Raw genomic sequence first — 42,828 nt, 5'->3', positions numbered from 1 at the left:
AGCAGAGAGTAAATCAGCATAGAGCCGTGGCCGTTAGAAAGGACGAAACGGTCGCGGTCAGCCCACTCTGGGTTAGCTGGGTTGTGATTTAGGTGTGAACGCCAAAGAACTTCAGCGATATCAGCCATACCCATAGGTGCGCCTGGGTGGCCAGAGTTAGCTTGTTGTACACCATCCATGCTTAGAGCGCGGATTGCGTTAGCGAGATGTTGACGAGAAGACATGTCAGCTCCTGAGTGCATTAAGCGAATCATAAATGTAAGTGGGCGACAATTCTCTCAAAGCACTGTTAGCTCTGCAAACGTTTTCCAGCCAGTTTATTCACAAATATTCTATCTTTTGGTCTAACTTCATAGAGGAAGCACGCAATCTTCATATTAGCAACGCAAACGTTTAGTTTTGCTTCTAGGAAAAAAAGAGCTTGTAATTCGAACGGTCAAAACTAAAATAGACGTCTAGATGTAGAAACACCTACAGTTTGTACTAATAATTTTTTGTAGAAGACTTCCCTTCTGCTCAATTAATAATAGAAATGGAGCTCACATGGCTAAGCACCTGTTCACTTCTGAGTCAGTATCAGAAGGCCATCCAGATAAAATTGCAGACCAGATTTCTGATGCAGTCCTTGATGCGATTCTAGAACAAGATCCAAAAGCACGTGTTGCGTGTGAAACTTATGTAAAAACCGGCATGGTAATGGTTGGTGGTGAAATCACGACATCTGCATGGGTAGATATCGAAGAGCTCACTCGCCAAACTGTTCGTGAAATCGGCTACGTTCACTCAGACATGGGCTTTGATGCTAACTCTTGTGCAGTTCTAAATACGATCGGTAAACAGTCACCAGATATCAACCAAGGTGTTGATAAAGCAGATCCTAAAGAGCAAGGTGCGGGTGACCAAGGTATTATGTTCGGTTACGCAACTAACGAAACTGAAATCCTAATGCCAGCACCAATTACTTACTCTCACCGTCTTGTGCAAAAACAAGCTGAAGTACGTAAGAACGGCACTCTACCTTGGTTGCGCCCAGATGCGAAATCTCAGGTTACTTTCCAGTACGATGAAGGCAAAATCGTTGGTATCGATGCGGTTGTTCTTTCTACTCAGCACTGTGACACAATCTCAACTCCAGACCTACGTGAAGCAGTAATGGAAGAGATCATCAAGCCAGTACTACCTACAGAGTGGATCAACAAAGAGACCAAGTTCTTCATCAACCCAACAGGTCGTTTTGTTATCGGTGGTCCTATGGGTGACTGTGGTCTGACTGGTCGTAAGATCATCGTTGATACATACGGCGGCGCAGCGCGTCACGGTGGTGGTGCATTCTCTGGTAAAGATCCATCAAAAGTAGACCGTTCTGCGGCTTACGCAGCTCGTTATGTTGCGAAAAACATCGTAGCGGCAGGTCTTGCTGATCGTTGTGAAATCCAATTGTCTTACGCGATTGGTGTTGCAGATCCAACGTCTATCATGGTTGAAACTTTTGGTACTGAAAAAGTTTCTCAAGAAATCATCATTGAAGCAGTTCGTCAGCACTTCGACCTACGCCCATACGGTCTACAAGAAATGCTTAACCTACTTCAACCAATCTATAAGAAGACGGCGGCATACGGTCACTTCGGTCGTGAAGAGTTCCCTTGGGAAGCGACTGACAAAGCAGCAATTCTACGTGAGTTCGCTGGATTAAAGTAATTTAGTGACAATCACTTAGTTGATACATCGAGGCCTCTGGACAACCAGAGGCCTTTTTTATTACCAATAAAAATCGCTTCTCAACGTTGTATTTTTTTGTCATGGGGTCAATAGTTAAAAATATGTTAACACCTCAAGTTCAGTATTGTACTGATGGTTAACATAGACTGATGCGCCGCTTACATCACAGACGTCGGCAAGCCGGGCATCGAGTATCAAACGCTAAATTTGCCAACGAATTTAGTCAACGTAGAGAATCGATCAAGGAGGATGTATGCCTCGTACGGTGAATCCACAGGACTTCAACGATAAACGAAAGGAAGTCTCAGATGCGGAATATGCTCGCACAATCCCTTGTAATCAGGTGAGTATATCTGCCCCATTCCACTGGCTCGCACTCGGTCTACATGACTTCGTCCGAATGCCGCTTATTAGTGCCTTTTATGGCTTATGCTTTATGGCTGCCGCAATCGGTATTGTATTACTTGTGCAATGGCAAGGAACTCACCTTGTCGTCATGCCGAGCTTAGTCGTCTATATGTTAATTGGTCCATTCCTTGCGCTTGGATTGTATGATGCTAGCTGGGAAAGAGAGAGAGGCCATAGCGCCAGTTTGATGCACTCAATGAAAGCCATCGGACGTAACTCAAGTTCACAATGGGCCTTTGCAGTGTTACTCGCGGTTTGTATGATTTTCTGGATGCGTATCGCAGCACTGCTTCATGCTCTTTACCCGTCGGTTCAGGGTGCGCCTTTAAGTGAGTTTATGCCATTTCTCGTTATAGGCTCTTTAGTCGGTTTTGTTCTAGCGAGTATCGTCTTTAGTATTTCAGCGTTTTCCATTCCACTAATGATGGAACGCCGAGTCGATATGATGACTGCTGTGTTCACTAGCTTTAATGCCGTCAAATCGAACATTCCCGCGATGATCGTCTGGGCCGCACTGATCTGTGGCGGTATTTTGGTTGGTTTTGCCACTTACGGTATTGGAATGCTCTTTACCATGCCAATTCTTGGTTATGGTACTTGGCATGCCTACCATGAAACGATCAAAAAGAAACATCACCCTTAGGTCGCACTTCATGCTGTTCCGGTATATCATTCGCCCCTGCTTATGGGGCGATTTTTTTGGGAGTGTGGCTTGGACATAGAATTAGAATATCGAGCAAACAAGGTGATTGCGGAATGTATAGATACAGCACAACAAGCCTTTGAGCGCCGTTTCTCCATTCCCAGCCTTAACTTTAAACTCAGAGGAAAAGCTGCCGGTAAAGCATTTCTACAGCTCAATGAAATTCGCCTCAACCCAGTCCTTTTTAGAGAGAACAAACACGCCTTCTTTGCAGAAGTCATTCCCCATGAAGTTGCCCACTTAGTCACCTATCAAGTGTATGGGCGAGTCCGTCCTCATGGAAAAGAGTGGCAAGCGGTCATGGAGTCTGTGTTTAAAATACCCGCTCGGACAACACACCGTTTCGAAACTATCTCGGTTCAAGGAAAAACGTTCGAATATCGCTGTCAGTGCTCCTTGTACCCGTTAACGATTCGTCGCCACAATAAGGTTTTGAGACAACAAGCAAGCTATCGCTGTCAGCAGTGCCATCAAACGCTTGCCTACACGGGCAAACAACTTTTCTAAATTCGAAATTTATCAATTATTTAATGCAGAGTTGCGTGTTAGACTCCAGTTTCTAATGCTTTTCTAACACTTAACTATCATGCAAAAACATCTGCTCATCGCTCTTGCGGCAATGATTTTAAGCCCCCTATCTCAAGCTGCTCCGCCCGCTTCGTTCAGCCAAGCAAAGAAAGAAGCCGTTAAAATTTACTCCGATCACCCAACGAGTTTCTACTGCGGGTGTGACATTGATTGGAAGGGAAAGAAAGGCATCCCTGACTTAGAGTCGTGTGGCTACAAAGTTCGCAAACAGCAACAACGTGCCTCACGTATCGAATGGGAGCATGTTGTGCCTGCCTGGCAATTTGGTCACCAACTCCAATGTTGGCAAAACGGCGGAAGGAAAAATTGTTCCAAGAATGACAAACAGTTTCGTCAGATGGAAGCTGACCTCCACAACCTTACGCCAGCCATAGGAGAGGTGAACGGTGATCGTTCCAATTTCAATTTCAGCCAGTGGAATGGTATCGATGGAGTCACCTATGGCCAGTGTGAAATGCAGGTCAATTTCAAGGAACGTAAAGCAATGCCCCCAGATCGTGCCAAAGGCGCCATCGCAAGAACCTATCTCTATATGAGCCAAGAATATGGATTCAATTTGTCCAAGCAGCAACGTAATCTTATGAATGCTTGGAATAAGCAGTTTCCAGTAGACAAGTGGGAGTGTGAACGAGATAGACGCATCGACAAAATTCAAGGCAATCACAATCCGTTTGTTTACGAAGCCTGCCAAGCGCGTTAAATACCTTTAGAGTTTTCAGTAAAGCACTGGAAACTCTGCTTGCCCCTTGTTTTTTCAATGCAAAGCATCCATGTTAGAAGTTAACTCAAAATCTGTTGCCGGAAGTCGAAATACAATGCGAATCCCACGAATTTATCACCCAGAAACCATAACTCAGCTTGGACGTTTGTTACTAAGTGAAGAAGCAGCTGGTCATATCGGTCGAGTGCTGAGAATGAAGGAAGGTCAGCAAGTATTGCTGTTTGACGGGAGTGGCGCAGAGTTTCCGGCACTCATCAGTGATGTGAGCAAAAAATCCGTGGAAGTAGACGTCACTGAACGTATTGAGCGTAGCAGTGAATCACCATTAGATCTCCACTTAGGTCAAGTCATCTCTCGTGGTGATAAGATGGAGTTCACCATTCAAAAGTCTGTTGAGCTAGGTGTGAACACCATTACTCCCCTAATCTCTGAGCGCTGTGGCGTGAAACTCGATCAAAAACGCTTTGAGAAGAAACTCGCTCAATGGCAAAAAATAGCAATCAGTGCGTGTGAGCAATGTGGTCGAAATACAGTACCAGAGATTCGCCCTGTCATGCAGCTTGAGGAATGGTGTGGTGAAGAGTATGACGGCTTAAAACTCAACCTACATCCACGCGCCAAGTACTCGATTAATACTTTACCTACGCCTGTAGAAAAAGTGCGTCTACTGATTGGTCCTGAAGGTGGTTTATCCGCTGAAGAAATCGGCATGACGGAAAAGTACAATTTCGAAGAGACGCTGCTCGGCCCACGTGTTTTACGTACTGAGACAGCAGCCCTTACGGCAATTACAGCCTTGCAAGTTCGTTTCGGCGATCTTGGTTAAACGGAGAAAGACAATGATCAAATTAGGTATTGTGATGGACCCTATTTCGTCCATTAACATCAAAAAAGACTCTAGCTTTGCCATGATGCTTGAAGCGCAGCGCCGCGGCTATCAGATCCATTACATGGAAATGAACGATCTTCACCTTGAACAAGGTGTTGCGATCGCAGATACCAAGATCGTAGAACTTAAAGAAGATCCAACAGGTTGGTACGAGTTTAAATCTGAGCAAACCATCGAGTTATCCGAGCTCGATGTCGTTCTCATGCGTAAAGATCCTCCATTTGACACTGAGTACATCTACGCAACCTATATTTTAGAGCGTGCAGAAGAGCAAGGTACGCTGATCGTAAACAAGCCACAAAGCCTGCGTGATTGTAACGAAAAACTGTTCACTGCATGGTTCCCAGAACTTACTCCAACCACAATAGTGACTCGAAAAGCAGAAAGAATTAAAGCGTTCCGTGAACAGCATGGCGACGTGATCTTAAAACCTCTAGACGGCATGGGTGGCGCGTCTATCTTCCGCGTCAAAGAGAATGATCCAAACGTATCCGTCATCATTGAAACCTTGACCAACCACGGTCAAAACTACGCAATGGCACAAACATTCGTTCCTGATATCAGCAACGGTGACAAGCGCATCCTAGTCGTAGATGGCGAGCCAATGCCTTATTGTTTGGCACGTATTCCTGCGAAAGGTGAAACACGTGGCAACTTGGCAGCGGGCGGAACAGGTGAAGCGAGACCACTTAGTGAGACAGATAAAAAGATAGCTGAAGCTGTAGCGCCTACACTTAAAGAAAAAGGGCTGATATTTGTTGGCTTAGACGTCATCGGTGACAAGCTAACAGAGATAAACGTAACCAGCCCAACTTGTATTCGTGAAATCGAAGCGGCATTTGATGTGTCGATCACTGGCAAACTCATGGACGCCATTGAACGTCGACTAAACGCCTAAACTGTTAGGGCAACCTATAGGGTTGCCCATATTTAAGTGGGAGTGTTTATGAATTTAACCAACCATTTTTTAGTGGCAATGCCGGGCATGAAAGATCCCTACTTCCAGCGCAGCGTGATTTACGTTTGCGAACACAACGAAGATGGGGCGATGGGTTTAATGATTAATGCTCCTATCGACATCACCATCGGCAAAATGTTAGAGAAAGTCGATGTCGAGTCAATTCATCCGAAACTCTTAACCGACAGCTTAGACAAGCCTGTACTCAACGGTGGCCCAGTCTCGGAAGATCGTGGTTTTATACTCCACCAGCCTAAAGACGAATATGAATCCAGCATCAAGATGACGGATAAAATCTCCGTCACTACATCTCGTGATATTCTAGGTGTACTCGGGACAGAAGCTGAACCTCACCATTATCTGGTCGCATTGGGCTATTCTGGCTGGGAAGCTGGTCAGCTAGAGATAGAGCTGTCAGAGAACTCATGGTTAACGGTTGAGGCGGATCCCAATGTGATGTTCGATACTCCAATCAATGAACGCTGGCAAAAGGCTGTACAGATGCTTGGTATTGATGTCGCCCAACTTTCTAGTGATATTGGCCACGCGTAACAACAATAACGAAGAGAAACATGTCTAGAACAATTATGGCATTTGACTTTGGCACTAAAAGTATTGGCAGTGCGATAGGACAGGAAATTACGGGTACCGCTTCTCCGTTGAAAGCTTTTAAAGCTAATGATGGAATCCCAAATTGGGATGACATCGAAAAGCAAATCAAAGAGTGGCAACCGGATCTACTAGTGGTGGGTTTGCCTACCGACCTGCATGGCAAAGATCTTGAAACCATTACGCCAAGAGCGAAGAAGTTTGCTAACCGCCTACATGGCCGTTTTGGCTTAGCCGTCGAACTGCATGACGAACGCTTATCAGGGTAGCGAGAAGCGAGAAGCGAGAAGCGAGAAGCGAGAAGCGAGAAGCGAGAAGCGAGAAGCGAGAAGCGAGAAGCGAGAAGCGAGAAGCGAGAAGCGAGAAAATCTAGAAAGGGTTAACAGTGCATTTCAACCCTTTTCTTTTAAATTCAGACAATTAAGCTTAAATATTAGCCAGCGCTGCCTGCAACTTTCAACTCACTCATCACAAGCTCCTCTCGAAGGACGAAGTCCGCTCTAAATTCTCGTAGGGCGAAGCCCGATCTCGGAGCGAAGCGTTCTTATCCCCCCTAATCCATATCAATCTTAACATTACTCAACGCACTGCCACTTGAACCATTGCCACGCTGCGTGTTAAGCATGATTCTGAGATCATTGGCCGAATCTGCACTATGAAGTGCATCTTCCTCGCTAATTTGATTCTCGGTTACTAACTTATACAGTGCCTGATCAAAGGTTTGCATCCCCACCTCACTCGACTTAGCCATTGTTGCTTTTAACTCATGCAAGTCGCCACGTCGAATAAGATCAGAAACTCTTGGACTATTGAGCAACACTTCAAAGACACCATGACGACCCTGACCGTTTTTATCTCGAATCAGTTGCTGACCAATCACACCACGAAGATTCATCGACAAATCGAACAGGAATTGTTCTTTTTGCTCTTTGGGTACCAAATGTAAAATGCGTTCAAGAGCCTGATTTGCGTTATTGGCATGCAGAGTCGCCATACAGAGATGGCCTGTCTCAGCAAATGTCATTGCGTATTCCATTGTTTCACGCGAACGTATTTCTCCAATCAGAATCATATCAGGAGCCTGACGCAACGAATTCTTCAATGCAACTTCATAGCTTTCTGTATCTAAACCGACTTCACGTTGAGTCACAATGCAGCGCTGATGCTCGTGAACAAACTCAATCGGGTCTTCAACCGTTAATATATGCCCCGACTGATGAGTATTGCGATAACCAGTCATCGCCGCCATGGTGGTCGATTTACCCGACCCCGTCGCCCCAACGACTAGAACTAGTCCCCTCTTAGCGGTAGCCAGTTCTCTCAATACTTCAGGAAGTTTGAGTTCCTCAAAGGTGGGAATCCTTGTTTCAATCCGGCGAATAACGGCGCCGGGCAGCTCTCGCTGATAGAAAGCCGACACACGGAATCGTCCAAAGTGACGGACGATAGCAAAGTTAGCCTCTTTACTAGCATGAAACTCATGCTGGCGCTCTCTATCCATCATACTTTCAAGCAAGGAACTCACCACCGCATGTGAAAGTTTATCGCCTTGGGGACGCAGCTCACCATCCACACGATAAAGAACCGGAGCCCCAACCGTAATATAGAGATCTGACGACTTTTGATCGATCATCTGCTCTAAAAAAACATCAATATCCATACCGTTTCCACTCAATCAGAACATAGACGTTTCAAGTTCTATTTTCTTAGCAACTTCATCTGGCTCAACCAAGCCTTGTGCTATCAACTGTTTGGCATTCTGCTCCATGGTCTGCATCCCATGAGCAGCTCCGGTTTGAATCACAGACAACATCTGTGCGACTTTATCCTCACGAATAAGGTTGCGAATTGCAGGTGTCGCCATCATGATTTCATGGCAAGCTGTACGCCCACCACCAATACGTTTCAGCAGTTTTTGTGCAATAACCGCTCGCAATGATTCAGAGAGCATTGAGCGCACCATTTCTTTATCGCTACCAGGGAATACATCAATAATACGGTCAATGGTTTTTGCCGCCGAACTAGTGTGCAGAGTCCCAAACACCAAATGACCAGTTTCGGCCGCAGTTAGCGCTAAACTGATCGTCTCTTTATCTCGTAACTCCCCGACCAGAATAACATCTGGGTCTTCGCGTAAAGCACTGCGTAAAGCGTTACTAAAATTGTGTGTATCACGGTGGACTTCACGCTGATTGACTAAGCATTTGTTGTTGCTGTGAACAAATTCAATCGGGTCTTCAATCGTGAGGATATGCTTGTTGTGGTGACGGTTAATGTAGTCCACCATCGCTGCGAGCGTGGTCGATTTTCCAGAGCCCGTTGGCCCAGTCACCAATACCAACCCCTTTTCCATATTGGCAATTTTTTCAAAGATGGGCGGAGTGTTTAACTGTTCTAAGGTCGGAATCGTCATAGGGATGGTACGGAACACCGCTGCACAGCCTCGAGCCTGATTGAACGCATTGACACGAAATCGCCCAACGTCAGGTAACTCGAACGAAAAGTCGACTTCGAGTCGCTCTTCAAACTCGCTTCTTTGAGCGTCGTTCATCACATCAAATATCAATCGATGCACATCCGCATGATTAAAAGCTGGTACGCCAAGCTTTCTTACTTCACCATCTATCCTTACCATTGGAGATACTCCAGCAGAAAGATGTAGATCTGAAGCATTATGCTTTACACTAAAATCCAGTAATTCAGCGATATCCATTTAAAATCCTTAAGTAAAATCTGCTATGACTAGTATTCAACAAAATATTGAACAGATCACCTCACAGATTGAGGTCGCACAACAAAAGTGTGGACGCGGTCGGGACTCAGTGCAACTTCTCGCCGTCAGCAAGACTAAGCCTGTCGAAGCTATCCTTGAAGCCGCTCAAGCTGGGCAAGTCGCATTTGGAGAGAACTACGTCCAAGAGGGGGCAAATAAAGTCGCCCACTTCACCCAGTATCACCCTGAGCTGAACTTAGAATGGCACTTTATTGGCCCAATACAGTCCAATAAGTCGCGCCATGTTGCAGAAAGCTTTGACTGGGTACATACCGTCGATAGAACTAAGATAGCTCAACGTCTCAACAATCAGCGTCCAGAAGGCCTCGAGCCGATTCAGGTTCTGATTCAAGTAAATACCAGTGGCGAAGCATCAAAGTCCGGCATTGACGACGATGAAATCTTTGCTCTTGCTGAGTTGATTTCTCAGCTTCCGAACCTCACTTTAAGAGGATTGATGTCAATCCCTGCTAATGTTTCAGACTATGAGTCACAACTGGCGGCATTTACTCAATTAGCAACGCTCAAAGAGAAACTCGCGCATCATTTTCCTGATCAAAACATCGATACCTTGTCGATGGGAATGAGTGGTGATATGGAAGCCGCTATCGAAGCAGGTAGCACCATGGTTCGTATCGGTACCGCTATCTTTGGTACTCGCGATTACAGTAACAAAGCATAAATTGTTGAAAGGATACAAAGACTAATGGAACACAAGAAGATTGCCTTTATCGGCGCAGGCAATATGGTTAAAGCCATTGTGTCTGGCTTAATCGCAGATGGTTACCCAGCAGAACTTATCACAGCAACAGCCCCATCTGAGACACGTCGCTTACCATTAGAGCAAAGTTATGGTATCCAGACCACCAGCGACAATTTCTCAGCTGCACTACAAGCAGAGGTCATTGTACTGTCGGTTAAACCTCAGATGATGGAAGAGGTTTGCTGCCCACTGCAAAGCATCGACTTCTCAGGAAAGTTGGTGATTTCAATTGCGGCTGGTATCCAGTGTTCACGTCTAAACGAAATGCTCGGTTGTCCATTGAATATCGTTCGTGTCATGCCCAATACACCATCACAATTGGGACTAGGAATGAGTGGCCTGTTTGCTCCTGAACACGTAACAGCGCTAGACAAAGCTTTTGCTGCTGAGTTAATGCAAGCGGTAGGCAAAGTGTGTTGGGTTGAGCAAGAATCTGGCATCAATAACGTCATTGCAGCGGCTGGAAGTGCGCCTGCATACTTTTTCTTGTTTATGGAAGCCATGCAGGCAGAAGCCATCGCTCAAGGTTTTGATAAAGAGACAGCTCGTCTGCTCGTGCAGCAATCAGCGCTCGGTGCGGCAAGCATGGTCGTTGAAAACCCAGACACAGAACTGTCCATTCTACGTGAAAACGTGACATCCAAAGGGGGCACAACGGCTGAAGCCCTAAGAACATTCAATCAGCATCAACTTTCAGATATAGTAGCGAAAGCTATGCAGGCGGCCGTTGCTCGCGCTGAAGAGATGGAAAAACTGTTTTAATTACCAGAGCACAACGCTCTAGAAAATAAGGGTCACCTATGAATTCAATGAGTTTTCTGATTTCCACCCTGTTTGATCTCTACATCATGGTGGTGATCTTACGTATCTGGTTGCAAGCTGCCCGCGCAGACTTCTACAACCCGTTTTCACAATTCATTGTAAAAGCAACTCAGCCTGTTATTGCTCCACTACGTCGAATGATCCCATCTGCGGGCAGCCTAGACTTAGCAACAATTCTGTTCGCCTACCTACTGTGCGTATTGAAATTCGTCGCACTGGTTCTGATCGCTTCGAATGGCTCAGTATCCTTCAGTGCAGACTTCCTATTCCTAGGTCTATTGTCACTGATTAAAGCAGCGGGTGGCCTACTTTTCTGGGTGCTATTAATCCGCGCTATCCTAAGTTGGGTGAGTCAAGGTCGCAGTCCTATCGAATACGTGTTCCATCAGCTTACTGAACCTATGCTCGCACCTATCCGTCGCGTTATCCCAGCGATGGGTGGTTTTGACTTGAGTGTGTTAGTACTTTTTATTGCTCTACAATTCGCTAACTTTCTGATGGGCGACCTTATTGGCCCAATCTGGTATCAGCTATAATGTCACAAGCAGCTTGGTTTGACGGCGAGGATCTGATTCTTCGCCTTTACATCCAACCCAAGGCAAGCAGAGACAAGATCGTTGGGCAACATGGTGAAGAGATCAAGGTAGCAATAACCGCACCTCCGGTGGATGGGAAAGCCAATGCTCACCTGAGCAAGTACCTTGCAAAGCAGTTCAAGGTAGCCAAAGGACTCATCACCATAGAAAAAGGGGAACTTGGCCGACATAAACAAGTCAGGGTCAGTTCTCCAATACAAATACCCAATGAGGTACAAGCCATCATCTGATGGCTTTTTATTTATCACTCGTCAATGAAACGAATTTAAGAAGGAAGCCCAATGAAGAAATGGATCACACTCGCACTCATCAGCTTGTTTGCTGTACCAAGCTGGGCTGGTCAGTTCAAAACCATCAAAGATGTTGAGGTACACTACTCTGCCTTCAACTCTACTTTTTTAACGGCGCAGGTTGCCAGGAATTACAAGCTCAAACGTAACGCCTATTCAGCGATCCTTAACATCAGTGTGTTAGACAATTCGCAAGCAGGAAAACCCGCCATTACCGCTCAAATCACCGGTACCAGCAAAAACCTGTTAGGCCAGACTCGCCAGCTCAACTTTCGCGAAGTGCAGGAAGGCGACGCTATTTACTACTTAGCGGAGTTTCCTATTTCACAAGAGGAACAACTGACATTCGATTTGGATGTTAATGCTGGCATTAAGGGCACAGGAAGATTAAAGTTCACCCAGAAATTTTACGTAGAAGAGTAATGGCCAAACGGCATGACTCTCGTTCATCAAAGAGACAGAATCCAATGAGCAAGATTGTATTAGCGACAGGTAATCAAGGTAAGGTTCGCGAAATGGCAGACCTACTGTCTGATTTTGGTTTTGAAGTGCTAGCCCAAAGCGAATTCAACGTTTCTGAAGTTGCTGAAACTGGCACCACATTTATCGAGAATGCGATCATCAAAGCGCGCCACGCGGCAAAAGAAACCGGTCTTGCTGCCATTGCTGATGATTCAGGTTTAGAAGTAGACGCCCTCAAAGGTGCCCCAGGTATCTACTCCGCTCGCTATGCTGGCGAAGGTGCAAGTGACCAACAAAACCTTGAGAAGCTGCTCGACGCAATGAAAGAGGTGCCAGAAGAACAGCGCAGTGCTCGTTTCCATTGTGTGCTCGTGTTAATGCGCCATGAAAATGATCCAACTCCTGTCGTTTGTCACGGCAAGTGGGAGGGACGAATTCTCACTGAAGCTCACGGCGAAAATGGCTTCGGTTATGACCCAATCTTTTTCGTACCAGAAGACAACTGCGCTTCTGCTGAGTTAGAACCTGCACGTAAAAAACAGCTTTCACATCGCGGAAAAGCGCTCAAACAGTTGTTCGCGACTCTATCTGAACAACCGCTTTAATCACTACTCAGTCAACGATAGACAATGAGCAAACTTATCCCACCAGCACTAAGTCTTTATGTACACATCCCATGGTGTGTACAAAAGTGCCCGTACTGTGATTTTAACTCTCACGCTCTAAAGGCTGAGATCCCAGAAAATGAATACATCGCAGCACTGCTACAAGATTTAGACACAGATATTGAGCGTTACCAGATCAATGATAACCCGCGCCCGCTACACTCGATCTTTATCGGTGGCGGTACTCCTAGTCTGATATCGGCACAAGGTATTGCTGCACTTCTATCAGGAATTGAAGCTCGTATCCCTTTCAAACCCGACATAGAAATCACCATGGAAGCCAACCCTGGCACGATTGAGGCGGAGCGTTTTGCTGGCTATAGAAAAGCGGGAGTAACACGTATCTCCATCGGTGTGCAAAGCTTCGAGCAGCAAAAACTTGAGATGCTAGGTCGAATTCATGGGAAGGATGAAGCGGTCAATGCCGCTAAGCTGGCGCATCAAATCGGTCTTAGTAGCTTTAACCTCGATCTCATGCACGGATTACCGGATCAGTCTGTCAATCAAGCTCTGGCCGATCTCGATAAAGCGATCGAACTCGATCCTCCTCATTTATCTTGGTACCAGCTAACCATCGAACCTAACACCATGTTCTACTACAAGCAGCCTACCTTGCCCGATGACGATGACTTGTGGGATATTTTTGAGTTGGGACATCAAAAGTTAGCCAAAGCAGGCTACGTTCAGTACGAGATTTCCGGCTACAGTAAACCTGGTTATCAATGCCAGCATAACCTCAACTATTGGCGTTTTGGTGATTATCTTGGTATTGGTTGTGGCTCTCACGGAAAGATAAGCTTTAGCGGTGGTCGCATTATTAGAACCACAAAAGTCAAACATCCGCGAGGCTATCTAGCGGCGTATGACAATATGGTCAAACCTTACTTGAGTGACGAAACGGAAGTCAGCGAACAAGATCGCCCCTTCGAATTCTTTATGAATCGATTCCGCCTGATCGAAGCATGTCCGAAACAGGATTTTCTCGACACCACAGGACTTGGTTTCGAGACGATTGATGAGACGATTAACTGGGCGATTGGGCTAGGCTATCTCACAGAGACAAGCACTCACTGGCAGATAACGGAGAAAGGAAAGTTATTTTTGAATGACTTACTTGAAGCGTTTATGGCGGAAGAGTAAGCGAGAAGCGAGAAGCGAGAAGCGAGAAGCGAGAAGCGACAAAATTTTGAAGGGTTGGCACACAGCACCAACCCTTTCCTTTAAAAATCAGACAATTAAAATTAAATCTTAGCCAGCACTGCCTGCAACTTTCGACTCGCTCACCACAAGCTCCTCTTGAAGGGCGCAGCCCGAACTCGATTCTCGGAGCGAAGCGTTCTAGCATCTCGAAGGACGGAGTCCGTTCTAAAATATCGATCGCCCAATACGCTCTGCTAATAGTTCCAGCGCTTTGGTACCTGCTAACGAGTTACCAGACGGATCTAGCTCAGGCGACCAAACTGCAATGGTCATTTCTCCTGGCACAACTGCCATAATACCGCCTCCTACACCAGATTTACCCGGCATACCGACTCGGTAGGCAAACTCACCCGCACCATCATACAAACCACAGGTAGCCAACAAGGCATTCAACTGCTTAGTTTGAGTTGGCGTAATCACTGGTTTGCCAGTTTGAACTGATGAGCCCTTATTCGCTAGGTAGCTGAAGGTTTTGGCCAGATCGACACAGCTCATCTTGAGTGCACAGGCGTGGAAGTAGTTATTGAGCACCGGAATAACATCGTTCTCAAAATTACCAAAAGAACGCATGAGATATGCGATAGCCGCATTACGGTCACTGTGCATCATCTCAGAGGCGGCTACCACCTTGTCATAACAGATAAGTGTATCGCCTGATAACTGACGAACAAACTCAAGCAAACGCTGGCGAGGTGCAGAGAGGCGGCTATTCAGCAAATCCGCGACAACAATTGCGCCCGCATTGATAAAGGGGTTACGTGGAATACCCTGTTCCATTTCCAACTGAATCAGCGAGTTAAATGCCTGACCTGAAGGCTCTTTACCGACTCTTGCCCAAATTTCCTCTGGCTTATATAAGCACATTGCCAAGGTTAAACTCAGCGCTTTAGAGATGGATTGAATCGAGAACGCCTCATCAGCATCCCCCGCTTTAATCACTTCACCTTGATTGGTAAATACAGCAATACCTAGCTTAGACGCAGGCACTTTCGCCAATGCGGGAATATAATCAGCGACTTTACCTTGCCCAATAAGAGGGCGAACCTCAGCGAGGATTTCTATTAAGATTTCTTGTGTCGGCTTCATCAGTAACCTTTAAAATCAATTAGTTATTATTATTTTCTTATAAGGTCAAAAAAGCCAACACATCAATGTTGGCTTTTTAAATCTCTTCACGTCAGCGCGATTGGCCGTCTTAACCAGCCAATAACGTTGGACAATTATTTTACGCGTTTGTACTTAATATCCCAAACGCCATGGCCTAAGCGATGACCACGTGCTTCAAATTTTGTTAGCGGGCGCTCATCCGGACGTGGAATATAGTCACCATCTTGAGCGATGTTTTCAAAACCAGGCGCTTGGTTCATCACTTCAATCATATGCTCTGCGTAGTTTTCCCAGTCAGTTGCCATATGGAAAATACCTTCGCCTTCAATCAGCTTTTGACGAACCATTTCAGCGAAATCTAGCTGAACGATACGGCGCTTGTGGTGACGCTTTTTGTGCCACGGATCTGGGAAGAACAATTGAAGAGTGGCGAGGCTGCTATCTGGAATCATGTTAGCAAACACTTCTACCGCGTCATGACACATAACACGTAGGTTAGTGATACCCGCTTCACGCGCATCTGACAAACAAGCACCAACACCTGGGCTATGTACTTCGATACCGATAAAGTTTTTCTCAGGTGCATTTTTCGCCATTTCAACCAGCGATGCCCCCATACCAAAACCAATTTCAAGAACAACAGGGTTGTCGTTACCAAACACCTCTTTCCAATCAAGAAGTTCATTTTGGTAATCTATACCCATTGCTGGCCAACACTCATTCATCGCGTTTTCTTGACCCTTGGTCAGACGACCTTCGCGTCGAACAAAGCTGCGAATTTTGCGTATCAATTTACCGTCTTCGTTGTACTCGTTAGTGGTCACTTCACTCATGATTTTGCCTGTCTAAAAATTGGTCTCGACTCAAAGGGATTGTGATTATCCAAAGAATTGCCACTGGTGCAAGTTTTTTAGCTAATTCCACACAGTTTATCGGTTGTACTTTACCCATAAACTATGGTGCAATTTTGCAAGATTAGATAACAAAATAAACAGAGCAAGTCGTGACCCCTTTCGCCAGCGCCATCCTCGAATGGTATGAAAACTATGGACGTAAAAGCCTACCTTGGCAGAAAAACAAAAGCGCCTATAGCGTTTGGCTGTCTGAAATCATGTTGCAACAGACCCAAGTTGCCACTGTGATCCCCTATTACCAACGTTTTCTGCAACGCTTTCCAACCGTAGTAGATCTCGCGAATGCGGAACAAGATGAAGTCTTACACCTGTGGACAGGACTTGGTTACTACGCCAGAGCACGAAACCTCCATAAAGCAGCAAAAGTCGTTACCGAACAATATGGTGGAGAGTTCCCACTAAACATTGAAGAGATGAACGCATTACCTGGAATTGGACGCTCCACTGCTGCCGCCATACTCTCTTCCGTTTACAAGCAACCACACGCTATTTTGGATGGCAATGTTAAGCGAACTTTAGCTCGGAGCTTTGCGGTAGAAGGATGGCCGGGACAGAAAAATGTTGAGAATCAATTGTGGCAATATGCAGAACAACACACCCCCTCAGTTGATGTCGACAAATACAACCAAGCGATGATGGATATGGGGGCGATGGTCTGTACACGCAGTAAGCCTAAATGTACCCTCTGCCCTATCGAGTCTTTCTGCCTTGCCAACAAACAGGGTAATCCACTCGACTATCCAGGTAAGAAGCCTAAAAAAGAGAAACCGTTTAAGGAAACGTGGTTTGTCATGCTACACCACAACAATCATGTGTGGCTGGAACAACGCCCTCAATCTGGAATTTGGGGTGGGTTGTTCTGTTTTCCTGAAGCTGAAGATGACAATATCGTCCATCAGCTTGATATACGTAATGTTACTGAGGATACAATCAAAGACCAGACTCAGTTGATCGCATTCCGCCATACCTTTAGCCATTATCATCTCGATATCACACCAATTTTGGTAGACCTATCAAAGCAACCCAATGTGGTAATGGAAGGAAGCAAAGGTCTTTGGTATAACTTATCGCAACCTGAAGAGATCGGTTTAGCCGCGCCAGTTAAGCAATTACTGGAAAGCTTGCCTTTTGAACTTCAAAGTTAATCATATTTTAAGGAGTCGTTATGAGCCGCACTGTATTTTGTGCTCGACTACAAAAAGAAGCTGATGGTCTTGATTTTCAGCTTTATCCGGGTGAACTAGGAAAGCGTATTTTTGATAATATTTCTAAAGAAGCTTGGGCACAGTGGCAACACAAACAGACCATGCTGATCAATGAAAAAAAACTCAATATGATGGATCCTGAACACCGTAAGTTAATCGAAACTGAAATGGTTAACTTCCTGTTTGAAGGTAAAGAAGTCCATATTGAAGGCTACACTCCGCCTAGCGAGTAACCCTAGCCTGAATTGAGATACGGAAAAATGACATCATTGCCAGCAGTGATGTCATTTTTTTAGGAGATATATGAAGAAGTTAGCGTATTTTTTTCTCGCGATGTCATTAACAGGTTGCAGCCGAGAGTTTGTTGAAAACCTGTATGATGTGAACTATGAACCGACGAACCGTTTTGCCAAAAATCTCGCTCAGCTACCCGGTCAGTTTGAAAAAGACACAGCGGCACTTGATGCACTGATCAACAGCTTTTCGGGCAACATCGAAAAGCGTTGGGGACGCAACGAAATTAAATTTGCGGGCAAAAGTAACTACGTAAAATACATAGATAACTATCTTAGTCGTTCAGAAGTAAACTTCGATAAAGGCTTGATTACTATCGAAACCGTCTCTCCTACGGATCCTAAGGCACATCTAAAAAATGCCATCATCACGACTTTGCTGACACCAGATGATCCCTCAAACGTCGACCTTTTTTCCTCTAAAGAAATCACTTTGGAAGGCCAACCATTTCTTTATCAACAAGTTGTTGACCAAGATAACAAGCCTATTCAGTGGTCATGGCGTGCTAATCGATTCGCAGATTATCTGATCGCCAATAAGCTGAAAGTCAAAGACGTAGATTTTAAGAAAGCCTATTACGTCGAAATTCCGATGGTAGCGGAACAGTTTGAAATTCGTAGCTACAAATATGCAGACATCGTTCAACGAGCATCCCGCAAGTACGACATACCTGAAGACCTAATTTACGCCATCATCAAAACAGAAAGTAGCTTCAACCCCTATGCCGTAAGCTGGGCAAACGCTTATGGTTTAATGCAAGTCGTACCAAAAACAGCAGGGCGAGACGTATTTAAGTTAGTCAAAAAACGCTCTGGAGAGCCGACACCCGAGTACTTGTTTAACCCAGAAAACAATATTGATACTGGGACTGCCTACTTCTACATCCTGAAAAATCGTTACTTGAAAGACGTGAACCATCCAACTTCGTTGGAGTACAGCATGATTTCAGCATACAACGGTGGTACTGGTGGTGTATTGAACACTTTCAACCGTAATGACCGCAAACGTGCGATGAACGACCTCAACTCATTGCAACCCAATCAGGTTTATTGGGCGCTGACGAAAAAGCACCCTAACGCCGAAGCACGTCGTTACTTAGAAAAAGTTACCAAATTCAAAAAGGATTTTAACTCAGGTAAAACATAATCATTAAAAACGGCTAAATAATCGGCACTTAACCACTTTTTTGAATTTTTTTCTAAAAACAAGTTGACGGCAAGAGCGAAAATCCGTTTAATAGCGCTCCGTCGCCCGGATAGCTCAGTCGGTAGAGCAGAGGATTGAAAATCCTCGTGTCGGTGGTTCGATTCCGCCTCCGGGCACCACAATTTGATTTGTTGGTGTCTTAACGAAAGTGACAACACGAACAAAAGCATAACGAATATAGTGTGCCGACTTAGCTCAGTAGGTAGAGCAACTGACTTGTAATCAGTAGGTCACCAGTTCGATTCCGGTAGTCGGCACCATTCTTTTGCCTCGATAGCTCAGTCGGTAGAGCAGAGGATTGAAAATCCTCGTGTCGGTGGTTCGATTCCGCCTCGAGGCACCATTATTTGGTGTACTTACGAAGTAAGACACAAACATAATAGTTCCTCCTTAGCTCAGTTGGTAGAGCGACGGACTGTTAATCCGCAGGTCGCTGGTTCGAGCCCAGCAGGAGGAGCCACTTTAAGAAGCCAAGTCGAAAGACTTGGCTTTTTTCATTTCTAGCGCGCAAACTTCTATTTCCACGCTATACCTCACCCACGCTATCCGGTTACTGCAACCAAATCTTTAACTTGTACTCACTTGCCACATTTCAATACACCAGAGTTATCAATTTTAGTGACTTTTTTTTAGGTACGAAATATATTCACCCCCAAGCAGATAAATATTTAATCTGTTCTACAATAAGATGACAAGACGAATAAAGTACACCTAATTGTCCCTTTTAAATTTCAGAATGATCAATTTGCGAGCAATTATATGAAACTAAAGACACAAGCTTATTTATTATCAGGAATTATCCTGATTGCTCTACTCGCTTTAACGGCTACTGGGTTATGGACTCTGCGTGTTGCCAGCAACTTTGATAACAAGCAACGAGTTACTGAGCTATTTAAAAGTGCCTACAGCATATTAAGCGAAGTGGAGAAAATGGTCGTCGACGGCACATTAGAAGAGCAGCAAGCCAAAGCCATTGCCACTCGCCTATTGAGAAACAATATCTACAAAGATAATGAATACGTTTATGTCGCCGATGAAAATATGACGTTTGTAGCAACACCATTAGACCCTCAGCTACATGGTACCAGCTTCCATGATTTCAAAGATGGTAACGGCAATAGTGTCGGACAACTTATTCAAGACGTTTTAGGTCGTAAAACAGGCCAGATCGTTGAATACACTTGGACGCAAAAGCAGGCCGATGGCAGCATTGAAAGTAAACTTTCTATTGCACAAAAGACCCCTAAATGGGGATGGGTTGTTGGCACAGGGATAGGTTTCAATGAGGTCAACGCTCGATTCTGGGCAACGGCACAATGGCAGTTAGCTCTCTGTTTGATCATTGCGGGGGCTATTTTAGCCGTATTGGTGTTCTCAATTCGTCGTATGCTCACGCTATTAGGCGGTGAACCTCAAGAAGTACGTAAAGCCGTGCAAGAAGTCGCCAATGGTACCATTCAAACGTCGTTCTCTTCTAAGGCCGCTCCAGGAAGTATCTACGAAGCGGTTCAGCAAATGAGTCAGTCACTAGCGCAATTGGTCAGCAACCTAGACGGATCTATGCATGCGCTTCGCAATGAGCTAGCGAGCGTAGAAAGCCGTTCTGCGACCATCGCTCAATTAACCGATTCTCAGCAACAATCGACCACCATGATTGCAACAGCAATGACTGAAATGGCCTCTTCGGCAAACAACGTTGCTGACTCGGCAAGTGATACAGCGCGTAATACTGAAGAAGCAGATAAACAAAGCCAGCATACTCAACAGCTGATTCACAACACCGTAGATAACATCCAAGGCTTAGCTAGCCAGTTGGGTACCGCGAGCAAAGCAGTCGCTGATTTAGACAGCGACGTTAATAATATTGTTAAAGTCTTAGATGTAATCGGTGATATTGCAGAACAAACAAACTTGCTGGCACTGAACGCAGCCATTGAAGCGGCACGAGCGGGTGAACAAGGCCGAGGCTTTGCAGTCGTTGCCGATGAGGTACGTAACTTAGCAGGACGAACTCAAGACAGTACCAAAGAGATCCAACTGATGATAAATAACCTTCAACAAGGCTCGCGCAATGCCATTAGCACCATGAAAGTCTGCGCGGAAACCAGTGAAAGCACCGTTGAAGAATCTCAAAATGCCTCTGCGGCTTTACAACAGATCGTTGTCGCTCTGGAGTCTATTACAGAAATGAGTCATCAAATTGCAACTGCCGCGGCAGAACAGACCCAAGTGAGTGACGATATTTCTCAACGTATCAATATGATTGAAGATAGCGGCAATCAGCTAAGTAGCGTAGTGACAGAGAGTCACAACAGCACACAAAGCCTAGCTCAATTAGCCAATGAACTAGAAAATTGGGTAAGTAAGTTTACTGTTAAGCACTAAAAACCGTTGGAGTAACAAAAAGCACGCCTCTTCGCGTGCTTTTTTGTTCTTTACCCCTCACTATTCCGGTCGATTTTTGCGATAACGCCTTTTGCTCCCTATACATTTCTTATCCAAAATGGATAAAAACAGCCCATTAAGTATAGAAAAACAACAAACGATATTTTTTTTGCATTTTCATGTTGACCTAAAGCACGAAAAGCATTTTAATACACCTCGTCGCCCGGATAGCTCAGTCGGTAGAGCAGAGGATTGAAAATCCTCGTGTCGGTGGTTCGATTCCGCCTCCGGGCACCACAATTTATTTGTTGGTGTCTCGATAAGACTTCAACAACGAAAAGAAATAGATGCGCCGACTTAGCTCAGTAGGTAGAGCAACTGACTTGTAATCAGTAGGTCACCAGTTCGATTCCGGTAGTCGGCACCATTTCTTTCAAAACGAATAATTCCTCCTTAGCTCAGTTGGTAGAGCGACGGACTGTTAATCCGCAGGTCGCTGGTTCGAGCCCAGCAGGAGGAGCCACTTTTAGTGTGCCGACTTAGCTCAGTAGGTAGAGCAACTGACTTGTAATCAGTAGGTCACCAGTTCGATTCCGGTAGTCGGCACCATTCTTTCTTAATGTAGAAAGAAAAAACCAAGAATAATTCCTCCTTAGCTCAGTTGGTAGAGCGACGGACTGTTAATCCGCAGGTCGCTGGTTCGAGCCCAGCAGGAGGAGCCACTTTAAAAAGCCAAGTCGAAAGACTTGGCTTTTTTTATATCAACTGAAATGAAATTGTCTCCTCTCCCCAGTGCGCCAGTTCAACATTGATATGCTATGTCCACAGCATGGTGGCATTTTTAAAGGCGATAATATTCAACGCTTTTTAGACTGGCCGGATAATCTTGATGTGGGTATTGCCGTGAAATGATCACTGTTCTCGACGCATAAAAAAACCAGTAGATTTGCATCTACTGGTTTATACATACCTATCACGCACATAACGTTAGGCTTTTACGCCCTGCTGCTGATTTAGCATTGCCACTTCGGCATCAAGCGCTTCAAGCTTCGCTTCCATCTGCTCACGACAAGTGTTTGCGAGTTCACGTACATGCTCTTTACCGTATTCATCGACCTGCACTGGAGGCAGCATCTCTACGATAACATGGCCGTTATTCCAGCGGTTGAGCTTAATACCTGACGTTGAGCTACACACAATAGGAATAATGGGTAGCTTAGCGCCAATGGCGGCATGGAAAGCGCCCGTTTTAAATGGCAGCAAACCACGTCCACGTGAGCGAGTGCCCTCAGGAAACATCCAGACTGACACATCACTGTTGTTCATGCTATCAACCACTTGATCAATGGTGCCTTTCGCCTTTGAACGGTTAGCGCGGTCGATTAAGATATTCCCCGTTAGCCAATATAGCTGACCAAACAGAGGCATCCACGCAAGGCTCTTTTTACCCACCGTCACGACTTTTGGCGTAACCGCAGAAGAGACTGTAAACAAATCCCAGTTATTCTGGTGGTTAGCGATATAGATATGCTGACCACGCTCATAAGCATCCTCAGGGATACGCAGCTCAAGTTTGATGCCGAAAACACGTGACATCTTGCCAAACAGGCGACCAAAGGTAAAAACGTGTTTTGGATTACGTGGACTCAATAAACAGTAGCCGCAACCAAAAACAAACATCACAATTGCAAAAATCGCAACAGCCAATACACGTAGTAGTGCAATCATTGTGGTTCTCCAAGATCAGCGGGGAATCATTTTAATTGCCCCAGACTTTACCTGATCTGTTTTTCATAAAAAAGCCGAAACTCGCGTTTCGGCTTACAAGCGTTAGCTGATTTTATCTCTAATCGCGGAAACGTTCAATATTTGCGCCAAGAGCAGATAATTTATCTTCAATTTTATCGTAGCCACGATCAATGTGATAAATACGATCAACGATAGTTTCACCGTGAGCAATACAGCCAGCAATCACTAAGCTCGCTGAGGCACGAAGGTCGGTTGCCATGACCTGAGCACCACTTAGCTCATTAACGTCACCACAGATGACTGTGTTGCCTTCGATTTCAGCTTTAGCGCCCATACGCATTAATTCTGGCACATGCATAAAGCGGTTTTCAAAGATGTTCTCTGTGATCACGCCGCCACCCTTTGCCATCATGTTAAGCAAAGTAAACTGAGCCTGCATATCAGTAGGGAAACCAGGGTGAGGCGCCGTACGAATCGTTACCGCCTTGAGTTCACGACCTGTCATATCGACTGAGATCCAATCTTCCCCTGTCTCTACCGCAGCACCCGCTTCTTCTAACTTAGCCAAAACGGCTTCTAGAAGATGTGCTTTCGTATTGCGACAAGTGACTTTGCCACCAGAAACAGCGGCTGCAACGAGGAAGGTACCCGTTTCAATACGGTCAGCAACAACTGAATGTTTGCCACCGCCAAGACGTTCAACACCTTCAATTGTAATTGTGTCTGTGCCTGCACCTGAGATTTTTGCCCCAAGTTTATTTAGGAACTCAGCTGTGTCGACAATTTCCGGCTCACGTGCTGCGTTGTCCAGCACTGTCGTACCTTCTGCCAAAGTGGCCGCACACATAATTGTAATGGTGGCACCAACACTGACTTTGTCCATCACGATGTGAGCGCCTTTCAGGCGTCCATCAACATTGGCTTTCACATACCCATCTTCAAGAGTAATGGTTGCACCCAACTGCTCTAGACCATGAATATGGAGATCAACCGGACGTGCACCAATCGCACAACCACCCGGCAATGAAACTTGACCTTGACCAAAACGCGCTACTAGTGGACCTAATGCCCAAATAGATGCACGCATCGTCTTTACTAAGTCGTAAGGCGCGCAGTATTCATTGATACAGCTAGGGTCAACGTGGACAGACCCATTACGCTCGACTTTCGCCCCAAGACGTCCCAATAGCTCCATCGTTGTGTCGATGTCACGTAAACGTGGAACATTGGCTACTTCAACTGGCTCTTCAGCAAGAATAGAAGCAAATAAAATTGGTAGTGCGGCGTTCTTGGCACCTGAGATGATCACTTCACCTACTAGAGGCTGTTTAGAACCTATAACTCGAAACTTTTCCATTTTTAAACCTTACAGTGACATCAACTTCTTATCACGAGCCCACTCTGCAGGAGTGTAAGCTTTAATAGAAACAGCGTGGATGTCATTTCGTTGGATATATTCCATCAGTGGTGCATAAATTAGCTGTTGTTTTTTAACGCGACTCATTCCGTCGAAGCAAGCATCAACAGCAACGACTTCATAATGACTGCCTTCGCCTTTGACGTGCAGCTCTTCTAGATTCAGTGCTTCGTTTAAAATCTGTTGTACTTTTGCGCTATCCACAATTCACCCCTGTAGTATTCTTTAAATGCTTAGCAACGATTTGTTCTACATTGCTTAGCTGAAATAATGTGCGCAATTCATTCGGCACGAAACTGAGCATTATATGACAGTTTTGCTTTTTTGCATTGTCTATTAGATGAATTAACATCACCATTCCTGCCGAATCGACTCGTTCAACCGACTTTAGCGACAACTCCATCTCACTCAACGTTGGTTTGAACCTCTGTAGCTGTGCCCATAGGGCAGGCACTGTGTCTCTGTCCAAGTTGCCGTTTAAGGCACATTGTTGCTCACTGATCACTTGCCACTGCGGATGCATCATTGAGCTTTACTCTCAAAGCGAATAGCTTGCTGAGACAGTGCTTCTAGCTCATCAGCAACAGCAGCAATGCCCTCTTGACGTAGCTTAGTGCTCCATTCAGATTGCTTACTAGAGAGCAAGCTAATACCCTCAGCAATCATATCAAACACTTGCCATTCACCCGTGTTCTTATCTTTTCTTAGCTTGAACTCAAGCTTAATGTTGGGTCTTGGCGAATCAACGATATCCACTTTGACACCAATAATATTTTTGTCCGCACTATTTTTCGCTTCAGGACCAAATTCAATGGTCTGATCCGTGTATTGAGTAAGCACTTGAGCGTAAGAGCTAATGAGATAAGAGCGAAATGCGACGATAAACTGACTCACATCTTCACGTTTAGCGCCTTTTAAATTAGGGCCCAGTAACTTGAGTGCTGCGTATTTCTCATTGACGAAAGGCATAAGCTCTTCTTCAACAATCACTTTCAAATAGTTTGGATCTTGGTGAATCAGTGGTTGCTCTGATTTGAGTCGCTCAAAAGCACGCTCAGAGACCAGCTTCATCATGTCATATGGCTGAGTCTTATCAATTTCATTCGCAGCCACATTAAATGTGACAAAAAATGCCAGAAGAGTAAGTACTAACTTTCTCAACATGTTTATCTCCTTACTCATCAGAGCCGCCTACACTGTAAAGAACCTGTCCAATCAAATCTTCAAGTACAAGTGCAGACTTAGTATCTTCAATATAGTCCCCTTCCACCAGCATCTGCTCATCGTCAAATACAAAGCCTGGTGTGAGACCAATATACTGCTCGCCGATCAAACCAGAAGTAAGGATTTTCACACTAGATGTCTCTGGGAACTGATCGTACTTACTATTGATCGCCATGGTAACAACGGGTAGTAAAGACTCACTATTCAAGTTGATCGCCGCGACACGTCCGATAACCACGCCACCCACTTTGACCGGTGAACGAACCTTCAAACTACCAATATTGTCGAACTCAGCTTTGAGTGTATAAGTATCGTTAGAGCCTAGCCCTTTCACGTCAGCGACTTGAAAAATCATCACCAGAATTGCGCAAATTCCGGCAAGAACAAAGCTACCGACCCATAATTCAATCTTTCGAGTTTGTTGCATGATTAGTTCCCAAACATCAATGCGGTTAGTACGAAGTCTAGACCAAGTACAGCAAGAGAAGAGTGGACTACGGTGCGTGTTGTAGCACGGCTGATACCTTCAGATGTAGGTATCGCATCGTAGCCATTAAATAAAGCTATCCAAGTAACAGTGATTGCGAAAGCGATACTCTTAATCATGCTGTTACCAATATCCTGACCAAGCTCTACGGAGGCTTGCATTGCTGACCAGAAGCTGCCGTGGTCGATTCCTTTCCAATCAACCCCGACAAGTTGACCGCCCCAAATACCGACAGCCATGAAAATCATCACTAGTAGAGGCATAGATATCACACCCGCCCAAAATCGTGGTGCAATCACTCGTTTGAGTGGATCAACCGCCATCATCTCCATACTGGAAAGCTGCTCTGTTGCTTTCATCAAACCAATTTCGGCCGTTAAGGCTGACCCTGCACGACCGGCGAATAGCAAAGCCGTGACGACAGGTCCTAACTCACGTAGCAATGACAACGCCACCATTTGACCTAGCGCCCCTTCAGCACCGAAATCAACCAGAATGACGTAACCCTGTAAGCTCAGTACCATGCCAATAAATAGACCAGACAGCACGATAATGATCAGCGACTGAACACCGACTGTATAAAGTTGCTTTACCAACAATGGGAAGTTTTTAACTGGCTGTGGCTTACTCGCTAAAGCACCGAATAGCATTAAACTTGCACGACCAAACGACTCTGTTACGGATAAGGCGCGACGACCAACAGAAGCCACAAAATTTGCTAAGCCTGCCATTATAAGAAGAGCTCCTCAGCTAGAGGTTGAGACGGATAACGGAATGGTACAGGGCCGTCGGCATCCCCTACAAGAAATTGCTGCACTTGTGGATCTGGGTTAGTACGTAGCTCTTCAGGGGTTCCATGAGCAATGACTTTACCATTTGCCAGTATGTAGACTAAATCGGCAATACTCATTACTTCTGGAACATCATGTGAAACCACGACGGATGTCACACTGAGTGCTTGATTCAGGTTGCGGATCAGTTCAACGAGCACACCCATGGTGATGGGGTCTTGGCCAACAAAAGGTTCATCATACATGATTAGGTCTGGGTCTAGCGCGATAGCTCGAGCGAGTGCCGCTCGTCTTGCCATACCACCGGACAGTTCACTCGGCATCAGTGAAGCGGCACCACGCAGCCCCACCGCTTCTAGTTTAAGTAGCACCAAAGTGCGGATCAGAGACTCATCCAAATTTGTATGTTCACGTAGAGGAAAGGCAACGTTGTCAAAAACAGACAAATCGGTGAACATAGCCCCCGATTGAAACAACATGCTCATCTTTTTTCGCTCTTGGTAGAGCTTTTTACGACTAAGCGATGGAATGTTGTGACCGTCAAACCAGATCTCGCCACTTTCTGGGTAGATTTGACCTCCAATAAGACGTAGCAGTGTCGTTTTACCAATGCCAGAAGGTCCCATGATAGCGGTGATTTTTCCCTTAGGTACACTCAAGCTAACGTTATCAAATATTTTGCGCTCTCCACGAGAAAACATGAGCTGCTTTATTGTAACTAGGTCTTCGGATTCCATCTTGAGCTATTACCCTTTCCCTTATGAATGGGCAATCATAAGCACATTCATTTACAATTTAAAGCACTGTTCGATTAATTGTGAGATCTTCGAATATTCTTGGCAATCCTAATAACTCAAGGCATCTCTAATCAAATAGACAATTTGGTTAACAATTAATTGAATGAAGCGCTTCCCTTTTAATAGCCAAACCGTCAAAATTAACGGTTAAATTCTCTCGTTGTATATTGATTAGGAATCATCATGTTCGAAGCCGTTGCGTTTCTCATTATTGGATTGGTATTTTTAGTTTGGAGTGCCGATAAACTGGTATTTGGCGCTGCAGCTCTAGCGCGAAACGTGGGAATATCTCCACTCGTGATCGGTATGACTATCCTAGCAATGGGTTCATCTGCACCAGAGATGATGGTTTCAGCAACCGCAGCCCTCGATGGAAAAACGGATACTGCTGTAGGTAACGTACTTGGTTCCAACATCGCCAACATTGCTTTAATACTAGGCATAACTGCGCTTATTAAGCCGCTCTCTATCAGTTCTGCTGTACTAAGACGTGAACTGCCTCTCATGATTGGCGTCACTATCCTTGCTGGTGTGTTACTTTGGGACAGCCATTTAGGGTTCTATGAAGGTATTCTTCTTTTTGTACTGTTTGCAGCATTCATCGTTGCCATGCTTCGCATTAGCCGCAATGAGAAAAAGAACGGTGATGTTCTTATCGAAGAACAAGAGTCTGAAGTACCAGAGGGCGTAAGTAACGCTAAAGCGGCAATCTGGGTAGTGATAGGTCTTATTGTGTTACCTCTCGCAGCGGATGTGTTGGTCGACAACGCGGTGATTATTGCTCAGTACTTCGGAATGAGTGACTTAGTCATTGGACTGACCATTATCGCAGTAGGAACGAGCCTACCAGAACTGGCCGCTTCCCTTGCTGGCGTGATGAAAGGCGAAGACGATATGGCCGTCGGTAATATCATCGGTTCAAACGTATTTAATATTTTAGCGGTTATGGGGATCCCAGGTATCCTCAACCCTTCAGTCTTGAGTGAATTTGCCATGAGCCGTGATTTTTGGGTCATGCTTGGCGTATCTTTGCTGCTCGTTGCAATGGCACTGGGCAAATCTCGTAGCATCAACCGTGCTGAAGGCGCAGTGCTGTTTTGCTGTTTCATTGGCTACCAAGCCTACCTCATCATGAATATGACTGCTTAACCTCATCTCGGAGTATTTATGTTTGATTATCGCTCAGCTGCCCTAGAGGTTTTACAAACCGAAGTTGAGGCCCTAAAACAACTCGACCAATACATCAACGACGACTTTATCAAAGCTTGTGAGCTAATCCGTGCGAATAAAGAAGGCAAAGTCGTTGTCATGGGGATGGGTAAATCTGGCCATATTGGCAACAAGATTGCCGCAACATTAGCCAGTACAGGCACATCGGCATTCTTCGTCCACCCGGGTGAAGCGGCTCATGGCGACCTCGGTATGATTGAACCCGGTGATGTGGTTCTTGCTATCTCAAACTCAGGCGAGTCTTCTGAGATCTTGAGTCTTTTCCCAGTATTGAAGCGACTCAACATTAAAATTATTAGTATGACAGGCAAGCCAGCCTCAAATATGGCAAAACTGTCAGATATTCATCTCCAAATCACAGTGCCAAAAGAGGCATGCCCTATTCAGCTTGCTCCAACCTCAAGCACAACCGCCACTCTAGTTATGGGCGATGCGTTGGCGATGGCATTAATGCAGGCTCGCGGATTTACTGCTGAAGATTTTGCGCTGTCACACCCAGGTGGAGCGCTGGGTCGCAAGTTGCTGCTAAAACTGGCAGACATCATGCACACTGGCGATAGCCTTCCTCTGGTAACTCCCAGTACCGTTGTCCGTGAGGCATTACTAGAAATCAGTCAGAAAGGTCTAGGAATGACCGCTGTGGTTGATGACCACCAGCAACTGATCGGTATTTTTACCGATGGGGATCTACGTCGAATTCTGGACAAACGCATTGATATTCATACCGCTCTGATCGGCGATGTTATGACGGTTAATCCAACCATTGCAGAACCAAATATGCTTGCGGCCGAAGGACTTAATCTAATGCAAGACAAGAGCATTAATGGTTTGGTGCTATGCGAAAACGGCAAAGTTGTCGGCGCGCTTAACATGCATGATTTACTAAAAGCCGGAGTGATGTAATGTCGAAAATGATTGAAACTTTATATCAACCAGTGGAACAATCCACATTAGAAATTGCCAAACAAATTAAATTGCTTATCTGTGACGTTGATGGCGTCTTCTCCGACGGTTTAATTTACATGGGCAACGAGGGTGAAGAACTTAAAACTTTTCATACTCGAGATGGCTATGGCGTAAAATCACTAATGAATGCTGGTATCAAAATAGCCATCATCACTGGTCGCCGTTCGCAAATTGTCGAAAATCGAATGAAAGCGCTTGGTATTTCACTGATATACCAAGGTCAAGACGACAAAGTAAAAGCATATCGAGACATTTGCGATAAACTCAATATCTTGCCACAGCATACCGGGTATATTGGCGATGACCTGATTGACTGGCCCGTAATGGAGCAAGTCGCACTCAAGGTTTGTGTCGCAGACGGGCATCCGCTACTGGCAAAAAGAGCAAATTATGTCACCGTAATTAAAGGTGGACATGGTGCAGTAAGAGAAGTTTGTGACCTCATCCTTCAAGCACGAAACGAACTTGATGTTCATAAAGGTCTAAGTATATGAGTCTTTCTCGTATTGGCTATCTGATCCTAACTTTCATAATATGCTGGTCTGCTTACTATCTTTTCGACCAACAGCAGAGTTATGATATTCAGGTAGAGCCAGATACAGAGCTACCGATGTTTAGCGGAAAAGGTTTAGAAAATACCTCTTACACTGAAAGTGGTATCCGCAGCTACGTGATTACATCGGTAAATCTCGACCACTACGCAAAAAGTGGTGACACAATTTTTAACCAACCGGTTTTGAAGGTTTATAAAGAAGGTACCACTCAAGAGTGGGAGATAACGGCTGAGCGTGGCGTATTGACCAAAGAGCATGTCTTAACGCTTTATAAGGACGTCCTAGCAAGCAATTTACTTCCAGAATCAGGTTTTGACACTTTGTCCACCGATATCATGAATATTCAGTTGGACAGCAGAGACTTTTGGGCAGACAACCAAGTCATTATGGTTGGGCCTCAATTTGAAACAGTGGGACAAGCAATGACAGGCAATTTTGCCGATAATCACGCAACCCTATACAAGCACGTACAAGGTAGATATGAAACTCTCACACCTTAGTCTGATTTCTTGTTTATTTCTGTCTAGCCAAGCATTGGCGCTATCAACAGACCAGGAACAGCCAGTTTATATCGACTCTGACAGTCAACAGCTCGATATGCAAAGCAACAAAGTCACATTTATCGGTGACGTTAAGTTGAAACAAGGCAGTATCAACATTAACGCAGACAAAGTGATAGTGACTCGTGACCCGAAAGATGGCTCAATCCAAGAGATTGAAGGCTACGGCAATCTGGCGACGTTCTCACAGCTCACTGACGATGGCAAAACTCTGTATGGTGAAGCAAAAGAGCTTTACTATGTCATGGTCGATGATCAACTAACCATGATAGATCAAGCGATGCTATCTCAAGACGATAGTGTTATCCGCGGTACTAAGATTCGCTACAAAATCTCTTCTCAAAAGCTGATTGCTGACGGTAAAGAGAAAGGCGACCGCGTATCTACCGTTCTTCAGCCACAAGCAGTACAAGAATAGTTATGGCAATACTTAAAGCTGAGCACTTAGCGAAAACCTATGGCAATCGAACCGTCGTAACGGATGTAAGTCTTCAAGTAGAATCAGGCCAAATCGTTGGCCTGCTTGGTCCTAACGGAGCAGGGAAAACAACATCCTTCTATATGATTGTAGGATTGGTCGCTCGTGATGAAGGCTCAATTACTATCGATGATAAAGACATCAGTATCTTACCGATGCACAGCCGTTCACGTATGGGGATAGGCTACCTTCCACAAGAGGCGTCTATTTTCCGCAAACTCTCAGTGGAAGATAACATCATGGCGGTTCTCGAAACTCGTGAGGAAATGACGAGAGAAGAGCGCCAAGACAAGTTGGAAGATTTATTGGAAGAATTCCACATTCAGCACATACGCAACAGCGCTGGTATGGCATTATCTGGTGGTGAACGTCGAAGAGTTGAGATAGCAAGGGCACTTGCAGCCAATCCACAATTTATTTTGTTGGACGAACCTTTTGCTGGCGTTGACCCTATTTCGGTCATCGACATCAAAAAGATCATTGAACATCTGAGAGATCGTGGTCTTGGCGTTTTGATCACTGACCATAACGTTCGTGAAACGCTTGATGTATGTGAAAAAGCGTACATTGTAAGTCAAGGACACCTGATTGCAGAAGGTACACCGGAGCAAGTGCTTAACAACGAACAAGTGAAACAAGTTTATCTCGGCGAGCAATTCCGTCTATGATTAAAGGGAAGAACGGTAAGATTCTCCAGCATGAAGGCAAGCAATACTGAATGAAACCCTCATTACAACTCAAGCTAGGACAGCAGTTAGCGATGACTCCTCAATTGCAACAAGCAATACGTTTGTTGCAACTGTCAACGCTAGATCTTCAACAGGAAATTCAAGAAGCATTGGATTCAAATCCTCTACTTGAGGTAGAAGAGGCCCATGACGAACCAACGGTTGAAGACAATACCCGCAGTGAGGAAAAAGAGCCTACGGTAGAACTTGCAGATACCGCGGAACCCGACGTCAAAGACAGTTCTGAACTCATCGAAAAATCTGAAATTAGTAACGACCTCGACATTGATACCACTTGGGATGATGTCTATAGCGCGAATACCGGCAGTACAGGCATTGCTCTCGACGATGATACTCCTGTTTATCAAGGTGAAACCACCCAGTCTTTGCAAGACTATCTCATTTGGCAGCTTGACCTAACGCCATTTAGTGAAACAGATCGAACCATCGCTCTCGCCTTAATTGATGCCATTGATGACTACGGATACTTAACCGTTTCCACTGAAGAGATCTTAGAAAATTTCAATAACGAAGAAATTGAGATCGAAGAAATTGAAGCTGTACGCAAGCGTGTCCAACAATTTGATCCTCTCGGTGTAGCCTCCGTTAATTTGCAGGACTGTCTACTGCTGCAACTAGCCACTTATCCTGAAGACACTCCTTGGCTCGCAGAAGCGAAATTAATTCTTACCCATCACATTGATCAGTTAGGCAATCGAGATTACAAACTGATCATTAAAGAGACTAAACTGAAAGAAGCGGAGATACGCGAAGCTCTCAAACTCGTTCAGCAGCTCGATCCAAGACCGGGGAGCCGTATTGCTTCAGAGCACGCTGAATACGTCATTCCTGATGTCTCAGTTTACAAAGATCACGGCAAGTGGGTTGTAACGATCAACCCAGATTCAGTTCCAAGACTGAAAGTAAATCAGCAATATGCGGCCTTAGGCAAAGGCAACAGTGCTGACAGTCAGTATATCCGCAGCAATTTGCAAGAAGCAAAATGGCTGATTAAAAGTTTAGAAAGTAGAAACGAGACTCTGCTCAAAGTTGCTAAGTGTATTGTTGAACATCAGCGCGATTTCTTTGAGTATGGAGAAGAAGCCATGAAACCTATGGTGCTGAATGATGTCGCTCTCGCGGTCGACATGCATGAATCCACCATATCAAGGGTGACAACGCAAAAGTACATGCATACCCCTCGTGGCATTTTTGAATTGAAGTACTTCTTTTCAAGTCATGTCAGTACTGACAATGGCGGAGAATGCTCATCAACTGCAATTCGAGCCCTCATCAAGAAGCTTGTCGCTGCCGAAAACAGTGCCAAACCACTTAGTGATAGCAAGATTGCTGCTCTACTCGCTGACCAAGGGATTCAGGTCGCTAGACGAACAATCGCTAAATACCGAGAGTCACTAGGTATTGCACCATCAAGTCAGCGCAAACGCCTGCTATAAGGCCTAAAAACCGAGAAGGAAAGTCTATGCAAATCAATATTAATGGCCATCACGTTGATCTAACCGATTCAATGCAAGACTACGTAAACGAAAAGTTTCAAAAGCTAGAACGCTTTTTCGACCACATCAACAGCGTACATGTTGTATTAAAAGTTGAAAAACTACGTCAAATCGCAGAAGCTACCCTTCACGTTAACCAAGGTGAAATTCATGCCTCTTCTGACGATGAAAGCATGTATGCAGCCATAGATTCGCTCGTCGACAAACTTGTTCGACAGCTCAACAAGCACAAAGAAAAGCTAAACGCCCACTAAAACCATGCAACTAAGCGAAATCCTTACATTGAACTGCACGAAAAGTGCAGTTCAATGTACTAGTAAAAAAAGAGCCCTAGAGCTAATCAGTGAACTCGTTGCTGAACAGACAGGTCAAAACTCAACTGAATTATTTGAATGTATGCTAAGTCGCGAGAAAGTTGGCAGTACTGGCATTGGAAATGGAATTGCCATTCCCCATGCTCGTATGCAGTCCAGCGATAAAGCAGTTGCAGTTTTACTGCAATGTGAATCTCCGGTTGAATTTGATTCTATCGATAACCGCCCCGTAGACCTACTTTTTGCTCTTCTCGTGCCTGACGCGCAATGTAAAGAGCACCTAAAAACCCTTTCTAGTATGGCAGAGCGTTTAAACGATAAGCAGATCCTAAAACAGCTTCGCAAGGCTCAGTCTGATCAAGAGCTTTACGACATAATGGTCAATAAATAATGCGTCTCATCGTTGTAAGCGGCCAATCAGGCGCTGGAAAAAGCGTCGCATTGCGAGTTCTCGAGGATCTTGGCTATTACTGCGTTGATAACCTCCCCGTCGATTTGCTCGAAGTCTTCGTCAAAACAGTTCAGTCCAGTAAGCAAAACGTTGCTGTCAGCATCGATATTCGTAATCTGCCCACTGAGCCGAATCTTGTTGAAGACGTACTGGCTAAACTTAAGCAAGACTCGGATGTTAGCGTTCTATTCTTAGATGCGAACAAAGACACATTGCTTAAACGCTACAGCGAAACTCGTCGAATCCATCCCTTGTCATTGAGTTTGGGCAATACTTCACTCGAACAAGCGATCGAAAAAGAGAGATGTATTCTATCCCCGCTGAAAGAACATGCCGATTTGGTCATCGACAGCAGCAACCAATCTCTACACGAACTCAGCGAAACCGTGCGCATGAGAGTTGAAGGTCGTGAGCGTAAAGACCTCGTCATGGTGTTCCAGTCATTTGGTTTTAAGTATGGACTCCCAAGTGATGCAGACTATGTCTTCGACGTTCGCTTCTTACCCAATCCACATTGGGAGCCAGATTTACGCCCCCTAACAGGATTAGATGCCCCTATTAAGTCTTTCTTAGAAGGTCACCAAGAGGTTATGGAACTGAAACGTCAGATCCAAAAATTTATTGAAGACTGGCTACCCTTATTAGAGAAAAATAATCGTAGCTACCTAACCGTAGCGATTGGATGCACGGGCGGAAAACACCGCTCCGTCTATCTTACTCAGCAAATTGGCGAGTACTTTGCCGAAATGGGACACCAAGTACAAATACGCCATGCCTCATTAGAGAAAAATCATAAGGAATAAGTTTATGCAGCAGCAAAGTCGTACTGTGTTAATTCAAAATCGTCTTGGGCTTCATGCTCGTGCTGCTGTAAAACTGGTTGAACTTGCCCAATCTTACGACGCCATTCTGACGATCCAAAACCATGAAGGTAAAGAAGCCACTGCCGATAGTGTCATGGGGCTGCTGATGCTAGAATCAGCTCAGGGAGAGCACGTTACCATTAGTGCCGAGGGAAACGATGCTCATCCCGCGTTAGAAGCAGTCTGTCATCTTATTGAAGATAAGTTTGATGAAGAGGAGTAATCCTCGTAAATGCTCTAACTAAATGACCTTTCTTCACATTAACTTATTAAATCCATCCTAAAATTCGGTTACTATTCATAGTATTGTATGAATATAGAGTCAGGGGGAATCAATGGCAGAGCAAATAGAGTTCGATCAAGCTCACCAAGCCCTGAAAGAAGTTACTGAAGCGCTAGAAAATGGCCGTTTTGTCCATGTCCGTCGTCAATTGCAGGACATGGAACCGGAAGATATTGCCCATCTATTAGAAGCATCACCTCGTAAAAGCCGTGAAGTTCTTTGGCAGCTCACCGACCCAGAAGATTATGGTGAAATCCTCGATGAACTGAATGAGGATGTGAAAGACGATCTAGTGTCTAGAATGGCACCAGAAAAGCTGGCAGAAGCAACCGAAGGTATGGAGACGGATGATGTCGCTTACGTTCTTCGAAGCCTACCCGATGATGTTTCAAGAGAAGTTTTATCTCAAATGGACGCAGCTGAGCGTCTATTAGTTGAAACTGCCCTTTCCTACCCAGAAGACACCGCCGGTAGTTTAATGAACACCGACGTCATCACTATTCGTGGTGATGTCGATGTCGACGTTGTATTACGTTATCTGCGCATGAAAGGCGAGTTGCCGGAAGCTACTGACGCACTCTACGTTATCGATGAAGAGAGCCGACTGATCGGCGAACTGCCGATCACAACACTCATCACAACGCAACCAGACGTCAAAGTCAGTGATGTGATGGAAGATGCCGACGAAGCTATCGATGTAACGATGAGCGACTCAGACATAGCGAGCTTGTTTGAACGTCGTAACTGGATTTCAGCTCCTGTAATCGACGACAAGCAGCACCTTGTCGGACGTATTACTATCGATGACGTTGTCGATGTCATTCGTGAAGACGCAGAACACTCGATGATGAGTATGGCGGGTATGGATGATGACGAAGATACTTTCGCCCCAGTGGTAAAATCAGCACGAAAACGCAGTATTTGGTTAGGTGCTAATGTTCTTGCTGCTCTTGCTGCGGCATCGGTCTCAAACATGTTTGAAGCCACTCTCGATCAGATGGCCGCGATCGCCGTGTTGATGACCATTGTGCCTTCGATGGGCGGGGTTGCTGGTAACCAAACCGTCGCTCTGGTGATCCGCGGTCTAGCGCTTGGCCATATCGGTGATTCCAACAAGCGTGAACTACTGATGAAAGAGGCGGCCATCGGCCTACTCAATGGCATCATGTGGGCATTAATTATCGGTGGTATTGTCGTTGCTTGGAAAGGAAACTGGATGTTGGGTGGAATCATCTCGGCAGCGATGTTAACCAACTTGTTTGTTGCTGGTGTTGCCGGTGTAACCATTCCGATCCTACTCAAGAAAATGAATATCGATCCAGCACTGGCAGGGGGAATGGCTCTAACAACCGTCACCGATGTCATTGGTTTGTCGGTATTCCTCGGACTTGCGACAATCCTGATCTAGTCTCAGATACATATTAAAAAGCGCAGCTCATTGAGCTGCGCTTTTTCTATCAGGAAAGGCTCTAGCCGTTAATGTTAGGGCCCAGCCATTTCTCTGCTTCAAGCATATCCCATCCCTTGCGCTGCGCGTAACTTTCAACTTGATCTTGTTGGATCTGTGCGATCGCAAAGTAGCGAGAATCTGGATGAGAGAAGTACCAGCCCGAAACAGACGCCCCAGGGAACATCGCGTAACTGGACGTTAAGGTCATCCCTATCGTCTCTTCGACTTTCATCAACTCCCACAATGGGCCTTTCTCGGTATGTTCAGGACAAGCCGGATATCCAGGCGCAGGACGAATACCTTGATACTTCTCTCTAATGAGCTCTTCATTGGATAAGTTTTCATCTTCGGCATAACCCCAGATCTCTTTACGTACCCGCTCATGCAGATACTCAGCGAAGGCTTCAGCCAATCGGTCAGCAACCGCTTGAATCATGATCGCATTGTAGTCATCACCCTGCGCTTTGTACTGATCAGCCAGCTCCCGTTCATTGATACCACCTGTTACAGCAAAGGCACCAATCCAATCTTTTTTGCCCGACTCCTTAGGTGCTATGTAATCAGACAAACAGTAGTTAAAGCCTTTAGGTTTCTCGGTTTGCTGACGTAAGTTATGCAGAACTTTAGCTACTTCAGTACGAGATTCATCAGTATAGACCTCGATATCATCGCCAATACTTGCAGCAGGGAAAAGTGCACACATTCCTCGCGCCTGCATCAAACCTTCTTGTTCAACACGATCGAGTAGTTCATTCGCGTCCTCAAAGAGACGTTTTGCTTCTTCACCTACCTCTTCATGTTGGAAAATAGTGGGATACTTACCCACCAAAGACCATGTCATAAAGAATGGCGTCCAATCGATGTACTTACGCAAGGTACCGATGTCAAAATCGTCAAATACATGCACACCCGGCTTAGCAGGAACTGGCGGTGTGTAACTCTCCCAGTCAATGGCAACCTTGTTCACTCGTGCTTGTTCAAGAGTAACAGGCTTAGTACGTGGCTTTTTGCGGTTATGTTGATCACGTACACGTACATAATCTGCATCAAGCTTTTCAACAAAATCAGGGCGCAGTTCATTTGAAAGCAGCGAGGTACACACACCAACCGCTCGAGACGCATTGTTTACATAAACAACGGGATGTTTGTAGTTCTGCTCTATCTTAACAGCGGTATGAGCTTTAGATGTGGTTGCACCACCAATCAAAAGCGGCAAATCGAAATTAAGACGTTCCATCTCTTTGGCAACATGAACCATTTCGTCGAGTGAAGGGGTAATTAAGCCGGAAAGTCCAATGATATCGACATTCTTTTCTTTGGCGACTTTAAGGATCTGTTCACACGGAACCATCACCCCGAGATCGATAATTTCATAGTTATTACATTGCAAAACGACACCTACGATATTCTTACCAATATCGTGAACATCACCTTTCACCGTTGCTAATAAAATCTTACCGTTAGTAGATCCCGCCTGTTTGCCCGCATTGATAAATGGCTCTAGGTGGGCAACTGCCTGCTTCATTACACGTGCTGACTTCACCACCTGAGGTAGGAACATTTTGCCTTCACCAAACAGGTCACCGACGACGTTCATACCATCCATGAGAGGGCCTTCAATCACCTCTAACGGTTTGGCAGCATTCACGCGCGCTTCCTCAGTATCTTCAACAATAAACTCGGTAATACCTTTTACTAAGGCGTGCTCTAAACGTTTTTCAACAGGCCAAGTACGCCACTCAAGTGCCGACGCGTCTTCTTCTTTACCTACACCCTTGTCTGCGTACTCCGCAGCAATATCCAGTAACCTCTCAGTACTGTCATCGCGACGGTTGAGCACCACATCCTCAACCGCTTCACGCAACTTCTCGGGTACGTTGTCGTATATTTCCAGTTGCCCTGCATTTACGATACCCATATCCATGCCGTTCTTAAAGCAGTGGTAGAGGAACACAGCATGAATCGCTTCTCGAACATAGTTATTACCTCGGAAAGAGAAGGAGACGTTCGAAACGCCACCAGATATCATCGCATAAGGGAGGTCGCGTTTGATGTCTGCTACCGCTGCAATAAAGTCCACCGCATAATTGTTGTGTTCCTCAATGCCCGTTGCAACAGCGAAAATATTTGGGTCGAAAATGATATCTTCCGGTGGGAAACCGACTTCATTGACTAAGATATTGTAGGCATTCGTACATATCTCTAGTTTACGTGCACGTGTCTCTGCCTGACCGATTTCATCAAATGCCATGACAATAACAGCCGCACCGTAACGGCGAATCAACTTAGCCTGTTCGACAAATTTCTCTTTACCCTCTTTAAGAGATATGGAGTTAACAATGCCTTTGCCCTGAATACACTTTAGACCCGCTTCAATGACTTCCCATTTGGATGAATCGACCATGATAGGGACTTTCGAGATTTCTGGCTCAGATGCACATAGATTTAGGAAACGAACCATACTCGCCTCCGCATCCAACATGCCTTCATCCATATTGATATCGATGATCTGTGCGCCGTTCTCTACTTGCTGGCGGGCAACCTCTAACGCTTCGTCATAGAGTTCTTCTTTGATCAATCGTTTGAAGCGAGCAGAGCCAGTAACGTTTGTTCGTTCGCCGACGTTAACAAACAGAGTTTCCTTCTCAATCGTTAACGGTTCAAGACCTGATAAGCGACAAGCCACCGTCAATTGAGGAAGTGCTCTTGGTTTTACTCCAGCGACCACCTTTGCCATTTGGCGAATATGCTCAGGCGTAGTACCACAACACCCGCCAATTAAATTAAGAAAGCCACTTTCAGCCCACTCTTTGACATGAACCGCCATGTCCGAAGGAGAAAGGTCGTACTCACCAAAAGCATTCGGCAAACCCGCATTAGGGTGTGCTGAAACAAACGTCTCAGAGATACGTGAAAGCTCTTCAACGTATGGTCTTAGCTCATCAGGGCCAAGGGCACAGTTAAGTCCAAATGAGATTGGTTGAACGTGACGTAGAGAGTTATAGAAGGCTTCGGTTGTTTGACCGGATAATGTCCGACCCGACGCATCGGTAATGGTACCTGAGATCATAACAGGTAGGCTAAAACCCAGTTCTTCAAACACACTATCAACCGCGAAGGCACAAGCCTTGGCATTCAAAGTGTCAAAAATGGTTTCAATAAGGATAAGATCAGACCCACCTCGGATCAGGGCGCGAGTCGATTCAGAATACGCTTCAACTAACTGGTCAAAGCTAACATTTCGATAACCAGGGTCATTTACATCCGGTGAGATAGAACATGTGCGGTTAGTAGGACCAAGAACACCGGCAACATAGCGAGGTTTATCTGGCGTCTTCGCACTCCATTCATCAGCGACTTCTCTTGCCAATTTTGCTGCGGCAAAGTTAATCTCTTCGCTGAGGCTTTCCATATCGTAGTCAGCCATAGCGATAGTCGTCGCATTGAAAGTGTTGGTTTCAAGAATATCCGCCCCTGCTTCAAGATACGCTGCGTGGATATCTCTGATTAACGTTGGCTGTGACAACACTAACAGGTCATTATTACCCTTCAAATCACAGTGCCAATCTGCAAAGCGCTCGCCTCGGTAATCTTGCTCTTCCAATTTGTAATCTTGGATCATGGTGCCCATACCACCATCAATCAATAAGATACGTTGCTTTAATTGAGCTTCAATCTGTTGCCTTACATTACTTCCCACGGTACTGCCTCATTCCTTTATTTATGCCTCCATCCTATCACAGTTATTAAAGGAGTCTAGACGTCTAAAAGATCAAATTGATGACTTACTTATTACAAAAAGTGTTTGCTATTTGAACATAGTAGGCAGAAAATCTTCATTCATAATTTGTTACATAATGAGATTCTAATGTCGGTCTACTACACACTGTGCTTCCTGTCTGCAGCAGCGATGTTGATTGCTTTTATAAACAGCAAGATAGGTAAGATGCAAACCACCATCGCGATTACCGCTGGTTCGATGATGCTTTCGCTACTTATCTTAATTGCGGGTCAGAATGATTGGTTCCACCTGACTGAAATCGCTTCAAACACGGTATCCAGCATTAACTTTGAAGACTTTCTTCTAAAAGGGATCCTTGGATTTCTGTTATTTGCGGGCGGATTAGGAATCAAACTTCCCAATTTAAAAGATCAAAGATGGGAAATCACAGTGCTTGCGCTCGGCGCGACCCTGTTTTCGACATTCTTTATAGGCTTTGTATTGTATGGATTCTGTCAACTGATCGGCATTCAATTCAATCTCATTTATTGCTTGTTATTTGGCGCACTGATCTCGCCAACCGACCCTATCGCTGTTCTTGCGATCGTAAAGAAACTTGATGCACCAAAACGTATTTCAACCCAAATCGAAGGTGAATCTCTGTTTAACGATGGCTTCGGCTTAGTAATCTTCGTTACTATTTTTACCATCGCATTCGGCACAGAAACGCCAACGGTGGGCAGTGTGGCATTACTGTTCATTCAAGAAGCAATCGGTGGTATTGCCTATGGCTTTGCTCTAGGACTACTTTTCCACTACTTAATTAGTGCTACAGATGATCACTCTATGGAACTGCTGCTCACGATTGGTATGCCAACGGCCGGTTATGCGTTTGCTGAAGTGATACACGTTTCAGGCCCGCTAGCTATGGTTGTGTCAGGTATCATGATAGGGAACTGGACTCGCTTTATCGGTTTCTCTAAAGAAAGTGAAGACCACTTAGACCACTTCTGGGAGCTAGTAGATGAATTCTTAAATGGCGTGCTATTCCTACTCATTGGTATGTCTATGTTACTATTTGAGTTCCATAAAGAAGACTGGATCCTAATGGCGTTCTCCATCCCATTAGTACTCGCAGCTCGCTACCTGAGCGTATTCTTCTCTTACATTGGCTTCAAACGCTACCGCAAGTACAACCCTTGGTCTGTCAGGATACTCACTTGGGGTGGCCTCCGTGGTGGGCTGGCATTAGCGATGGCGCTATCAATTCCATCGGGTATCTGGGTCATTCAGGATAAGCTGATAGATGTAAAAGAGATCGTGTTGGTCATGACATATTCAGTAGTGGTATTTTCTATCCTTGTCCAAGGCTCGACCATCACTCCTATGATTGAAAAAGCGAAACTCAAACAGAAGGAGATCGACGAAGAGTGCGATCTTGAACAAGCCCCCCAAGAATAAGTGTGATACTCAGAAAGACATTCAAAGGCAGCCAAATGGCTGCTTTTTTATGGGTGTAGGCTAAAGTATTTCTCTTTTCAGGGACAAGTCCTATCAACATCTTCTAGGCCCAACATCTCATCAGTTTACAGCCAAACCTTACCTTCAGCGTAAGTCCCGCTGCCATTGTCCGAAGGCGCAGCGCTCGTATTGTCCCCTATCTCAAAGCGCGTAATCCGTAATCCACAGCCCGTACCCGATTTCCACACCTGAAGCACTCCTGCTCCCTAATACACAAAAAGCCCGTGGCGTAATACCAATCTAAGTAAAAATATGGTCTAATTGAGGCTATCATTTCTACACGAGAATACCATGGATAGCCTCGACAACATCGACTTTAAAAAACTCGCTAGTCAGCAGAAGTCTATACAAATGAAGATGCGTTTACTTGCTCTAGCACACTTTAAAGAAGGGCGGTCTCGAACACAGATTGCCAAATACCTGAAGGTAAGCCGCACTAGCGTGAACAAG

Annotated in this window: 46 protein-coding genes, 9 tRNA genes and 3 pseudogenes; 43 read left to right on the top strand and 15 right to left on the bottom strand. The window is 45.2% G+C overall.

The window, feature by feature from the left end:
- Positions 1-224 (bottom strand): annotated as a pseudogene (locus tag QTN95_RS15390) (transketolase); the annotation flags it as partial.
- Between the two features lie 319 nt (positions 225-543).
- Here QTN95_RS15390 and metK point away from each other — a divergent pair.
- The 8 genes and pseudogenes from metK to ruvX form a co-directional block, all read left to right on the top strand.
- Entirely contained in the window at positions 544-1,698 is a 1,155-nt protein-coding gene (metK, locus tag QTN95_RS15385; RefSeq protein ID WP_269378563.1) for a methionine adenosyltransferase, read from the top strand.
- A gap of 274 nt (positions 1,699-1,972) precedes the next feature.
- Complete coding sequence (locus QTN95_RS15380; protein ID WP_331418051.1) at positions 1,973-2,770, top strand: DUF2189 domain-containing protein; 798 nt, start codon at positions 1,973-1,975, stop codon at positions 2,768-2,770.
- A 69-nt stretch (positions 2,771-2,839) separates the two neighbouring features.
- Positions 2,840-3,337 (top strand): SprT family zinc-dependent metalloprotease, encoded by a 498-nt coding sequence (locus QTN95_RS15375; RefSeq protein ID WP_331418050.1) that lies wholly within the window; start codon positions 2,840-2,842, stop codon positions 3,335-3,337.
- Positions 3,338-3,416: 79 nt separating this feature from the next.
- On the top strand, positions 3,417-4,118 hold the full coding sequence (gene endA / locus QTN95_RS15370) for a deoxyribonuclease I (protein WP_331418049.1): 702 nt from the start codon (positions 3,417-3,419) through the stop codon (positions 4,116-4,118).
- A 115-nt stretch (positions 4,119-4,233) separates the two neighbouring features.
- Positions 4,234-4,965 carry a 16S rRNA (uracil(1498)-N(3))-methyltransferase gene (rsmE, locus tag QTN95_RS15365; protein ID WP_331418053.1) on the top strand — a complete coding sequence of 244 codons (732 nt, stop codon included), beginning with the start codon at positions 4,234-4,236 and terminating at the stop codon, positions 4,963-4,965.
- 13 nt (positions 4,966-4,978) lie between these two features.
- The gene (gene gshB / locus QTN95_RS15360) at positions 4,979-5,926 is read left to right on the top strand and encodes a glutathione synthase (RefSeq protein ID WP_331418048.1); all 948 of its coding nucleotides are present in this window, start codon (positions 4,979-4,981) and stop codon (positions 5,924-5,926) included.
- 48 nt (positions 5,927-5,974) lie between these two features.
- Complete coding sequence (locus QTN95_RS15355; protein ID WP_269378558.1) at positions 5,975-6,538, top strand: YqgE/AlgH family protein; 564 nt, start codon at positions 5,975-5,977, stop codon at positions 6,536-6,538.
- A gap of 20 nt (positions 6,539-6,558) precedes the next feature.
- Positions 6,559-6,858 (top strand): annotated as a pseudogene (gene ruvX / locus QTN95_RS15350) (Holliday junction resolvase RuvX); the annotation flags it as partial.
- A 290-nt stretch (positions 6,859-7,148) separates the two neighbouring features.
- Here ruvX and QTN95_RS15345 read toward each other — a convergent pair.
- Positions 7,149-8,255, bottom strand: a complete 1,107-nt coding sequence (locus QTN95_RS15345; protein WP_331418047.1) for a PilT/PilU family type 4a pilus ATPase — start codon at positions 8,253-8,255, stop codon at positions 7,149-7,151.
- Positions 8,256-8,270: 15 nt separating this feature from the next.
- A complete protein-coding gene (locus QTN95_RS15340; RefSeq protein ID WP_331418046.1) occupies positions 8,271-9,308 on the bottom strand; it encodes a type IV pilus twitching motility protein PilT in 1,038 nt (345 codons plus the stop codon).
- A gap of 25 nt (positions 9,309-9,333) precedes the next feature.
- Here QTN95_RS15340 and QTN95_RS15335 point away from each other — a divergent pair, with 25 nt between their 5' ends.
- Genes QTN95_RS15335 through hemW form a run of 7 tightly spaced genes read left to right on the top strand, consistent with a single transcriptional unit; the run spans position 9,334 to position 14,106 of the window.
- On the top strand, positions 9,334-10,050 hold the full coding sequence (locus QTN95_RS15335; protein WP_331418045.1) for a YggS family pyridoxal phosphate-dependent enzyme: 717 nt from the start codon (positions 9,334-9,336) through the stop codon (positions 10,048-10,050).
- Between the two features lie 24 nt (positions 10,051-10,074).
- Positions 10,075-10,893, top strand: coding sequence for a pyrroline-5-carboxylate reductase (gene proC / locus QTN95_RS15330; RefSeq protein WP_331418044.1), 819 nt, complete (start codon positions 10,075-10,077; stop codon positions 10,891-10,893).
- A gap of 38 nt (positions 10,894-10,931) precedes the next feature.
- Positions 10,932-11,489, top strand: coding sequence for a YggT family protein (locus tag QTN95_RS15325; protein WP_138970666.1), 558 nt, complete (start codon positions 10,932-10,934; stop codon positions 11,487-11,489).
- Positions 11,489-11,779, top strand: a complete 291-nt coding sequence (gene yggU, locus QTN95_RS15320) for a DUF167 family protein YggU (protein ID WP_138970665.1) — start codon at positions 11,489-11,491, stop codon at positions 11,777-11,779. The genes QTN95_RS15325 and yggU overlap by 1 nt, the downstream gene beginning before the upstream one ends.
- Before the next feature lie 51 nt (positions 11,780-11,830).
- A complete protein-coding gene (locus tag QTN95_RS15315) occupies positions 11,831-12,262 on the top strand; it encodes a DUF4426 domain-containing protein (protein WP_331418043.1) in 432 nt (143 codons plus the stop codon).
- Positions 12,263-12,306: 44 nt separating this feature from the next.
- Positions 12,307-12,906 (top strand): XTP/dITP diphosphatase, encoded by a 600-nt coding sequence (locus QTN95_RS15310; RefSeq protein WP_331418042.1) that lies wholly within the window; start codon positions 12,307-12,309, stop codon positions 12,904-12,906.
- A gap of 24 nt (positions 12,907-12,930) precedes the next feature.
- Positions 12,931-14,106: a radical SAM family heme chaperone HemW gene (gene hemW / locus QTN95_RS15305; protein ID WP_331418041.1), complete on the top strand. Its 1,176-nt coding sequence runs from the start codon at positions 12,931-12,933 to the stop codon at positions 14,104-14,106.
- 225 nt (positions 14,107-14,331) lie between these two features.
- On the opposite strand, the gene glsB is transcribed toward hemW, so the two are convergent.
- The gene (glsB, locus tag QTN95_RS15300) at positions 14,332-15,252 is read right to left on the bottom strand and encodes a glutaminase B (protein WP_138971440.1); all 921 of its coding nucleotides are present in this window, start codon (positions 15,250-15,252) and stop codon (positions 14,332-14,334) included.
- A 134-nt stretch (positions 15,253-15,386) separates the two neighbouring features.
- Positions 15,387-16,106 (bottom strand): tRNA (guanosine(46)-N7)-methyltransferase TrmB, encoded by a 720-nt coding sequence (gene trmB / locus QTN95_RS15295; RefSeq protein ID WP_269378546.1) that lies wholly within the window; start codon positions 16,104-16,106, stop codon positions 15,387-15,389.
- A gap of 170 nt (positions 16,107-16,276) precedes the next feature.
- On the opposite strand from trmB, the gene mutY reads away from it, so the two are divergent.
- The 14 genes and pseudogenes from mutY to QTN95_RS15225 all read left to right on the top strand — a co-directional run.
- On the top strand, positions 16,277-17,332 hold the full coding sequence (gene mutY / locus QTN95_RS15290) for an A/G-specific adenine glycosylase (RefSeq protein ID WP_331418040.1): 1,056 nt from the start codon (positions 16,277-16,279) through the stop codon (positions 17,330-17,332).
- Positions 17,333-17,352: 20 nt separating this feature from the next.
- Complete coding sequence (locus QTN95_RS15285; RefSeq protein WP_138971437.1) at positions 17,353-17,625, top strand: oxidative damage protection protein; 273 nt, start codon at positions 17,353-17,355, stop codon at positions 17,623-17,625.
- Between the two features lie 70 nt (positions 17,626-17,695).
- Positions 17,696-18,832: a membrane-bound lytic murein transglycosylase MltC gene (mltC, locus tag QTN95_RS15280; RefSeq protein ID WP_331418039.1), complete on the top strand. Its 1,137-nt coding sequence runs from the start codon at positions 17,696-17,698 to the stop codon at positions 18,830-18,832.
- 103 nt (positions 18,833-18,935) lie between these two features.
- Positions 18,936-19,011: transfer RNA gene (locus QTN95_RS15275), tRNA-Phe, on the top strand.
- Positions 19,012-19,076: 65 nt separating this feature from the next.
- A tRNA-Thr gene (locus QTN95_RS15270) sits at positions 19,077-19,152 on the top strand.
- A gap of 7 nt (positions 19,153-19,159) precedes the next feature.
- A tRNA-Phe gene (locus QTN95_RS15265) sits at positions 19,160-19,235 on the top strand.
- A 41-nt stretch (positions 19,236-19,276) separates the two neighbouring features.
- Positions 19,277-19,352, top strand: a tRNA-Asn gene (locus tag QTN95_RS15260).
- A gap of 299 nt (positions 19,353-19,651) precedes the next feature.
- A complete protein-coding gene (locus tag QTN95_RS15255) occupies positions 19,652-21,277 on the top strand; it encodes a methyl-accepting chemotaxis protein (RefSeq protein ID WP_331418038.1) in 1,626 nt (541 codons plus the stop codon).
- Between the two features lie 221 nt (positions 21,278-21,498).
- Positions 21,499-21,574 (top strand) — tRNA-Phe (locus QTN95_RS15250).
- Positions 21,575-21,628: 54 nt separating this feature from the next.
- Positions 21,629-21,704: transfer RNA gene (locus QTN95_RS15245), tRNA-Thr, on the top strand.
- A 20-nt stretch (positions 21,705-21,724) separates the two neighbouring features.
- Positions 21,725-21,800, top strand: a tRNA-Asn gene (locus QTN95_RS15240).
- Positions 21,801-21,810: 10 nt separating this feature from the next.
- Positions 21,811-21,886 (top strand) — tRNA-Thr (locus QTN95_RS15235).
- A gap of 37 nt (positions 21,887-21,923) precedes the next feature.
- Positions 21,924-21,999 (top strand) — tRNA-Asn (locus QTN95_RS15230).
- A gap of 70 nt (positions 22,000-22,069) precedes the next feature.
- Positions 22,070-22,189: pseudogene (locus tag QTN95_RS15225) on the top strand (MBL fold metallo-hydrolase); the annotation flags it as partial.
- 75 nt (positions 22,190-22,264) lie between these two features.
- Here the strand turns inward: QTN95_RS15225 and QTN95_RS15220 are convergent.
- The 8 genes from QTN95_RS15220 to mlaF form a co-directional block, all read right to left on the bottom strand.
- The gene (locus QTN95_RS15220; protein WP_138971434.1) at positions 22,265-23,005 is read right to left on the bottom strand and encodes a 1-acylglycerol-3-phosphate O-acyltransferase; all 741 of its coding nucleotides are present in this window, start codon (positions 23,003-23,005) and stop codon (positions 22,265-22,267) included.
- Between the two features lie 118 nt (positions 23,006-23,123).
- Complete coding sequence (murA, locus tag QTN95_RS15215) at positions 23,124-24,383, bottom strand: UDP-N-acetylglucosamine 1-carboxyvinyltransferase (RefSeq protein WP_331418037.1); 1,260 nt, start codon at positions 24,381-24,383, stop codon at positions 23,124-23,126.
- Between the two features lie 9 nt (positions 24,384-24,392).
- Positions 24,393-24,647: a BolA family iron metabolism protein IbaG gene (gene ibaG, locus QTN95_RS15210; protein ID WP_045957198.1), complete on the bottom strand. Its 255-nt coding sequence runs from the start codon at positions 24,645-24,647 to the stop codon at positions 24,393-24,395.
- Positions 24,640-24,969 (bottom strand): STAS domain-containing protein, encoded by a 330-nt coding sequence (locus QTN95_RS15205; protein ID WP_138971432.1) that lies wholly within the window; start codon positions 24,967-24,969, stop codon positions 24,640-24,642. The genes ibaG and QTN95_RS15205 overlap by 8 nt, the downstream gene beginning before the upstream one ends.
- The gene (gene mlaC, locus QTN95_RS15200; protein ID WP_331418036.1) at positions 24,966-25,607 is read right to left on the bottom strand and encodes a phospholipid-binding protein MlaC; all 642 of its coding nucleotides are present in this window, start codon (positions 25,605-25,607) and stop codon (positions 24,966-24,968) included. Before mlaC ends, QTN95_RS15205 begins: the two co-directional genes overlap by 4 nt.
- A gap of 10 nt (positions 25,608-25,617) precedes the next feature.
- Complete coding sequence (gene mlaD, locus QTN95_RS15195; RefSeq protein ID WP_138971430.1) at positions 25,618-26,094, bottom strand: outer membrane lipid asymmetry maintenance protein MlaD; 477 nt, start codon at positions 26,092-26,094, stop codon at positions 25,618-25,620.
- Positions 26,095-26,096: 2 nt separating this feature from the next.
- Positions 26,097-26,885 (bottom strand): lipid asymmetry maintenance ABC transporter permease subunit MlaE, encoded by a 789-nt coding sequence (gene mlaE / locus QTN95_RS15190; protein ID WP_138971429.1) that lies wholly within the window; start codon positions 26,883-26,885, stop codon positions 26,097-26,099.
- The gene (gene mlaF, locus QTN95_RS15185) at positions 26,885-27,682 is read right to left on the bottom strand and encodes a phospholipid ABC transporter ATP-binding protein MlaF (RefSeq protein ID WP_331418035.1); all 798 of its coding nucleotides are present in this window, start codon (positions 27,680-27,682) and stop codon (positions 26,885-26,887) included. The genes mlaE and mlaF overlap by 1 nt, the downstream gene beginning before the upstream one ends.
- Positions 27,683-27,925: 243 nt before the next feature.
- Here mlaF and QTN95_RS15180 point away from each other — a divergent pair, with 243 nt between their 5' ends.
- The 12 genes from QTN95_RS15180 (at position 27,926) to mgtE (ending at position 37,094) form a co-directional block, all read left to right on the top strand.
- The gene (locus tag QTN95_RS15180) at positions 27,926-28,891 is read left to right on the top strand and encodes a calcium/sodium antiporter (protein ID WP_331418034.1); all 966 of its coding nucleotides are present in this window, start codon (positions 27,926-27,928) and stop codon (positions 28,889-28,891) included.
- An 18-nt stretch (positions 28,892-28,909) separates the two neighbouring features.
- On the top strand, positions 28,910-29,875 hold the full coding sequence (locus QTN95_RS15175) for a KpsF/GutQ family sugar-phosphate isomerase (protein ID WP_331418033.1): 966 nt from the start codon (positions 28,910-28,912) through the stop codon (positions 29,873-29,875).
- A complete protein-coding gene (gene kdsC, locus QTN95_RS15170) occupies positions 29,875-30,432 on the top strand; it encodes a 3-deoxy-manno-octulosonate-8-phosphatase KdsC (protein ID WP_138971425.1) in 558 nt (185 codons plus the stop codon). The genes QTN95_RS15175 and kdsC overlap by 1 nt, the downstream gene beginning before the upstream one ends.
- Entirely contained in the window at positions 30,429-30,992 is a 564-nt protein-coding gene (lptC, locus tag QTN95_RS15165; protein WP_331418032.1) for an LPS export ABC transporter periplasmic protein LptC, read from the top strand. The genes kdsC and lptC overlap by 4 nt, the downstream gene beginning before the upstream one ends.
- Positions 30,973-31,470, top strand: coding sequence for a lipopolysaccharide transport periplasmic protein LptA (gene lptA / locus QTN95_RS15160; protein WP_269378516.1), 498 nt, complete (start codon positions 30,973-30,975; stop codon positions 31,468-31,470). The genes lptC and lptA overlap by 20 nt, the downstream gene beginning before the upstream one ends.
- A gap of 2 nt (positions 31,471-31,472) precedes the next feature.
- On the top strand, positions 31,473-32,198 hold the full coding sequence (lptB, locus tag QTN95_RS15155) for an LPS export ABC transporter ATP-binding protein (protein WP_138971422.1): 726 nt from the start codon (positions 31,473-31,475) through the stop codon (positions 32,196-32,198).
- A gap of 50 nt (positions 32,199-32,248) precedes the next feature.
- Positions 32,249-33,715: an RNA polymerase factor sigma-54 gene (locus QTN95_RS15150; protein ID WP_331418031.1), complete on the top strand. Its 1,467-nt coding sequence runs from the start codon at positions 32,249-32,251 to the stop codon at positions 33,713-33,715.
- Positions 33,716-33,741: 26 nt separating this feature from the next.
- The gene (gene hpf / locus QTN95_RS15145) at positions 33,742-34,029 is read left to right on the top strand and encodes a ribosome hibernation promoting factor (RefSeq protein ID WP_138971420.1); all 288 of its coding nucleotides are present in this window, start codon (positions 33,742-33,744) and stop codon (positions 34,027-34,029) included.
- Between the two features lie 4 nt (positions 34,030-34,033).
- The gene (gene ptsN / locus QTN95_RS15140) at positions 34,034-34,480 is read left to right on the top strand and encodes a PTS IIA-like nitrogen regulatory protein PtsN (protein WP_331418030.1); all 447 of its coding nucleotides are present in this window, start codon (positions 34,034-34,036) and stop codon (positions 34,478-34,480) included.
- Positions 34,480-35,343, top strand: a complete 864-nt coding sequence (rapZ, locus tag QTN95_RS15135) for an RNase adapter RapZ (RefSeq protein ID WP_138971418.1) — start codon at positions 34,480-34,482, stop codon at positions 35,341-35,343. Before ptsN ends, rapZ begins: the two co-directional genes overlap by 1 nt.
- A 4-nt stretch (positions 35,344-35,347) precedes the next feature.
- Positions 35,348-35,626, top strand: coding sequence for an HPr family phosphocarrier protein (locus QTN95_RS15130; protein WP_138971417.1), 279 nt, complete (start codon positions 35,348-35,350; stop codon positions 35,624-35,626).
- Between the two features lie 112 nt (positions 35,627-35,738).
- Positions 35,739-37,094, top strand: coding sequence for a magnesium transporter (mgtE, locus tag QTN95_RS15125; protein ID WP_138971416.1), 1,356 nt, complete (start codon positions 35,739-35,741; stop codon positions 37,092-37,094).
- Positions 37,095-37,155: 61 nt separating this feature from the next.
- On the opposite strand, the gene metH is transcribed toward mgtE, so the two are convergent.
- Positions 37,156-40,836, bottom strand: coding sequence for a methionine synthase (gene metH / locus QTN95_RS15120; RefSeq protein WP_331418029.1), 3,681 nt, complete (start codon positions 40,834-40,836; stop codon positions 37,156-37,158).
- Positions 40,837-41,004: 168 nt separating this feature from the next.
- On the opposite strand from metH, the gene QTN95_RS15115 reads away from it, so the two are divergent.
- Positions 41,005-42,318, top strand: a complete 1,314-nt coding sequence (locus QTN95_RS15115) for a cation:proton antiporter (RefSeq protein WP_331418028.1) — start codon at positions 41,005-41,007, stop codon at positions 42,316-42,318.
- A 125-nt stretch (positions 42,319-42,443) separates the two neighbouring features.
- Here QTN95_RS15115 and QTN95_RS15110 read toward each other — a convergent pair whose 3' ends face one another.
- Positions 42,444-42,575 carry a hypothetical protein gene (locus QTN95_RS15110; protein ID WP_331418027.1) on the bottom strand — a complete coding sequence of 44 codons (132 nt, stop codon included), beginning with the start codon at positions 42,573-42,575 and terminating at the stop codon, positions 42,444-42,446.
- A 94-nt stretch (positions 42,576-42,669) separates the two neighbouring features.
- Here QTN95_RS15110 and QTN95_RS15105 point away from each other — a divergent pair.
- Positions 42,670-42,828: helix-turn-helix domain-containing protein (locus QTN95_RS15105; RefSeq protein ID WP_331418052.1), on the top strand; the 159-nt coding region annotated here is incomplete at its 3' end.

This window comes from Vibrio sp. M260112 (assembly GCF_036533775.1).
GTDB lineage: Bacteria > Pseudomonadota > Gammaproteobacteria > Enterobacterales > Vibrionaceae > Vibrio.
Note: the sequence above shows the minus strand (reverse complement) of the source record. Positions and strands in the feature narration are given on the sequence as shown.

Bases quoted from the DNA above. Each gene is read 5' to 3' on its own strand.
- metK (WP_269378563.1), top strand. From the start codon at position 544: ATGGCTAAGCACCTGTTCACTTCTGAGTCAGTATCAGAAGGCCATCCA.
- QTN95_RS15380 (WP_331418051.1), top strand. From the start codon at position 1,973: ATGCCTCGTACGGTGAATCCACAGGACTTCAACGATAAACGAAAGGAA.
- endA (WP_331418049.1), top strand. From the start codon at position 3,417: ATGCAAAAACATCTGCTCATCGCTCTTGCGGCAATGATTTTAAGCCCC.
- rsmE (WP_331418053.1), top strand. From the start codon at position 4,234: ATGCGAATCCCACGAATTTATCACCCAGAAACCATAACTCAGCTTGGA.
- gshB (WP_331418048.1), top strand. From the start codon at position 4,979: ATGATCAAATTAGGTATTGTGATGGACCCTATTTCGTCCATTAACATC.
- QTN95_RS15355 (WP_269378558.1), top strand. From the start codon at position 5,975: ATGAATTTAACCAACCATTTTTTAGTGGCAATGCCGGGCATGAAAGAT.
- QTN95_RS15345 (WP_331418047.1), bottom strand. From the start codon at position 8,255: ATGGATATTGATGTTTTTTTAGAGCAGATGATCGATCAAAAGTCGTCA.
- QTN95_RS15340 (WP_331418046.1), bottom strand. From the start codon at position 9,308: ATGGATATCGCTGAATTACTGGATTTTAGTGTAAAGCATAATGCTTCA.
- QTN95_RS15335 (WP_331418045.1), top strand. From the start codon at position 9,334: ATGACTAGTATTCAACAAAATATTGAACAGATCACCTCACAGATTGAG.
- proC (WP_331418044.1), top strand. From the start codon at position 10,075: ATGGAACACAAGAAGATTGCCTTTATCGGCGCAGGCAATATGGTTAAA.
- QTN95_RS15325 (WP_138970666.1), top strand. From the start codon at position 10,932: ATGAATTCAATGAGTTTTCTGATTTCCACCCTGTTTGATCTCTACATC.
- yggU (WP_138970665.1), top strand. From the start codon at position 11,489: ATGTCACAAGCAGCTTGGTTTGACGGCGAGGATCTGATTCTTCGCCTT.
- QTN95_RS15315 (WP_331418043.1), top strand. From the start codon at position 11,831: ATGAAGAAATGGATCACACTCGCACTCATCAGCTTGTTTGCTGTACCA.
- QTN95_RS15310 (WP_331418042.1), top strand. From the start codon at position 12,307: ATGAGCAAGATTGTATTAGCGACAGGTAATCAAGGTAAGGTTCGCGAA.
- hemW (WP_331418041.1), top strand. From the start codon at position 12,931: ATGAGCAAACTTATCCCACCAGCACTAAGTCTTTATGTACACATCCCA.
- glsB (WP_138971440.1), bottom strand. From the start codon at position 15,252: ATGAAGCCGACACAAGAAATCTTAATAGAAATCCTCGCTGAGGTTCGC.
- trmB (WP_269378546.1), bottom strand. From the start codon at position 16,106: ATGAGTGAAGTGACCACTAACGAGTACAACGAAGACGGTAAATTGATA.
- QTN95_RS15285 (WP_138971437.1), top strand. From the start codon at position 17,353: ATGAGCCGCACTGTATTTTGTGCTCGACTACAAAAAGAAGCTGATGGT.
- mltC (WP_331418039.1), top strand. From the start codon at position 17,696: ATGAAGAAGTTAGCGTATTTTTTTCTCGCGATGTCATTAACAGGTTGC.
- QTN95_RS15255 (WP_331418038.1), top strand. From the start codon at position 19,652: ATGAAACTAAAGACACAAGCTTATTTATTATCAGGAATTATCCTGATT.
- QTN95_RS15220 (WP_138971434.1), bottom strand. From the start codon at position 23,005: ATGATTGCACTACTACGTGTATTGGCTGTTGCGATTTTTGCAATTGTG.
- murA (WP_331418037.1), bottom strand. From the start codon at position 24,383: ATGGAAAAGTTTCGAGTTATAGGTTCTAAACAGCCTCTAGTAGGTGAA.
- QTN95_RS15205 (WP_138971432.1), bottom strand. From the start codon at position 24,969: ATGATGCATCCGCAGTGGCAAGTGATCAGTGAGCAACAATGTGCCTTA.
- mlaC (WP_331418036.1), bottom strand. From the start codon at position 25,607: ATGTTGAGAAAGTTAGTACTTACTCTTCTGGCATTTTTTGTCACATTT.
- mlaD (WP_138971430.1), bottom strand. From the start codon at position 26,094: ATGCAACAAACTCGAAAGATTGAATTATGGGTCGGTAGCTTTGTTCTT.
- mlaE (WP_138971429.1), bottom strand. From the start codon at position 26,885: ATGGCAGGCTTAGCAAATTTTGTGGCTTCTGTTGGTCGTCGCGCCTTA.
- mlaF (WP_331418035.1), bottom strand. From the start codon at position 27,682: ATGGAATCCGAAGACCTAGTTACAATAAAGCAGCTCATGTTTTCTCGT.
- QTN95_RS15180 (WP_331418034.1), top strand. From the start codon at position 27,926: ATGTTCGAAGCCGTTGCGTTTCTCATTATTGGATTGGTATTTTTAGTT.
- QTN95_RS15175 (WP_331418033.1), top strand. From the start codon at position 28,910: ATGTTTGATTATCGCTCAGCTGCCCTAGAGGTTTTACAAACCGAAGTT.
- kdsC (WP_138971425.1), top strand. From the start codon at position 29,875: ATGTCGAAAATGATTGAAACTTTATATCAACCAGTGGAACAATCCACA.
- lptC (WP_331418032.1), top strand. From the start codon at position 30,429: ATGAGTCTTTCTCGTATTGGCTATCTGATCCTAACTTTCATAATATGC.
- lptA (WP_269378516.1), top strand. From the start codon at position 30,973: ATGAAACTCTCACACCTTAGTCTGATTTCTTGTTTATTTCTGTCTAGC.
- lptB (WP_138971422.1), top strand. From the start codon at position 31,473: ATGGCAATACTTAAAGCTGAGCACTTAGCGAAAACCTATGGCAATCGA.
- QTN95_RS15150 (WP_331418031.1), top strand. From the start codon at position 32,249: ATGAAACCCTCATTACAACTCAAGCTAGGACAGCAGTTAGCGATGACT.
- hpf (WP_138971420.1), top strand. From the start codon at position 33,742: ATGCAAATCAATATTAATGGCCATCACGTTGATCTAACCGATTCAATG.
- ptsN (WP_331418030.1), top strand. From the start codon at position 34,034: ATGCAACTAAGCGAAATCCTTACATTGAACTGCACGAAAAGTGCAGTT.
- rapZ (WP_138971418.1), top strand. From the start codon at position 34,480: ATGCGTCTCATCGTTGTAAGCGGCCAATCAGGCGCTGGAAAAAGCGTC.
- QTN95_RS15130 (WP_138971417.1), top strand. From the start codon at position 35,348: ATGCAGCAGCAAAGTCGTACTGTGTTAATTCAAAATCGTCTTGGGCTT.
- mgtE (WP_138971416.1), top strand. From the start codon at position 35,739: ATGGCAGAGCAAATAGAGTTCGATCAAGCTCACCAAGCCCTGAAAGAA.
- QTN95_RS15115 (WP_331418028.1), top strand. From the start codon at position 41,005: ATGTCGGTCTACTACACACTGTGCTTCCTGTCTGCAGCAGCGATGTTG.